Source organism: Phaeobacter sp. JH20_02 (assembly GCF_048056915.1).
Taxonomy (GTDB): Bacteria; Pseudomonadota; Alphaproteobacteria; order Rhodobacterales; family Rhodobacteraceae; genus Phaeobacter; species Phaeobacter bryozoorum.
Window position 1 is genome coordinate 170,635 of the sequence record NZ_JAYMVP010000032.1, and the last position, 51,063, is coordinate 221,697.

The following is a 51,063-nucleotide window of genomic DNA, read 5'->3' on the forward strand; positions in this document are numbered from 1 at the left end:
GACAAGGACGTCGGCCACCGCGCCATGGACGACCTGAAGGTGGTCACTGAAAAGGCCCCGACTGAAGAACAGATGCAGGATCTGCTCTTTGCCTGGAAGGTGGCGAAACATGTGAAGTCCAACGCCATCGTCTATGTCAAATCCGGCCAGACTGTTGGTGTTGGTGCAGGGCAGATGAGCCGTCTGGACAGTGCCACCATCGCAGGCGTCAAGGCGCAGCGCATGGCTGACGCGCTGGAATTGCCCGAAAGCCTCGCCAAAGGATCAGCGGTGGCGTCTGATGCGTTCTTCCCCTTTGCCGACGGCCTGCTGGAAGCGGCAGCGAATGGCGCGACCTGCGTTATCCAGCCCGGTGGTTCCATGCGAGATGACGAGGTGATCAAGGCCGCCAATGACGCCGGTCTGGCGATGGTCTTCACCGGCATGCGCCATTTCCGCCACTAGACACGGTTGACGCCGATCGGACCAGTTTGGTCCGGTCGGCCATCCGAAACCCCGTCAAGAGGAGCCGCGCTATGCGAGCCAAAGTGATGATCTGGGCAGCGGTATTGGCGTTGCTTGCGGATCAGATCAGTAAATATCTGGTGGTTCGGGTCATGGATGTGGCCAATCGCGGCGGCATTGACGTGCTGCCGCCGCTGCTGCGGTTCCGCTATGGTGAAAATACGGGCATCAACTTCGGCCTGTTCGGCGGTGGCACTGACACCACACGCTGGATCCTGATCGGGCTGTCTCTGGTGATCTGCCTGGTGCTAGTGATCTGGATCTCGCGCCTGCCTGCCAATGCCCGCGTCATGCAACTGTCCGCCGGGCTGGTCATCGGCGGCGCGCTGGGCAATGTCGTCGATCGGCTACTCTATGGCTATGTGCTCGATTTCCTCAATATGTCCTGCTGCGGCATCGACAATCCCTTTGTCTTCAATGTGGCGGACATCTTTATCTTTGCGGGAGCGGCCGGCTTGATCCTATTTGACGGGCTGCAGAAAAACCCTGCGTGACCTCGCTGGGTAAATACGATAAAAGCGGCTCAAACAGGCAGGAGTAACGGGTCATGCGGATCCCTTTTGGTGTGATTGTTCTGATGGGCGCGCTGGCCGTATCTGCCTGCGGGCAAAAAGGGCTGCGCGATCTGCGCCCCTCCGGAACCGGCCCGGATGAATTTATGGTCCTGCCTGCCAAACCGCTGGAAGAACCGGCCAGCTACAAGACGCTGCCGCAGCCGACGCCGGGCGCGGCCAACCTTACCGACCGCAACCCGAAGGGCGAAGCCGTCGCCGTGCTCGGTGGAAATGCCGCAGCGCTGGTTCCCGGTGATGGTGTCCCCGCCAGCGATGGCGCCTTGGTCACTGCCGCCAGCCGCTATGGCGTCGATCCCGACGTGCGTGCGGATCTCGCCGCGCGCGATGCAAAGAAGCGCAAGCGTGAAAACCGCACGGCACGGTTCAAGCTGTTCCCTGTTGACCGCTACCAGGACGCCTACAAACGCGAGGCGATTGCGCCGGATGTGGTCAGCGAACGATTCCGCCGTGCCGGATTCGAGACCCCGTCGGCCCCGCCGGCAGAGTAACGCCGAGTCTGCAGTTTTCGGGGTTATGTGGCGATCACAAAAACGCCATTTCCCTTGCACATGCCCCCCTAGAGCGTAGTTTGATGCCAGCGATGTTGGTCCGTTTTATGGATCAATGCCAATGATATGTCGTCGGATCGGACCTGCTACTTTGCACGCCCCCACACGGACAGGGTGGCGTATAGCATTGCCCATCGCGGGCAGGTGGCCCTGTCTGACCGGCTGCATTTGTCTATTTTGACGCTACCGGTCTACCCATTGCCGCTGGCGTACCGCAAAAAAGGAGATCACCAATGATCCCCCCTATGAAACCCGTGATCCGCCGGATCATCAGGGCCAGCGCGCTTGTTGCAGCCCTTGTGGCCATGGATTTGGCGACTCTGAGATCCGGCAACTTTGTTCAGACGGCGCAGGCACAGGGCGCCGATGCGCCGAACGATGCAAGCGACATGGTCACAAGCTTTGTGCTGGACAATGGCATGCAGGTGGTCGTGATCGAGGATCATCGCGCGCCCGTTGTTCAGCATATGGTCTGGTACCGCGCCGGTTCCGCCGACGAACCTGTGGGCCAATCCGGCGTGGCGCATTTCCTCGAACACCTGCTGTTCAAGGCCACCGATACGATGGAGGCCGGAGAGCTGTCAGCCACGGTTGCGGCCAATGGCGGGCGGGACAATGCTTTCACCAGCTATGATTATACCGCCTATTTCCAGCGTGTCGCAGCGGATCGCCTGGGGCTGATGATGCAGATGGAAAGCGACCGCATGGTCAATATCCGCCTGACCGAACAGGATATCGAAACCGAACGCGAAGTCATTCTGGAGGAACGCAATCAGCGCACCGACAGCGAGCCGCGCGCGTTGTTTCGTGAGCAGTTGAATGCGGCGCAGTATCTCAACCATCGCTACGGGCAGCCGATCATTGGCTGGCGCCATGAGATGGAAGAGCTGGACATGGCAGATGCGCTGTCCTTTTACGGGACATACTACGCCCCCAATAATGCGATTCTGGTGGTCTCCGGTGATGTCGATCCCGCAGAGGTGCGTCGCCTTGCCGAGGAGAGCTATGGCAAGATCCCGGCCAACCCGGAGCTGCCCGAACGGCTCCGCAGCAAGGAGCCTCCGCAGACCGCTGCCCGCCGCATTATCTTCAAAGATCCGCGCGTGGCGCAGCCCTTTGTCCAGCGCTCCTATCTGGCGCCTGAACGTGACAGTGGTGCGCAGGAACGCGCAGCGGCGCTATATCTTCTGGCCGAACTATTGGGCGGCGGCAGCACGTCGTATCTGACCAATGCGCTACAGTTCGACCAGCAGGTGGCAGTCTATACCGGGGTTTTCTATTCCGATGTCTCGCTGGACGACACCACCTTCGACTTTCTGATCGTGCCGGGGGCGGACATCAGCCTTGAGGATGCCGAGGCCGCGCTTGATGCGACCTTTGCCCGGTTCCTCGAAGAGGGCGTCGATGAGGCACAGCTGGAGCGGATCAAATTGCAACTGCGTGCCGCCGAAGTTTATGCCCGCGACAATGTCGACGGGATCGCAAATCGCTATGGTCGGGCGCTGGCCTCGGGACTGACGGTTGAGGATGTGCAGGCCTGGCCCCGCATCCTGCAATCCATCACGGCGGATGAAATCATCGCAGTTGCCCGCGAAGTGCTGCGACCGGAGGTCTCGGTGACCGGCTGGATGATGCGAGATGAAGAGGTAAGCCAATGAAGGCGATAAAGCTCATCACGGCGGCAATGGCCGTCTGTTTCTTCGCCCTGCCTGTCTGGGCAGAGGTGAAAATCAAGGAGGTCACCTCTCCCGGTGGCATCACCGCGTGGCTGGTCGAGGATCACAGCATCCCCTTTACCGCGCTGGAACTGCGGTTTCGCGGTGGCACATCGCTCGACAAACCGGGAAAGCGTGGCGCGACCTATCTGATGGCCGGCCTGTTGGAAGAGGGCGCCGGACCCTTGCCTGCCCAGGACTACGCCCGCGCGCTGGAAAGCCTGGCGGCGGGGTTCTCCTATGATGCAGACAAGGATACCGTGTCCATTTCGGCGCAATTCCTGAGCGAGAACCGCAATCAGGCGATTGATCTGCTGCGTCAGACCATCCACGAGCCGCGCTTTGATCAGGATGCACTGGACCGGGTGCGTGCGCAGGTCCTTGCCGGACTGCGTTCCGATGCGAAAGATCCCAATGACATTGCCGGGCGGGTGTTCTCGCAGATGGCTTTTGGCGATCATCCCTACGGCACCGAAGGAAACGGGACCATCGAGAGCGTGACCGCCCTCACCCGACAGGACATGTTTGATGCGCATGAAGCGGTCTTTGCCCGCGACCGGCTCTACGTCGGGGCGGTGGGGGATATCACCGAGGCGGAATTGGGAGCGCTTCTCGATACTTTGCTGGCGGATCTGCCAGCGGAAGGCGCGCCAATTCCGGGACCGGCAGATGTCACCATCGAAGGGGGCGTGACCGTTGTTGACTACGACACGCCCCAATCGGTGGCGCTGTTTGGTCATATCGGCATCAAACGCGACGACCCGCGGTATTTTGCGGCCTATCTGCTGAACCAGATCCTCGGTGGGGGATCTTTTGACAGCCGCCTGATGTCGGAGGTGCGCGAGAAACGCGGCCTCACCTACGGTGTCTACAGCTACCTGGTTCCGCGTGATCTTGGTGCTGTCTACATGGGCTCCGTCGCCTCGGCCAATGGCAAGATCGCCGAGACGGTTGAGGTGATCCAGACCGAATGGGCGAAGCTGGCAGCCGAGGGTGTAACGGAGAAGGAACTGGCGGATGCAAAGACCTATCTGACCGGGGCCTACCCACTGCGCTTTGATGGCAATAGCCGGATCGCGTCCATTCTGGCGGGGATGCAGATGGATGACCTGCCCATTGATTACGTCGCCACCCGCAATGACAAGGTGAATGCAGTGACATTGGACGAGATCAACAAGGTGGCAGCGGAGATCCTGCTGCCGGATCAGCTGCATTTCATCGTGGTGGGTCGACCTGAAGGTCTGCAATCCACCAACTGAGCTGGGCTGGCGGGATATCAAACGGAAAAAAGGGCGCTACCATTTCTGGTAGCGCCCTTTTTGCAGGATATGGCGGGTGCAGCCCCTTTGGGCTGCACCCATCGGCTTATTCGCCGTAGGGGATCCAGATGTTCTTTACCTCGGTTGCGGCTTCGAGGAAGCGGCGGCTGTGGTCCGACGTCCAGTCCAGCGCCATGCCATTGTTGACCCATGTACGCTTGAGATTACCGGCGGAGGCAGCCTCGATCGCGGCGGAGAGGTCAGAGGAGGAGAAGCTCCAGACCGCATCTACATTGAGATGGGCGGCCAGCGGTTCGGCCAGTTCGGCGTGACGGCCGGTCAGGATATTGACGACGCCACCGGGCAGATCGGATGTGTCCAGCACCTGATAGAAGTCGGTCGCCGCCAGCGGGTAGGCCTCGGATGCGGCCAGGACCACGCGGTTGCCCATGGCAATGGCGGGTGCCAGCACCGAGATCAGGCCCAGCAAGGGCGCCTCATCCGCGCAGAGTGCGCCGATCACCCCAACAGGTTCCTTCATCGCCAGGGCCACACCGCGGATTGGCACACCATGGGCCTGCCCGTCGTATTTGTCGGCCCAAGCAGCGGCGGTGAACAGGCGCTGGATCGAGGTTTCGACCTCCTGCGCGCCATGGGACTTGCCGGTCATCCGGTCGATCCGATCGGCAAATTCGCCAGCCCGCGCAGATAGGTTTTCGCCGATGTAGTAAAGGATCTGCGCGCGCAGATGGCCCGTCGTCTTGGCCCAGCCATTGGCTCCGGCTGCGGCCTCCACGGCGTTGCGCACGTCCTTGCGGTTGCCGAGGCCAACGTGGCCCAGCAGCGCGCCGGATTTGCCATGGATGGCTTTGGAATAGCCGCCATCCGGGCGCGCCTGCTTGCCACCGATATAGAGTTTTGCGGTGCGGTCCACGGCATCAACCGGTGCACCTTCACCGTCAAAACCCTTGATCTGGTCAAGAGCTTTGACCTTGCCCTTTGGCTTGGTGTAGGCGCCAAGCCCTTCCCAGCCGCCTTCACGGCCAAAGCCGCTTTCACGGGTGCCGCCAAATCCTGCGGCCGCATCAAAGAGATTGGTGGCATTGACCCAGACCACGCCGGCAACCAGTTTGGGGGCGATGTCCAGCGCGAGATTGACGTTTTCAGTCCAGAGCGTCGCCGCCAGACCGTAGCGGGTGTTATTCGCCAGTTCTACAGCCTCGGATGGGGTGCGGAAGGTGGTCGATACCAGAACCGGACCAAAGATCTCCTCCTGCATCAGCGTGTCAGAGGGCGCCAGACCTTCGATGAGGGTGGGCGGGTAGAAACACCCGCGCTCCGGCACATCTATCTGCGCCTGATACATGCGGCCGGCCGAATTGGCGGCAACCATCTCGCTGATGGTGGTCAGCTGCACCGGGTCGACAATGGCGCCGATGTCGATGCTCTTGTCCAGCGGATTGCCGATGCGCAGCTTGTCCATCCGTGCGCGTAGTTTCCTGTGGAAACGGTCGGCGACGCCTTCCTGAACCAGAAGTCGCGAGCCGGCGCAGCAGACCTGTCCCTGATTGAACCAGATTGCATCAACGAGACCTTCAATGGCGGAGTCGATATCGGCGTCGTCAAAGACGATGTAGGGAGATTTGCCGCCCAGCTCCAGCGTCAGCGCCTTGCCGCTGCCTGCGGTGGCTTCGCGAATGCGGCGGCCGACGGCGGTGGACCCGGTAAAGGCGATCTTGTCGACTTCGGCCCCGACGATCATCTCCCCCACGGCGCCATCGCCTGTCACGATGTTCACAACACCCTTGGGCAGGCCCGCCTGACGGCAGATATCGGCAAACAGCAGGGCGGTAAGCGAGGTGTATTCCGCAGGTTTCAGCACCACAGTATTGCCCATGGCCAGGGCCGGCGCGACCTTCCACGCCAGCATCAGCAGCGGAAAGTTCCAAGGGATGATCTGCCCACAGACACCCAGCGCCTCACGGTCGGGAAGTTCGCTTTCCATCAGCTGGGCCATGCCTGCGTGATAGTAGAAATGGCGCTGCGCCAGCGGCACATCAATGTCGCGGCTTTCGCGGATTGGCTTGCCGTTATCCAGCGTTTCCAGAACCGCAAACAGGCGCGCGTGTTTTTGCATCAGTCGCGCGATGGCATAGAGATAGCGTGCGCGGCCGGCGCCGCCGAGGGCAGCCCATTTGCCCTGCGCCTTGCGCGCCGCGGCAACAGCGCTGTCGACATCCGACTGGCTGGCCTGGGTCAATGTGGCCAGAACCTCGCCGGTTGCCGGGTTCTTGCTGTCGAACCCGTCGCCGGGTGCGGTGAAGTCGCCGTCGATGAAATGGCCGAACCGGGCGCCCTGATCCACCAGCCAGGCCAGCGCCTCAGCTGCACTTTCGGGGGCGGGGCCATAGGTCATGGTGTCGAAAATCTCTTTGATAGTCATGTGTCGAGCCTTGTGTCTGTCGCTGCTTGCCCAGATTCTGAAGCGGATCGGAGGCCCTTCAGGCATCCGGGGGGCATCTGAAGGTTAGGCCAGCGCGTGGCGGTAGCCGGCGGAATAGGCGCCGGTGACATGGTGTTCGAGCTGCCGTTCGATATCGCCCAGCAGGCTGGACGCGCCAAAGCGGAACAGATCCGGCTGCAGCCAGCGGTCGCCCAGCTCGTCCTTGATTAGCGAAAGATATACCAGCGCATCCTTGGCCTTTGAGATCCCACCAGCGGGTTTGTAGCCAACGCGGTAGCCGGTGCGCTCGTGATAGTCGCGGATGGCGCGGATCATGACCAGGCTGACCGGCAGCGTGGCGTTGACGCTTTCCTTGCCGGTCGAGGTCTTGATGAAATCAGCACCCGCCATCATGCAGATCAGCGAGGCACGCGCAACGTTACGCAATGTGCCCAGCTCTCCGGTGGCGAGGATGGCCTTTACATGTGCGTCGCCACAGGCCTCGCGGAAGGCTTTCATCTCATCATAGAGAGCCTGCCAATTGCCGGACAGCACGTGACGACGGGAGATCACGATATCAATCTCCTTGGCCCCGGCCTTCACACTTTCTTCGATCTCGGCGAGGCGCAGGTGAAACGGCGACAGGCCGCCGGGGAAACCCGTAGACACGGCGGCCACCGGAATACCCGTGCCCTCCAGCGCGTCGACAGCGGTTTCGATCATGTCGTGGTAGACGCAGACCGCGCCGGTGGTGATCGGCTCCATGCCGAGCGCGGTCATCAGGTCGCTGCGCACGGGCTGGCGCGCCTTGGCACAAAGCCGTTGCACACGCCCCACGGTGTCATCACCGGAGAGTGTGGTCAGGTCAATCAGCGTGATCGCCTTCAGCAGCCAGGCCGCCTGATAGTCTTTCTTGACGCTGCGCCGACCTGGCAGCGTGGCACAGCGACGTTCGATGGCGGAGGTGTTTGCCTCAACCCCAAGCGCCCAGTCCAGATCCAGCTCCATGCCGGGGTTACGCGGTTCGCCCACCTGCGGCAGCTGCGCGGTGTGCTCTGCAATTTGGCTTTCCATGCCGGGAATCCTCATTCGAGTTCGGTGCGAAAATCGCACGACCACCCAAGCTTGGCAAGCAAGGGCAGGGTTGTCTGGGGTAAAATTTTGACTGTTTGGACAAAAATTATCTGTTTTTGCGAACCATTCTCATTTCTTTTTGCGAATAAGTCGCATTTTCATTGACAGGACATCGCTGAGCGCTCTTATTGATGTCAGATGACAATCAGAGGATCAGCTCCATGCGTTCGAAGCTCAGCACATCAATGAAGATCGCCCACAAGCTGGTGCTGGCTGCTGTGATGGCCTTTGCCGGGCTCGTTGCCGCGACGTTCGGCGGCTCAGACGGCTCTGCTGCGCGGGCGGATGCCCCGCTGAAAGTGGTGGCAACAACCGGCATGATCGCCGATGCCGCCCGCCAGGTTGGCGGTGATGCAGTCGAGGTGCGCGCCCTGATGGGACCCGGGGTAGACCCGCACGCCTATCGGCAGACACGGTCCGATATCGTGGCGATGACCCGTGCAGATCTGGTGCTGTGGCACGGTCTCTATCTTGAGGCACAGATGGAAGAGTTCTTCCACGATCTGGCGCGCAAACGCACGGTGGTTGCCGTCGCCGACCGTCTGGACAAGGACAAGCTGCGCGGCCATGACGCCTATGCAGATAAATATGACCCCCATGTCTGGATGACCCCGGCCCTGTGGAAGGACATGGTCGCAGAGGTTCAGGCGGCGCTGAGTGATGCGCGTCCGGATCAGGCCGATCTTTTTGCAGCCAATGCAGCGGCGCATCTGGCAGAGCTGGATCAGCTCATCGCCTACGGCAACGACATCCTGGCCCAGGTGCCGGTCGAAAATCGGGTTCTGGTCACGGCGCATGATGCCTTTGGGTATTTTGGCCGTGACTTCGGGTTTGAGGTGCTGGGCATTCAAGGCATCTCCACCCAATCCGAAGCCGGCCTCAATCGCATTGGCGCGCTGGTTGATATGCTGGTGGCGCGTCAGATCTCTGCCGTCTTTGTCGAAAGCTCGGTTTCGGATCGTTCGATGCGTGCCCTGATCGAAGGGGCAGCGGCGCAAGGCCATGAGGTTCGCATCGGCGGAGAGCTGTTCTCCGACGCGATGGGCGTCGATGGCAGCTATGAGGGCACCTATGTCGGGATGCTGGATCATAATATGACCACCATCGCGGCTGCTCTTGGCGCCAAGGTGCCATCTAAGGGCATGTCCGGCCGCCTGTCCGGTGCCGGATTTTGAAGGGAACCGATGAGATGAGCGTGGAACTGGCCCGGGACAATGGCGCGCCCGCTGCCGCTGAGGGAATCACCCACAGCCTTGACAGGTCGCCGCTGGCCATCAGGGGGCTGACCGTAACCTACGGCGAGAAGCCAGCCGTTTTCTCTGTCGATATGACAGTGGAGCCGGGACGGATGACGGCCATCATCGGCCCGAATGGAGCTGGTAAATCGACCTTGCTGAAGGCCGCGCTTGGCATCGTGCCGCCGGTTTCAGGGCGGGTGCAGGTCTTTGGCAAGCCGCTGGACAGCCAACGGGCCCGCATTGCCTATGTCCCGCAACGGGCCAGCGTCGACTGGGATTTCCCGACACGGGTGATTGACGTTGTAATGATGGGGCTCTACCGCGAGCTGGGCCTGCTGGGCCGCATCACCGGACGCCATCGCACCGAGGCGCAGGCCTGCCTGGACCGTGTCGGGATGGGCGATTTCGCCACCCGCCAGATTGGCCAGCTGTCCGGGGGCCAGCAGCAACGGGTCTTTCTGGCGCGCGCGCTGGCTCAGGGGGCAGATCTTTATCTGCTGGACGAACCCTTTGCCGGTGTCGATGCCGCGACCGAGAAGGCCATTATCGCGGTGCTGAAACAGCTGCGCGCAGATGGCAGGACGGTGGTTGTGGTGCATCACGATCTTGCCACCGTCGGCGAGTATTTCGACAATGTCTTCCTGATCAACACACGCAAAGTCGCAGAGGGTCCGGTTGCACAGGCCTTTACCGCCGAAACCCTGCAAAGCGCCTATGGCGGGCGGTTGGCCACTGCGCAGGTTGACCAGCTGGCCGTGGCACCCGGATCTATTCTCCCACAGAGCGGCGGGCCATTCTGATGCTTTGGGACGCCCTGCTGCTGCAAATGGGCTATAATGCGACGCTGGTCGCAATTGGCGCCACATTGCTTGGCATCGCCGCCGGCATCACCGGAACCTTCCTTTTCCTGCGCAAACGGGCGCTGGTCAGCGATGCCATCAGCCATGCCACCTTGCCCGGTGTCGGGCTTGCCTTTCTGGTAATGGTCGCGCTTGGCGGCGATGGTCGCAATCTGGCCGGTCTGCTCCTTGGGTCGGCGCTCTCGGCGATGGCCGGGCTGTGGTGCCTCAACTGGCTGACCCGCCGTACCCGTCTGGCCGAGGACGCCGCGATTGGCGCCGTGCTCTCCGTGTTCTTCGGGTTCGGCATCGTGATCCTGACGGTGATCCAGACGCTGGGGGTGGGCCGTCAGGCCGGGCTGGAGGGGTTCCTGCTTGGCTCTACGGCAGGCATGTTGTGGAACGATGCGCTGGTGATTGCGGGAGGTGGCGCGGCCACGCTGCTGTTGATCCTGCTGCTGCGGCGTCCGATGACCCTGGTGGCCTTTGACCCTGAGTACGCCGCGTCACAGGGTGTCTCCGTCTCCCGTATCGACATGATGATGATGGGGCTGGTGATGGCTGTCACCGTTGTCGGGCTGAAAATCGTCGGCCTGATCCTGATCGTGGCGCTGCTGATCATCCCGGCCGTCACCGCCCGGTTCTGGACCGAGCGGTCCGATCTGGTGGTGCTGCTGGCTGGCGGTGCCGGCGGGCTGTCAGCCTATCTTGGTGCGGCAGTATCTGCATCGGCGCCGAACCTGCCCACCGGACCTATCATCGTCCTGATGAGCTTTGGCCTCTTTGCCCTGTCGCTTCTGCTGGCTCCCAATCGCGGGGTGCTGGCGGCTGTGCTGCGCCATCGGCGGTTTCAGCGCCGGGTTCATCTGCGCCAGGGGCTGCTGGCATTGGCGCAGGATCAGGTGATCTATGAGCCGCTGACCCTGCGATTGCTGCGCCAGCGTGGCCTCTTACGCGCCGATGGGGTGCCCACGGAACAGGGCCGCGCCCGCGCCGCCAAGGCGCTGCGAGACGAACATCGCTGGGCGCTGGTGCGCAGCGACCAGACACATGAGGCGGCAGCGGCGCTATATGATGGGCTGCGCGAGATAGAGACGGTTCTGACTGCCGACCAGATTTCCGACATTGACCGCCGCATGGGCGGCCCCCGTGAGGTTCTGCCATGAGCGGCGCTGAATTTGTCCCGTTGTCCCTGACACCTCTGCTGATCGGTGTCTTTGCCGCCGTCGCCTGTGCGCTGCCGGGGAATTTCCTGCTGCTGCGTCGGCAGGCGCTGATTGGTGATGCCATCAGCCATGTTGTTCTACCGGGTATCGTTGTTGCTTTCCTCCTGACCGGGGTGATCGCAGCGGGTCCGATGATGCTGGGGGCCGCTGGAGCCGCCATCGTTGCCGTGGTTGTGATCGAACTGATCCGCCGCCTTGGCCGGATCGAGCCGGGGGCCGCCATGGGCGTGGTCTTCACCACCATGTTCGCAGGCGGGGTCTTGCTGCTGGAGCAGACCGATACATCGGCGGTTCATCTGGATGTGGAACACGCGCTCTACGGCAATCTCGAAAGCCTGATCTGGCTTGATGCCACCGGCTGGGAATCGCTGCTGGATCCGGTGGCGCTCAGCTATTTGCCGACCGAGCTGTTGCGCATGGGGCTGACCTTGATCGGGGTCACCGTCTTTATCGCGCTGTTCTGGCGCCCTCTTAAGATTGCGACCTTTGATGAGGGGTTTGCCCGCACGCTGGGTATCCGCACCGATCTTTTGGGGCTGGGGTTGGTGATCACTGCTGCAATCGCCGCCGTTGCGGCCTTTGATGCGGTGGGGTCGATCATCGTGATCGCGATGTTCATCTGCCCGCCGGCCGCTGCGCGGATGATGTCGAACCAGCTGGAGGGTCAGCTGGGCTGGAGCGTCGGGTTTGCCGTGGTTTCAGCGGTTGTCGGCTATGTCCTGGCGGGCTATGGCCCGCTCTGGCTTGGCGCTGCGGACGCCGTAAGCGCCGCCGGGATGATCGCAACGGTTTCGGGTCTGTTGCTGGCGATTGCGGCACGGTTCGGCCCGTGCCGTCACCGGGCCGGGGCACCAGCAGGGGTCTGATCAACAGGCCGCTGACCGCGCGCGACAGGACGGATTGCGGCTGGAAGAATCGCGCGGCGGCATGCTAAATATTGCGGCATGGCATATGCAGACCCCCAAATCAGCGACAGTTCACAACCGATCATCCGGCAGCTTGATGACAGTGCCATCAACCGCATCGCTGCGGGAGAAGTGGTCGAACGCCCTGCTTCGGCGGTCAAGGAACTGGTGGAAAACGCCATTGATGCGGGGGCCTCTCGGATCACCATCGACATCGCGGATGGTGGCAAGACGCTGATCCGGGTGACCGATGATGGCTGCGGCATGGCACCCGCAGATCTGCCGCTGGCGCTGTCGAGACATGCCACCTCCAAGATCGACGGCTCTGACCTGCTGAACATCCATACCTTCGGCTTTCGCGGTGAGGCGCTGCCATCGCTCGGCGCTGTCGGACGGTTGAGCATTACCAGCCGCGCCAAGGGACACGAGGCCGCGAGGATTCGCGTCGCCGGTGGCCAGATGGAGCCGGTGAAACCTGCCGCCCTGCGCGCAGGCACCGTGGTTGAGCTGCGGGATCTGTTCTACGCCACGCCCGCCCGGCTGAAGTTCATGCGCAGCGACCGCGCCGAGACGCAGGCCATTGGCGACGTCATCAAGCGGCTGGCGATGGCGGAACCATCGGTTGGCTTTACCTTGCGTGATGTCTCCGGCGGCGGTGAGGGGCGTGTGACCTTTCGCGCGGACCCGCTGTCGGGTGATCTTTTCGATGCGCTGCACGGGCGGCTCACGACGGTTCTGGGGCGCGAATTTGCGGAAAACGCGCTCAAGATTGATGCCACCCGAGAGGGGGTCCGGCTTTTTGGCTATGCGGCCTTGCCGACCTATTCGCGGGGCGCCGCGGTGGCGCAGTTCCTCTTTGTGAACACCCGACCGGTTAAGGACAAGATGCTGACCGGTGCCCTCAGGGCGGCTTATTTCGATTTTCTCAGCCGCGACCGCCACCCGGCAGCGGCGCTGTTTCTGGACTGCGATCCGGCGCTGGTTGATGTGAACGTCCACCCCGCGAAGTCCGAGGTCCGGTTTCGCGATCCCGGTGTGGCGCGGGGTCTGATCGTCTCAGCGCTGCGCCATGCGCTGGCGGAGGCCGGTCATCGGGCCTCGTCCACGGTTGCGGGCGCGACCCTGGGGGCGATGCGCCCAGAAGCCACCTCGTCAGATCCGGCCGGTGCTGGCGGCCCGCGGATCTACCAGATGGATCGGCCGTCAATGGGCGCGCGCAGCCTTTCTTATGCAGCCCAGCAACCAGAGAGCTTCGCGCCTGCTCCTGCTCATCCGGCGCAATCGGTGTCGCCCGGCTTTGCTGAGCTGGCCAGCGCCTATAGCGGCCGTGTGACAGAGGCGCCCAAAGGTGCGATGGCCCCGGGTCAGCCCTCGGACAGACCCGAAACCTCCGCGCCCGGGGCCGAGCATCTGCCGCTTGGTGCCGCACGCGGGCAGGTGCATGAGAACTACATCATTGCCCAGACTGCCGACGGTATGGTGATCGTCGATCAGCACGCCGCCCATGAACGGCTGGTCTACGAGAAGCTGAAACGCCAGATGGCCGAGACCGGCGTCGCTGCGCAGGCCCTGCTGATCCCCGAGATCGTCGAGCTTAGCGAGGGGGATTGTGCCCGTATCCTGGCGGTGGCCGATGATCTGGGCCGCTTTGGTCTGGGCATCGAAGCCTTCGGTGGCGGCGCCATCGCTGTGCGTGAAACCCCGGCCATACTCGGCACTGTCAATGCCGCGGCGATGGTGCGCGATATCCTTGATGAGCTGGATGATCAGGGCGAAAGCCAGCTGGTTCAGGCCAAGATCGAAGCCATCCTCAGCCGGGTTGCCTGCCATGGGTCCATCCGCTCGGGCCGCTGGATGCGCGGCGAGGAAATGAACGCCCTGCTGCGCGAAATGGAAGCAACGCCGCATTCCGGACAGTGCAACCACGGGCGTCCCACCTATGTCGAGCTGAAACTGGCCGATATCGAACGTCTGTTCGGGCGGAGCTGATGGAGTCGGTCCTGCTCTTTCTGGAGCGCGCGGAGCCGCAGATGCTGGTGCTTCTGGGGATTGGTGGTCTGATGATGGTGGGTCTCGTCATGCTGCTGCGCAGCCATGCACGCGCTGCCGCGAGCATGGCCCCGATCGCACAGCAGATGGCTCATCTGGGACAAAGCGTTCAGCAGTTGCGCGGCGGGCTACAGCATGTCTCCGACGCGCAGGCCAATGCGCAGATGCAGATGATCCAGACCGTTGAGGCACGGCTCGGCGCTGTGCAGCAGCAGGTCAACGACCGTCTCTCCGACAACGCGCTGCGGCAGGCCCGCGCGCTGGCCGAGATGCAGGAGCGCTTGCAGGAGAGCCTGCACGGGTCGACCAAACGCACCGTCACCTCGCTCACTCAATTGCAGGAGCGGCTGGCGGTGATTGACAAGGCGCAGGACAATATCACGAAGCTGTCGGGTGATGTCCTGGGGCTTCAGGACATCCTGGCAAACAAGCAGACGCGCGGCGCTTTTGGTGAAATCCAGCTGAATGATATCGTCTCCAAGGCGCTGCCCTCTGACAGCTATGCCTTTCAGCACACGCTGAGCAACGGCAAGCGCGCCGATTGCCTGATCCATCTGCCCAATCCCCCCGGTCCGATCGTGATCGACAGCAAATTTCCGCTGGAACCCTATGAGGCGCTGCGCAACGCCGAGACACCGGAGCAGCGCGCCAGCGCCGCGCGCCAGCTGAAGGCGGCATTGCGGGGCCACATCCGGGCGATTTCAGAGAAATACATACTGGAGGGCGAAACGGCGGATGGCGCGCTGATGTTCCTGCCCTCCGAGGCTGTTTATGCCGAACTCCATGCCAATTTTTCCGACATTGTGCGTGAGGGCTTCTCCGCCAAGGTCTGGATCGTTTCGCCAACCACCTGCATGGCCACGCTGAACACGATGCGCGCCATTCTCAAGGATGCGCGGATGCGCGAACAGGCCGGCGCGATCCGCAGCGAGCTGGGGCTTCTGCATAAGGATGTCGAACGTCTGGGCGACCGGGTGGGTAATCTGGACCGCCATTTCGGCATGGCGGCAAAGGACATCGCGGAGATCAAGATCAGCGCTGACAAGGCCGGACGCCGGGCGCAGCGGCTGGACAACTTCGACTTTGAAGAAATTGCCCCGACATCAGCTGGCATCGGTCAGCCCCCCGATCCGGTGAATGTCGTTCCGCTGGGGCGTTCCGATAGCTGATGCAACAGACCACCATCGCTCCCCTGCTGAACACGGCCTCAATCGCGGCAGAGCGGCTGGTGTCGGTTCTGCGGATCGCGGTGACGCTGGGCCTGTTTGCCGTATTCGGGGTGACGATGGCGGGGGTGGATTTCAGCTCTCTGGCGCCCTTCCTGCATCGTCAGCTGCTGTTTGCGCTATTGACGATGTTTGCCTATCTGACCCTCGGTATCGTTACCTTTGCTGCGACGACATTCGGGTGGTTCCGGCCCTGGATGTCCTGGATCAGCGTGACGGCGGACTGTGCCTTTCTGCTCTTCAATGTCTGGTTCAGCCTTGAGAACAGCAACTACCCCGGAGGCGTGGCGCTGCTGCTGCCGCCGGCCTGGCTGGTTCCGCTGGTGCTGGCCTACGGTGTCATGCGGATGGACCCGCGCCTGCAGCTGTATACGACGGTTCTGCTGACCGGTGGGCTGGGGATCCTGATCTTCTGGCCGGTGACCCGTCTGGATGTGGGGCAGATGGGCAGTCTGTACAGCGTGCTGGACAGCCCGGCAAACGTGATGAAGCTGACAATGATCCTGCTGGCCGGATTGGTCATGGTTGTGGCGGCTGCGCGGATGCGGCGATTGTTTTACCGGGAGCTGACGGCGGCCGAGGCGCGTGCCAACCTGACCCGCTATCTGCCGGCGCAGGTGGCCGATCAGCTCGCGGATGGCGGGCTTTCGGCGCTGCAACAGGGCCAGCGCCAGCCGATGGCCGTGATGTTTGTCGATATCCGCGGCTTTACCCGCTGGTCGGAATCACGTGATCCGCAGGAGGTCGGAGATTTCATCACCGCATTCCGCAATGAGGTGGAATTCAGCGCCACCCGGCATGGCGGAATGATCGACAAATATATGGGCGATGCGGCAATGCTGCTGTTTGATGATGCGCCTGTGGCGCGCGGCGGCGCAAATGGCGCCGCCCGGGCTCTGGCCTGTGCGGCGACGCTGAGCGAGGCCATTCACCGCTGGTCGGACCGGCGCGTCGCTGCGGGCGAGCCGCCGGTGGACATTGGCATCGGCGTTCACGCAGGTGAGGTGTTTTCTGGTGTTGTCGGCAATGCGGCGCGGCTGGAATATTCGGTCTTTGGAGATGCGGTCAACACCGCCTCCCGCCTCGAGCAGCACAGCAAGACCGTTCCGCAGACCATCATTGCCTCAGCCGTTACGTTTGAGATCGCAGGTATCGCCCCCGCGCGCCAGCGTTGGGTTGCCCTGCCGCCGGTGACGTTGCGCGGGCGCAGCAGGCTGATCGAGATCTACGCCAAAGACGGCTGATCCGTCGCGCGCCGGCCTCCCCGGGGGCGCGGTCTGGCGGCTTCTGCGGTTCTTGCCCCAGATCAAGGACAGCCACGCGGCAATGGGGTCTGATCCTCATGAACAGCGCGGACAATGGAGGACGAGCCCATGCTGGAGATCAGTGCCCGAAAGGTGGCGCAAGTGGCCATGATGGCGCGCGAGCTATCGCGCGCCGAGGGGGAGCTCAGGGCGTTTATCGACCGCATGGGCGAGGATGAGCAGGCCGAGCTGGTTGCGATCATGTGGATTGGCCGAGGCAGTTTCGACGCCGACGATCTGGAGGAGGCCATCGCAACCGCTCAGCAGGAGGCGACCACGCCGACTGCGGATTACCTGATCGGGACACCACATCTGGCGGATAATCTGGAATCCGGCTTGGACGCGCTGGGGATTGATGTTCAGAGCGTCGAAGAGGATGTCATCGGGCGCTGAGCGTTCCGCTGACGGGTTGCGATGGCAGATCGGTATGGCAGGGGGCGCCGGGGTGCGGCGCCCGCATGGCCTGTCGCGCCGGGGCTCTGCCCCGGACCCCGGGATATTTGGGGCCAGAAGATGGCTATCTTCCGCGCAGTCGGTAGCCGGGGCGTGGGTTCAAGATGTGCTGTCGACCACCTCGAGATGCTGGGCCAGCGCACCGATCTTACCCATCCACTGATCCACCAGATCGGCGTCGCTGGGCGCGGCGCTGACGCCGGGAGCGATTTTGCCGTTGATGGCAGCCTCGATGGCGAAGGACACCGGGTAGGAGACCAGCCGCGCCATCGCCGTGCCGCGTTCGTCACCCCAGGCATCCATCACATAGGTCTTGTGCCAGACTTCGGCACCGTCTTTTTCGGCTTTCAGCCCGACGCAAAGCACCACGCGGTCTGGCTCACCGTCGTCATAGGCATTCTCTGCCCAGAATTGATCCGACATTTCCTTGAGCCGGGCATCGCCTTCGGCGCCCGATAGTGTCTCGACCTCCTTGAAGACATCCGCCCAGGCATCGGCCCAGCCGTTGAGGCGCAGGGTGCCGCGAACGAATTCTTTTACCTTCCAGTCCGCGCCGAATTCATACTGCGCCATGAAAGGGAGCGAGTCGCGGTTCGGATAGACTTCGAAGCTTTCGGATGCGGGCAGCGGTGCCTCGTAGGAGGAGATCGCATCCCAGGGGCGGGCGACGTCCAGCGCCTTGAAATCGCGGATCGACTTCGACGGGGAGCGCAGCGCCTTCAGCACGCCGAGCGGCGACCAGCTGAATTTGTAGCGGAACGGGTTCGGTGTCTTGGGGATGCCGCCGCAGTAGGAGATAAAGCTGATCTCATTGTCCGCATCGAAGGCCTTGGAGGCCTTATAGTCGGCAACCAGCGCATGGGCCATCAGGTGGTCGATGCCAGGGTCGAGGCCAACCTCGTTGATCAGGCAGACACCGGCGTCCTTTGCCCGCTGGTCCAGCGCGCGCATCTCCGGGGCGATGTAAGAGGACGACACGAAATGGGCGCCATGCTCAATCGCCAGCTCAGCCAGCGGCACATGCCAGTCACCGGGCAACATCGAGACGATCACATCCCTGGGGCTGAGCATCTGGCCCAGATTGGCAAGGCTGAAGGCATGGATATTGGTTGTCAGATCGCCGATTGCCTCGCGCGCCTTATCGGGAGTGCGGTTCCAGACCGCGACGTCATGGCCCGCCTCAAGCAGGCGGCGCAGGCCAGGGATTGCGGACAGGCCGGTGCCGCACCAATGGATTGTCATTGTCAGTCTCCGTTGTTTGGTTCCGGCGATGGTCAGCCCGGAAGATGGTCCTTGAAGGTGGTTTCCGCTCGGCCCCAGACGCCACTGGCAAGATCGGTAAGGGTCAGCAGGGAGGGAAGCAGCTGGGCTGCATAATCTACGGAGCTTTCGACCGGCAGCATCGAAGGCAGGTTATCAATCGCCATGACGTCCAGTACGGGATCCTGGGCGACCCGCAGGGCAGGGGCCTTCCATGTGGTGGCGCGGTCATAGACCGGAACCGGGTTGTAGTCGCTATCAGGATCGCAGGCGACATCGCCGATGGCGGTCAGCCGACGATCAGCGGTCAGCGCCTCTTGCGGGACGAAGACCGGCGTACCGGGGCGTGCGAAGATGCAGTTGAGAAAGAGATCATGGGCCAGAATTTCGGGGAAAGGGCCGCCGCTGGCGGTTTCTGCCATATCCCATTTGGTGACCGCGACACCCATCGCCTCGCAGAGATCGGCGGCCCCGGTGCCGACCCGGCCCAGGGCGCCAATGACGATGGCCGAGGGGCGGTCGGTTTTCAGGCCATCCAGCTCTGCGCTCAGCTCGGCAAGCAGCGCGTCCTTGCCCTCGTAGACGCCAACCGGGCCGCAGAGCTCACCGCGCTGCTGCGCTGCCCAGGTTTTCAGCGTGACGGCCGCACCGGCATAGCCGGCCCAATAGCCGAAGGCCGCAACCCGGCGGCCACTTTCATCGACCAGATATTCCAGATCGTACAGCGTGCCGCCGCCGGCCTGGAACCGTTCAAGAAGCGCTTTGCCGGAGTGCTGCCCCTTGTAGGCATGTCCGAACATGATGTGGCGGTGCGGCAGCGGAGTGCCATCTTCGGGCAGTTCTTTCAGGCCGAAGATGATGGCGTCGCGGGGGGCGTCGGGCCAGCTGTTCTCTGCCGCGATCTCGCAGCCGGCGTCAATGTAGCCCTGCAACGGGATGGCGCGGACCGTGCTTTCCTCGACCGTGACCTTCAGCCCGGCGTCGATGAGCGCTCTGGCACCTTCGGGCGTCAGGCCGACCCGTTCTTCATTCGGGCGCTGTTCGGCCCGTACCCATAGATGTGTCATGTCTTGTCCTTTACAGCATGCCCTTGGCGGTCACCGCGTGCACCGAGTCACGCTGTTCCATAGCCGCCATGAAGGTCTGAATTTTCGGGTAGTTGGCGAGGGTCACGCCGTCGCCCTCCAGCCAGGTGCAGATCACATAGAGATAGCAATCCGCCAGGCTAATGGTGTCGCCCAGCACGTAAGGGCCGCGCAGTCCGAACTGGCTGATATAGTCGCAGGAGGCGGCCATGGTCATTGGCACCTTGGCCTGCATGTCCTTGAAGCTGGAAGTCTTGCTGGCCCAGCGGCTTCCGCGCAGTTTATGGGCGTGGTTCACATGCATGGTGGAGGCGAGATAGAACATCACCTCACGCATGCGGGCCAGCAGGACCGCCTCGCGGGGGCGCAGAGCGGTATCGGGGGCCATATCGGCCACATATTCCAGCAAGGCGCCGGTTTCCGTCAGGATGCCGTCATCCACCACCAGCGCCGGGACACGGCCCTTGGGGTTGATCTGGGCATAGGCGGTGCCAAGCTGTTCCTTGGCTGCGAAGTCAATACGGATCGGCTCGTAGTCCAGTCCGGACTCTTCCAGCGCGATGGCGACGGCCACCGAAATCGTCCTGGGTGCATAATAGAGCTGCATCATCCTGTCCCTCCCTCAGATAGTGCGGTCCCCGGTCGGATGTCGGGCCTACAGATGGGTCTGTGCGTAATGCCGGTCCGGGGCTTCCAGATGGGGCACCGCGTTGAACAGCACCGGGCTCAGCTGACCGCCGATCGCGTGCAGCCGGTGCATCGAACTGTTCATGATCGCGAGCGCCATGCGCGCCATTCCGGTGGTATCCAGCCCCATCGCCTGCCGCATGGCCATCGCGATCAGCCCGCCGGATGTGACCACCAGGGCCGGCCCGTCGCCTGCGGAGATTTCGGCCAAGGCGGAGCGGGTGCGGGTTTCAAAGTCTCGCCAGCTTTCTGGCGGGTTGGTGATCTCATCCGCAGCCCAGGCGGAGAAAACCTTGGGCATGTGCTCGATGAACCCTTCCCGTTCGGTCGGGATCTTCAGCCCGTGCTGGGCCTGCATCGCCTCGGCCAGATTGAAGTATTCCATTTCGTTCAGTCGCGGATCCTGCACCACGTTTTCAAGCCCCATGGCAGTCGCGGTTTGCAGATGGCGGGTCAGCGTGCCGCAATAGACGCGGGTGTAATGCGCGCGCGTCTCGCTCAGATGCGCGCCAAGCCAGCGTGCCTGCTGATGGCCCAGATCGCTCAACCGGTCATAGCTCGCTTCGTCGCGGGCGCTGGTGTTGGCCTGTCCGTGGCGGATCAGCGTGATATGCGTCATGGCGTGTTCCTTTGCGTCCGGGCAAGTCTTAAGCAAGCTTTTCAACGGTGGAAAGGGCCAGTTGTCGATTTCGGATCCAATCCAGTCGGGCGGCACGGCGACAGGTAAATTAGGTCCGGTTCGGACCAAATGTTTCGCGTGCGAAACAAACGAACAAAAGCTTAACGAAGAACCACGCAAAAGACCTTGTTTTACGGTTGTTGCGCAATGGGCGCGCGGGGAATTGGGCCGCCGTAAACCGGCGCGCTGTACGGTGGGTGAAAGGGGATCTTGAGCTGATGGGCGATGGCGGTATGTGGAGGCTTATCGCCGATCAGGCGCGGTCATAGCCCCGTTTCAGCATCCGTTTGCGGTGCTGATCCGCCGCGATCGAGGCTTCGCGCAGGTTGCCGTAGATATTGATGGCGCTCTGCCCGCTGCCGCCGGCCACCCCCCATTCCCTGAGAACGGAGACTTCAGCGAAGAGGTTCATCGCAAGTTCGATCCGATAGAAGCGCGGGACCCGCGCCGGGTGTTGGCGATAGAGCAGACAGGTAGCCATACCCGAATCATATCGCCGTCGATTCGCTGCGTCCAGTCCGAGCTTTGGCCAGAGTACTCCCAGAGCTTTGGCGGCTGGATTTCGAGCCGGCGGCGGCGTGATCAGAGCCAGCTGACATCGCCGAGGAAGATATAGCCGGCGCCGTAGATCGTCTTGATCAGGCGCGGGTTCTTCGGGTCTTCGCGCAACTTGGTGCGCAATCGCGAGATGCGCACATCCATGGCCCGATCAAAGCTTTCGCCAGCACCACCGCCGAGGCTTTCTTGCATCTGGGCGCGGGAAATCAGTCGTTTCGGGCTTTCCAGGAACAGCCGCAGCACCTCGCCCTCGGCATGTGAAAACGGGGTCTCTGCGCCGCTGTCATCTTCAAGGATGTAGCGATCGAAATGCGCGGTCCAGCCGGAAAACGAGGCGCTGTTTCCCGTGGTTGCCGCAGTGCGGGGGCCCCCGCGCAGCCGGGCGCGGATGCGCGCCACCACCTCGGCCGGGTCAAAGGGTTTGGTGATGTAATCATCTGCCCCGAGCTCCAGCCCGGTAACACGGTCCTGTACCTGTGCGCGTCCAGAAATGATGATCACGGCCGCCCCCTGTTCCAGCGCGAGGCGATGCACCAGCGCCAGCCCATCGGTATCGGGCAGCGAGAGATCGACAAGGCAGACATCGGGAGTCACCCGGTTGAGAGAGGCCTCAAATTCGCGGGCGCGGGCAAAGCTCTGGGTGCGAAATCCGGCTTCCTCCAGCGTGTCGGTCAGGATGCGGCGAATCTCCGGCTCGTCGTCAAGAATGGTGATCAGGGGTCGGCTCATGCGGCGGGTTCCGATTTGATCAGCGCTGAAAGCTGATGAGTGGTAAAGGGTTTCTGCAACACCGGGCAACGTTTCAGCGCCATGCGGAACAGAGGATCGCTGGTCGGCAGGGACGTCATCAGAATGCAGGGCAGGCGAGAGCCCTGCAAGCGGTCGACCAGGTCGATCCCGGTGGCGCTGCCCTGCAACTTGATATCTGACAACACCAGCGAAATACCATCGATATCGGCGGTAAGCGCGCAGGCCTCGTCGACGCTTGTGGCCTCAACCACCGCATAGCCGAGATCTATCAGCATATCGCGGAAGGTGGCGCGCAGCTCCTCGCTGTCCTCCACCAGCAGCGCCAGCCCGCCGGCGGCATCCGGTGCCAGCCGATAGGGAATGCGCAGGGTCACGCTGGCACCGGAAACGGTATTGCCGATCCGCATGTCCCCACCGGTGGATTTGGCCATATCGTAGACCATCGGCAGGCCCAGACCTGATCCTTCGCCGCCCTTGGTGGTGAAGAAAGGGTTCAATGCCTTCTCCAGCGCGGTTTTGGAAAAGCCCGGTCCGGTGTCGGTAACGCTGAGTTCAAGCCAGGTTTGCCCGACGACATGGGCGCTGACAGTGATCTGACCCTGACTGCCGCAGGCGTCACGTGCGTTCAGAATAAGGTTCAAAAGGGCATCCTGCAGTTTGCCCGGATCCAGCAGCAGTCGCACATCCGGCGTGTGATCCACGATGCTGAGGCCCATGCCCTGGGGCAGCGAAGGCGTCGCCAGGACCTTCAGCTCTTGCAGAAGGCCGTGCAGATCGGTGGCGCGCGGACGCAGGCTGCGGTGTCCGGTCATCTCGGCAATACGGTTGAGGAGGCGCCCGCCACGGCGGGCAGCGGAGAGCGTGGCCTGAACCAGATCGGCCGCCTCCGGGGTCAGATCGGATTTCGCCAGTTTGCCCTGCATCCCGAGGATGATGGTCAGGAGGTTCGAGAAATCATGCGCCAGCCCGCTGGTCATCTGAGCGGCCATTTCGCGGCGGCGGGCCTGTTGCAGGGCGACACGGGTCTGGGTTTCCTCGGTCACATCCATCGACAGGATGAACACGCCGCCGGTGTCATCGGGGGTGAAGGCCACCCGGATCCGGCGGCTGTCATGGCTTTCAGTGAACTCGAACACCGGGCTTTCGCCCTGGTAGGCCGCCATCAGATGCGGTGCAATCTTGTCATAGGCGGCCGCGCCGAGCGCCTCTGCGATATGCGTGCCGAGGATTTCGGACGGACGGCTGGGAAACACCGAACTGAGGCGCCGGTTAGTATAGGTGTAATAGCCCTCGGCGTCGACATGGGCGATATGGGCGGGCATCATCTCGGTCGTCAGGCGGGTGCGCGCTTCCATCTCCGTGAGCTGACGCTTCGCCTCTTCCAGTGCGGTGATCGTCGCGGCCAGTTTGCGGTTGGTGGCTGACAGCTCTTCGGTATGGGCGATCAGCTGATCGGACATTTCCTCGGACCGGGCCCGCAACAGCTGTTCAATTCGCTTGGTCCGGGTGATGTCGGTGTAGACCGTGACCCAGCCCCCCTGAGGCAGAGGTGCCCCTTCGATAGAGATCACCTGACCGTTGGCGCGTTCGCGTTCCAGATAATGGGGCACGAAATCCAGCGCCTGATCAACGCGCTGCTGCACGAACCCCTCGATATCATCGACCGGTCCATATTCACCGCTGGTGGCAATATGCCGGATCGTCTCGTCAAAGCGTGCACCCGGGGTGATCAACGCATCGGGCAGGTCGAACATCTCCTGAAAACGCTGATTGCACACCACCAGGCGCAGCTCGCTGTCATAGATCGACATCGCCTGGGCAATCAGGTTGAGCCCGGCGGTGGTCATTGTGGCGCGGTGTTTCTCGGATCGGTTCATGCTGTCTCCCCGCCGCATGGCTAGCATCCCGACGGGCCTGCGCAAAGAGCTTAGCCTGCGACAGGGGGCCCCGGTGGGACGATCTGCGTTCGCTGGGCGAACGGCTGTTACAATTCGTAAGATTTGGGAAAACTTCAGGAAAAAGTTGACGCAATAGCATGAGGCCGTCCCTAATCGGGATCAGAATCGCGGTTAGCGATCAGTCCGGCCGCATGGGTCGGAAAGGGGAGGAGAAAGAACGTGGCTCAGACGCAGTCGGGTGCCGCAGGGATGATGTCCCTGCCGGCGCTGCTTGAACGCAATGCGGCGCAGTTTGGCGATCGCCAAGCCTATCGGGAAAAGGAATTCGGCATCTGGCAATGCTGGACCTGGTCCGAGACCCAGAAGGAGATCGAGGCGCTGGCGCTTGGGTTGATCAATCTGGGCGTCAACGAAGGCGACTTTATCGCCATCATCGGGCGCAACCGTCCGTATCTCTACTGGGCGATGGTTGCGGCACAATCCGTGGGCGCGGTGCCGGTGCCGCTCTATCAGGACGCGGTGGCGGAAGAGATGGCCTATGTACTGGGCCATTGCGGTGCGCGGTTTGTGATTGCGGGTGATCAGGAACAGGTCGATAAGGTCATCGAGGTTCAGGAAGAGCTGAGCAATCTGGAGCAGATCATCTATCTGGATCCGCGTGGTATGCGCAAATATGATCACCATGCGCTGCATCAATATTCCCACGTTCAGGATCAGGGCCGCGCGGCACGCGACGAATGGGCCCCCGATCTGGAAGCCCGCAAGGCCAAGCTGACCTACGACAGCACCTGCGTCATGCTCTACACCTCCGGCACCACGGGCAAGCCGAAGGGTGTCGTCCTGTCCAACCGCAACGTGATCGAAAGCGCCAAGAACTCGGCGGAGTTCGACCGGCTGACGGCGGGAGAGAACATCCTGTCCTATCTGCCGATGGCATGGGTCGGGGATTTCATCTTCTCGATCGGGCAGGCCTATTGGTGCGGCTTCTGCGTGAACTGTCCCGAAAGCGCCGAAACGATGATGACCGACCTTCGCGAGATCGGTCCGACCTATTTCTTTGCGCCGCCACGTGTCTTTGAAGGCCAGCTGACCAGCGTGATGATCCGTATGGAAGACGCGAGCACGCTGAAGCGCAAGATGTTCCACCACTTCCTGGCACATGCAAAAAAGGTGGGCGGCGACATTCTCGACGGGCGTCCGGTAGGCCTGATGGACCGGCTGAAGTACAAGCTGGGCGATCTGCTGGTCTACGGTCCGTTGAAGGATACGCTGGGCTATGGCCGTATTCGCGTCGGCTACACTGCGGGCGAGGCAATCGGGCCGGAAATCTTTGATTTCTACCGCAGTCTGGGCATCAACCTCAAACAGCTCTACGGCCAGACAGAGGCGACGGTGTTCATCACCGTGCAGCCTGATGGTGAGGTGCGCGCAGATACGGTGGGGGTTCCGGCCCCGGATGTGGAGATCAGGATCGCCGAGAATGGCGAGATTTTCTATCGGTCGCCGGGCACCTTTGTTGAATATTACAACAACCCGGAATCCACGGCCTCGACCAAGGATGCCGAGGGTTGGGTGGCCACTGGTGATGCGGGTTTCTTTGAAGAGGGCAGCGGCCATCTGCGCATTATCGACCGTGCCAAGGATGTCGGAAAAATGGCGGATGGCGCGATGTTTGCGCCCAAATACGTCGAGAACAAGCTGAAGTTCTATCCGGATATTCTGGAGGTCGTGCTGTTCGGCAATGGCAGGGACCGCTGTGTTGCCTTCATCAATATCGATCTGACGGCAGTCGGCAACTGGGCAGAACGGAACAATATCGCCTATGCGTCCTATCAGGAGCTGGCGGGGCATCCGAAAGTTCTGCAATCCATCAAAGAGCATGTTGAAAAGGTCAATGAGTCGGTGGCTCAGGACCGGATGCTGTCCGGCTGCCAGGTGCATCGCTTTGTTGTGCTGCACAAGGAACTGGACGCAGATGACGGCGAAATGACCCGGACGCGGAAGGTCCGCCGCGTGGTGGTCGAAGACAAATATGCCGACATCATTGCGGCTCTTTACGATGGCTCGTCACAGATTTCGACACGCACCGAGGTGACTTACGAAGATGGCCGCAAGGGCGCGATCAGTGCCACGCTGGATATCATTGATGCCAAGGTCGTACCGGTGACCCCACAAGCGGTGGCTGCCCAATGAAACGGATTATGACAGGCGCTGCGTCGATGCGGTCGGCGGCGGCGCGGAGCCACAGCACATCAACCAACAAGGCGAAAGGCGTGGTGTCGTGAAGGATATGGAAGACGGCTATATCACCGAGGACGGGCGCAAGATCGGCGGCGTGGTGATGGAGATGAAGAACATCACCCTGCGCTTTGGCGGCGTGGTGGCGATCAAGGATATCTCGTTTGATATTCGCGAAGGCGAGATCCGGGCCATCATCGGCCCCAACGGTGCGGGCAAATCCTCGATGCTGAACGTGATCTCGGGCTTTTATGTCCCACAGGAAGGCGAAGTTCTGTTTCGCGGCAAACCCCGCCCGCAGATGCGCCCCTACGAGGTGGCCCGTCAGGGCATCGCCCGGACATTCCAGAATATCGCGCTATTTGACGGGATGAGCGTGCTGGACAACGTGATGACCGGGCGGCTCAACTTTATGAAGACCAATCTGCTTCAGCAGGCGATCTGGCGTGGCAAGGCGGAGGCCGAGGAGACCGAAAACCGGGCGGCGGTTGAGCGGATCATCGACTTTCTTGAGATCCAGCACATCCGCAAAACGCCGGTTGCGCGTCTGCCTTACGGTTTGAAAAAACGGGTTGAGCTGGCGCGGGCGCTGGCGGCGGAGCCAAAGCTGCTGCTGCTGGATGAACCTATGGCGGGGATGAACGTCGAGGAAAAAGAGGACATGTCCCGCTTTATCCTGGATGTGAACGACGAGTTTGGCACCACCATCGCGCTGATCGAACACGACATGGGCGTGGTTATGGATCTGTCCGACCGGGTTGTCGTGATGGATTACGGTAAGAAGATCGGCGACGGCACGCCCGAGGAAGTGCGCAACAATCAGGATGTGATCGACGCCTATCTGGGGGTCAGCCATGACTGATGAGCGATTGGGTGGAAAAATTTTCGAAAATTTTTGGCAAGTTTCTTTGAGGAAACTTGCAGGAGGAGAGCGGGATGCCTGAACAACTCGTCTTTGCGATGGAGGTCACGCTGAATGGCCTGATGGCTGGAGTGCTCTATGCGCTGGTCGCGCTGGGGTTTGTCCTGATCTACAAGGCTTCGGGGATCTTCAACTACGCCCAGGGCGTGATGGCATTGTTTGCCGCGATGACTCTGGTTGGGATCATGAACGGGCAGGTTCCGTTCTCCCATGTGATCAACGCGATCTTTGGCGGGCATGTCACCCATTTTGGCTGGACCGTGCCGTCCTTTGTGGCGATCGTCATGACGGTTGGGGTGATGGTTCTCCTGGCCTGGATGGTCCAGCAATTCGTGATGCGCCATCTGGTTGGCCAGGAACCGATCATCCTCTTTATGGCCACCATTGGACTTGCCTATTTCCTCGAAGGGGTGGCGGATCTGATGTGGGGCTCGGAGATCAAGACGCTGGACGTCGGTCTGCCGCAGGGCATCAACCTGTGGATCGACGAGACCACCTATCAGATCTTTGATTATGGTTTCTTCATCGACAATCTCGACATTGTTGCGACCATCATCGCGGCACTGCTGGTGGCGGGGCTGGTGGCCTTTGCGCAATATACCAAACAGGGGCGCGCCATGCGGGCGGTGGCCGACGACCATCAGGCGGCGCTGTCGGTTGGCATTTCGCTGAACTTTATCTGGGTACTGGTCTGGTCTGTCGCGGGGTTTGTCGCGCTGGTCGCCGGGATCATGTGGGGCACGAAGTCCGGCGTGCAGTTCTCGCTGTCGCTCATCGCGCTGAAGGCCCTGCCGGTATTGATGCTGGGCGGCTTCACCTCGATCCCCGGCGCAATTGTTGGCGGGCTGATCATTGGCGTAGGCGAAAAACTGTTCGAATTCATGGTCGGCCCGATGGTCGGGGGCGCGACGGAAAACTGGTTTGCCTATGTTCTGGCGCTGCTGTTCCTGGTGTTCCGCCCGCAAGGTCTGTTCGGGGAGAAGATCATTGAACGGGTCTGATGCGCCTTGGCATGGCGTGCGGCCCCGATCTTTCGGGACCGCGTCGCGGTGGCTCCGTCAGCCTTCCAGACGTCGGAAGGCCGCTATGACGATGGCTGCAAACACGGTGACAACCAGCGTGAAGGCTATCGTCAGATCGCCGATCAGCTGTCCGACAAGCACCGTCATGGCCGCCGCCGCGCAGAGCGCAAGCAGCAGCATGCCCCAGGCACCCGGCGCAACATCGCCTGAAGGCCGCACTGCGGTCCGAGCCACTGGCTGGCGGCTGGCCTGCGGCAGCACCGTTGCCTCCTCGACCGTGTTCAACAGCCGGGTCTTGGCCTTTGTGAACTCCTCGGGAGATATCTCTCCCCTGTCCCGCGCAGCCTCTAGCTGCCGGATTTCCTGCAAGATTGCACTCATCGTTCCCACTCACTTTTCCCACGATGAAGGTGGCAGAAAGATTTGGACGAAATGTGGCGAAGGCCAGAAATCCGAAGAAATGGTTAACGCCGGAGGCGGCCGATGACGAAGCTGATCGCCATCATCAATGTTATTGCCTGGGCCGGGTTCTGGGCCTTTGGATATCTGGCGCTGACCGCCGAAGGGTTTTCCGAAGCACAGATGGTCACAGCATCGCTGTTGGCGGCGGCGGGGCTGATTACCGGGGTTCTTGCCTATCTGCGACTGGCCCGTGCTGCCGAGTTAAGCGGTTACGCCAGCAAGACAAATCAACTCGACGCGGGTCTTAGAAACCGCGCGCAGCAAGAAGGGAGCATCTGAGTCATGTTCTATCGTGAAGCCGGAGATTTCAAAACCTCCTACCAAGATGACAGCCAGACCTTCCCGATCAAATTCGACCGGATCCGTTATTATGTGGTGCTGGCACTGGCGTTTCTGGTGGTTCCTTTTGTGATAAATGACTATTGGGCCAACGCCATTCTGCTGCCGTTTCTGATCTATTCGATCGCGGCGATCGGCCTCAATATCCTGGTGGGATATTGTGGTCAGGTGTCGCTGGGCACCGGTGGTTTCATGGCGGTGGGGGCCTATGCCTGCTACAAGCTGATGACTGCCTTTCCAGAGGTGAGCATGTTCATTCATGTGTTGCTGGCGGGCGGGATCACTTCGCTGGTCTGCATCGCCTTTGGCCTGCCGTCGCTGCGCATCAAGGGGTTCTATCTGGCGGTGGCGACACTGGCGGCGCAGTTCTTTCTGGTGTGGCTCTTCAACCGGGTGCCTTGGTTCTACAACTACTCGGCCTCCGGCCAGATCAGCGCGCCTGAGCGGGATGTGTTCGGCATCCTCATCACCGGCCCCAATGCTCCGGCCTGGGCCACCTATATGTTCAGCCTGATTTTCCTGGCGTTTTGCGCACTGGTGGCCCGCAACCTGACCCGTGGCACGATTGGGCGCAGCTGGATGGCGATCCGTGATATGGACATCGCCGCCGAGATCATCGGGGTGAACCCGCTGAAGGCCAAGCTGTCGGCCTTTGGTGTGTCGGGCTTCTTTATCGGTGTCTCCGGCGCGCTGTTCTTTTCCGTCTATCTTGGTGCGGTTGAAGTCGGCGAGGCCTTTGGCATCAACAAGTCGTTCCTGGTGTTGTTCATGGTGATCATCGGCGGTCTGGGGTCGATTTTCGGCTCCTTTGCCGGGGCGGCGTTTCTGGTGCTGCTGCCGGTGGTTCTGAAGGTTGTCGGCGTTGATGTGCTGGGCTGGCCCACCGATATCGTCGCCCATATTCAGCTGGTGATTGTTGGTGCGTTGATCGTGATCTTCCTGATCGCCGAACCGCATGGCATCGCCCAGCTGTGGCGCGTTGCCAAAGAAAAACTGAGACTCTGGCCGTTCCCGCACTAAGCGGGGTCAGCCAGGCAAGACCGCGGGGAAACAACAAGATCAAACCCCGTTTCGACCCACATCGGACAATTCAAGGGAGGATGAGACCCGATGAAAATGAAACTGACGACTCTGGCGCTGGGCGCCATGATGGCCGCTGGCCCTGCGATGGCAGACCTGGTGTTCCCGTCGCTGAGCTATCGCACCGGCCCTTATGCCGCCGGTGGCATCCCCTTTGCCGACGGCTATGCGGATTACTTCACCCTGGTCAACGAGCGTGACGGCGGCATCAATGGTGTGAAGGCCAAGGTCATCGAATGCGAGACCGGCTATAACACGGAAAAAGGTGTGGAATGCTATGAGGCGACCAAAGGCGAAGGCGCGCTGGTCTATCAGCCGCTGTCCACCGGCATCACCTATCAGCTGATCCCGAAAGTTACGGCGGACGGCATCCCGCTGCACACCATGGGCTATGGCCGGACATCGGCAGCCAATGGCGAAGTGTTCAGCAATGTTTTCAACTATCCTGCCAACTACTGGGATGGTGCGTCAGGGATCATCAACTATCTGCTTGAGGAAAACGGCGGTGATCTGAACGGCAAGAAAATCTCGCTGCTGTTCCATAACTCCGCCTACGGCAAAGAGCCGATCCGCACGCTGGAAGAGCTGTCCAAGAAGCACGGCTTCACCCTGTCGACCCTGCCGGTGGATCACCCAGGTCAGGAACAGAAGTCCCAGTGGCTGCAAATTCGCCGTGATCGCCCGGATTTCGTGATCATGTGGGGCTGGGGTGTCATGAACCAGGTTGCCATTCAGGAGGCCGCCAACATTCGCTATCCGATGGAGAATTTCATCGGTGTCTGGTGGTCCGGCGCCGAGCATGACGTGATGGCTGCGGGCGACAAGGCCAATGGATACAAGGCCGTGACTTTCCACGGTGTTGGTCGTGACTTCCCGGTGTTCGATGACATCCAGACGCATGTCGTTGACAAGGGGCTTGCGGCTGGTGCCGGCGATCAGATCGGTAACGTGCTCTATAACCGCGGCATGTATGCGGCGATGTTGGCCGTTGAAGCGGCCAAGACCGCACAGGAGATCCATGGCACCAATGACATCACTCCGGCGATGATGCGTGATGGCATGGAAGCTCTGGAGATGCCCGAGGCGCGGATGTCGGCGCTGGGTATGCCGTATTTCGGCCCGTCCTTTAACGTCTCCTGCGAGAACCACGGTGGCCCCGGCCTGGTTGGTATGACCCAGTGGGATGCCTCGAGCAAAACCTGGAACCTGATCAGTGACTTTGCTCCGAGCGATCGCGACGTGATCCAGCCTCTCATCGAGGAAGATTCCATGGCTTATGCCAAGGAAAACAACATTGAGGTGGGCTGCAAGTAACGCAGTTTGGTCTGCCCCCGGTTTTCGGTCGGGGGCGGACCTGGCGAACCGCGTCGCTGCTGGCGCGCCTATCATCCGGTGCGGCGCGCAAGGGCCGCACCCACAGACAGACCCGGAACAGGGCGACCGGGTCAGGACCGCGTGAGGACAACAACAGATGCTGGATACAGCCAAAACCACCGATGTTCAGGCAGAGACCCTGCTTGAGGTCAACAACATCGAAGTGATCTACAACCACGTGATCCTCGTTTTGAAGGGCGTCAGCCTGAAGGTGCCCAAGGGCGGGATCACCGCGCTATTGGGTGGCAATGGCGCGGGCAAGACGACAACACTCAAGGCAGTATCAAACCTGCTGCATTCGGAGCGGGGCGAGGTCACCAAAGGGTCGATCAGCTACCGCGGCGAGCGGATTCAGGACCGCGATCCTGCCGAACTGGTCAAGAAAGGCGTCATTCAGGTGATGGAGGGCCGTCACTGTTTTGAGCATCTGACCGTTGAGGAAAACCTGCTGACCGGCGCCTATACGCGCAGCGATGGCAATGCGAACATCCAGCGCGATCTTGAAATGGTCTACAGCTATTTCCCGCGCCTGAAGGAACGCCGCCGCAGTCAGGCCGGCTATACCTCCGGCGGGGAGCAGCAGATGGTGGCCATGGGGCGCGCCCTGATGAGCCGCCCTGAGACGATCCTGCTGGACGAGCCGTCCATGGGGCTGGCACCTCAGCTGGTGGAGCAGATCTTTGAAATCGTAAAGTCGATCAATGAAAACGAAGGGGTGACCTTCCTTCTGGCTGAGCAGAACACCAATGTGGCGCTGCGGTATTCGCACTATGGTTACATCCTGGAGTCTGGCCGTGTGGTCATGGATGGCCCGGCGGCTGAGCTGCGCGAGAACCCGGATGTGAAGGAATTCTACCTCGGGATGTCCGACGAAGGACGCAAGAGTTTCCGGGATGTGCGGTCATACCGCCGCCGGAAGCGGTGGTTGAGCTGAGGCGGGGTGCTGACATGACATATTTTGACAGCCTTGAGACCCGCAGTGCAGACGCCCGTGCCGCTGATTTGGCGGAACAGCTGCCACAACAGATTGCCCGTGCTATGGCCGCGCCGGGTTATGGCGAAAGCCTGCGTTCTGTAAATGCGGCGACAATCACCAGCCCGGAGGATCTGGCGGCTCTGCCTGTGCTGCGCAAATCGGATCTGAGCAAGGCGCAGGCCGCGCATCCGCCCTTTGGCGGGTTCACCGTGAAACCGGCCAGCGGGTTTGCCCATATCTTCCAGTCGCCCGGCCCGATTTACGAACCGGGTGGTGTGGATCATGACTGGTGGCGCATGGGACGGTTCCTGCATGCGGCCGGGATCGGTGTTGGCGATGTGGTGCAGAATTGTTTCGGCTACCATCTGACACCTGCCGGGATGATCTTTGAGAACGGCGCGCGTGCGGTGGGTGCAGCTGTATTGCCTGCGGGCACCGGTCAGACGGAATTGCAGGTCACTGCGGCGCGTGACGTCGGGGCGACGGCCTATGCCGGGACGCCGGACTATCTGAAGGTGATCCTCGATAAGGCCGATGCCATGGGCGTCAAGCTGGGCTTTACCAAAGCGGCAGTGGGCGGTGGTGCGCTGTTCCCCTCCCTGCGTCAGGAATATGCCGATCGCGGGATTTCCTGTCTGCAGTCATATGCGACGGCGGATCTGGGCAATATCGCCTATGAAAGCGCGGCGATGGAGGGGATGATCGTCGATGAGCAGGTTATCGTCGAAATCGTCACCCCCGGCACCGGCACCCCGGTGGCCGCCGGAGACGTCGGCGAGGTTGTCGTCACCACGCTCAATCCCGACTATCCGCTCATTCGGTTTGCAACTGGCGATCTGAGTGCGGTTCTGCCGGGCGAATCTCCCTGTGGACGCACCAATATGCGGATCAAGGGCTGGATGGGCCGTGCGGACCAGACCACGAAGATCAAGGGCATGTTTGTACGCCCGGAACAGGTCGCCGCGCTGGTCGACAAACATGCCGAGATCGTAAAGGCACGCGTTATCGCCAGCCGTGATGGCGAGATGGATGCGATGACCGTTCAGATCGAGGCACAGGATGGGGACGAAACCGCCTTCTCGCGCTCGGTCGTGGAGGTGCTGAAGCTGAAAGGGCGCGTGGAAGTGGTCGCGCCCGGCGCCCTGCCCAAGGACGGTTTGGTGATCGAGGACCAGCGCAGCTACGACTGATCCCCTTTCCTGTGGGGACACCACCCGATCAGGGTATCTGCTGGCGCAACCGGGTTCCTCCCACCGGTTGCGCCAGTTTTTGTGACAGCAACAGCGATAGAGAGAGGCGCGGCGAATGGCTGCGCTTTGGCTTTGTCGCTGGTATTTCCGACGAAAATGATCGAAATAGAGGGCTGCACTGAGGTAGTCCCGTATCTATGCCAAAGATCACACCCATCTCCCCCACCTCCACAGAGGCCAAGCGCTCCGCCAGGGCGCCGATTTTCGATGGCGCAGCAACGGCCGGCGCCGTCCCGTCCGCGGATGCGCCTAACCGGACACGTGGGCGGCGGAAGAAACCGGGGGGGGCGCTGTTTGCGACGGTGGGCTGGGTTGTGGCTCTGTCCTGTCTGTTGCCAATGCTGGCGGTTGCGCTGGCCGCTCTGACCGGTGGCACCGATACGATCCGGCATCTTATGGAAACTGTCTTGCCGGGTTATGCCGGTACCACATTGGTTCTGGTCTTTCTGGTGGCGCTGGGAACCGGGCTGGTTGGGGTAGGAGCGGCCTGGCTGGTCACTATGACCCGGTTTCCGGGCGTGCGCGTGATGGAGGTGGTTCTGATCCTGCCACTGGCCTTCCCGGCCTATGTGCTGGCCTATGCCTATACCTTTGTTCTGGATCATCCCGGCATCGTGCAGACCACCTTGCGGCAGATGACAGGCTGGGGACCACGCGACTATTGGTTCCCGGAGATCCGCTCTGTGGGAGGGGCGGCTGTGATGTTGGTGCTGGTGCTTTACCCCTATGTCTACCTGCTGGCTCGGGCGGCTTTTCTGCAACAAAGCGCGGGTGCGTTTCTGGCGGCGCGCGCACTTGGCAATACCTCGCTACAGGCCTTCTGGCGGGTCAGCCTGCCCATGGCGCGCCCCGCGATTGCGTCCGGTGTTCTGCTGGCGGTGATGGAAACCATCGCTGATTTCGGCACAGTGAGCTATTTTGGCGTGCAGACCTTTGCGACAGGGATTTATACCAGCTGGTTTTCGCTGGCCGACCGGGCGGGTGCGGCGCAGCTGGCGCTCTGTCTTCTGGGATTTGCGCTGACGCTGGCGGTAGCGGAGCGCGCAACGCGAGGTCGTGCGCGCTATCATCATGCGGGCAAGCATCAGGCCAAGATGCCGCCGGTGGAGCTGCATGGGGCGAAGGCGGCTCTGGCCTTTGGGCTGTGCGTCCTGCCTGTCCTTCTCGGGTTCCTGCTGCCAGTGGTGATCCTGGCGCAGATGGGGCTGGAGTCGGAGCAGAACCTGCTGAGCAAACGGTATCTGGGCTTCCTGCAGAATTCAGTGACGCTGGCGACGACGGCGGCTGTCCTTACCGTGATGGCGGCGGTCTGCCTCGGCTTCTACCAACGGCTGCGTCCGGGTCGGCCGTCTGCTCTTGCCGGTTACGTCTCAAGGCTCGGCTATGCGGTGCCGGGCGGGGTGATCGCGGTTGGGCTGATGGTGCCGTTTGCAGCCTTTGATAACGCTTTGGATGCCTGGATGCGGGCGAATTTCGAGATCAGGACCGGACTGCTGATTACCGGGTCGATCTGGCTGCTGGTGGCGGCCTATATGGTGCGCTTTCTGGCGGCGGCATTGGGTGCCTATGAGGGAGGGCAGGCCACCGTTCATGCCAATATGGATGCGGCTGCCCGCTCGCTGGGGCAAAGCCCGCTGGGTATGTTGCGCCGGGTTCACCTGCCTATCCTGACGCCCAGCCTGATGACGGCTTTGCTGATTGTCTTTGTCGATGTGATGAAAGAGCTGCCAGCGACGCTGATTATGCGTCCTTTCAACTATGACACACTGGCAGTGCAGGCCTACCGGCTGGCCTCGGATGAGCGGCTGGAGGGCGCGGCAGTGCCATCGCTGGTCATCATGCTGGTCGGGCTGTTGCCGGTGATTCTGATTTGCAGGCAAGTGGGCCGACGCAGCTAGGCTATCAATGCTGGCGGCGTGGCGCCGGCCTTTAGCTCTGCCACCAAGCCTCGATTTCCTCACGGGAAATCCGGGCCGCCGGGCCAAGGGCAACTAGAACGGTTTCCTCGGCATCGCAGCGCTTGGCCGAGACCTGCCGACCAACCACATGCAGCTCGTAGCCGCCGCCATTGGTGAGGATAAATCCCTTCATCCGATAGATCCCGCTTGGCCGGTTTGCCAGCTTGTCACCCAGGCGGCACCGATCCATCGGCTCGGCGCTGCGGTGGTGCCAGGTCGCATAGGCGTGGTGGGCGGATTTTGCAGTTGCCCTGCCAACCGGCAGCGGGACCACGTCAAACAGCAAGTCGGCAATCGGGGCGTCTTCGAGAATCGTCGGCGTGCGGGCGCCCAGCTCGTCCAGCCGAGTCATAACAGCGTCAGAAGGGGCGTCGCATTTGCTGATCAGCACCAGGTCCGCGGCACGGATCTGCTGACTGGTCTGCTCGCGCAGCAGATCGTCGTTCAGAAGATCGCAGAGGTTTTCGCCATCGGCGACGGTGATGATGCCGCCATAGGACAGCTGGCTCTCGTTCACCACGGTGTTGGCAATGGCGACCGGATCGGAGAGGCCGCTGGCCTCGATCACGATATGATCCGGGCGGCTGCCCTCGGCCAGAATACGATGCAGCGCGGCGGTCAGATCTTCGCCCAGGGTGCAGCAGACACAGCCGTTGCTCAATGCGATGGTCTGTGAGGTTCCGTCCTGCAACAGGCTTTCATCAATGTTGATGCGCCCAAAATCATTGACCAGAACGGTCAGGCGCAACCCATGATCATCGCTCAGCAGACGGTTGATCAACGTGGTTTTTCCAGCGCCGAGATAGCCGCTGATGATGGTGACCGGAATACGTGTCATTGGTATTCACCCGATGGAGTATTGTGGTCACGCATGGCTAGTTTCTCGCTCTGCATCTGTGAATTCGACCCGAAGCTATAGGTGGTCTTTTCCAGCCCGTCCACCCACGGCGCGACGTGAGGTAAAGGACTATGGATAGCGGTCATTCGGCGGTTTTCGCGTTCGTATCGGCTTTGCTGGGGGGGTACCTCAGACAATGCAATTGGCGGCCGGCGGTCCTCAACACCTAAAATCACTGTGACCCGAGGGTGGATGTCCCCTGCGGGAGCCAAAATCACACAAGAGGGATGGATGCCGTGTTGAACCGCAATGACTTGATAATCCGCATTGTTCTGCTGGGGGTGGGGGCAACCGCCTTCATGGATCTGTGGGCCGTCGTCGCCGATGCGCTATTTGGCGTGCCGCAAAGTAATTTTGCCGTGGTGGGGCGCTGGCTGGGGTACATGCCGGATGGGATCTTCACCCATGAAAGCATCGGCAAGGTCCCGCCGGTGGCGAATGAGGCCGCAATCGGCTGGACTGCGCATTATGTTGTGGGCGTGATTTTTGCGGCGCTGTTTGTCGCGCTAGGCGGGCAGCGCCAGCTGCTGAAGCCGGGGCCGGTTGCGCCGATTCTTTTTGGTCTGGTGACGGTGGTTGCGCCATTCTTCATCTTGCAGCCTGCCTTGGGGGCCGGAATCATGGCTTCGAACAAACCGAACCCGGACATTGCGCGGCTGAAGAGCCTGATGTCGCATTTCTCGTTCGGGTTGGGTCTCTATGTTGTCGCCTATGGCCTGTCGCGCCTCGCGCCGAAGGGTCAGCATGGATCAAGTGACCAGATTTCACCGGCAGAATAGACAGACGACTGCCGCGTTGGAAAACAAGAAAGGCGCAGGAGACTCTCCTGCGCCTTTCCCGTTATTCGGCTGTGGTGGCTGCTCGGCCTTGCAGCGACCGGGGCAGTTACTCCCAACCCACCTGGTTGAAGATCTTCTGTGCGGTGGGGATGTTCTGCGCCACGTCCGACAGCTGCACGTCATCGGGTTTGAAGTGGCCGAGCGCCGCAATGCTGGGCGCAAGCGCAACACCCGGAACCGCCGGGTACTCATCATTGCCTGCGGAGAAATACTGCTGGGCCTGATCGGAGGCGAGGTATTCGAGGAACTTGATCGCGTTCTCCTTGTTCGGTGCGTTCACCGCAACACCGCCACCGGACAGGTTCATGTGGGCGCCTTCTGCGTCCTGCGCAGGGAAGACCCAGCCGATCATGTCACGTTCGGCGGACAGACCTTTCACGTCTTTGCGGATGGAACGGGCGAAGTAGTAGCTGTTGCCAACGGCGATTTCGCACTCGCCGGAGACGATGCCGCGCAGCTGATCGGTGTCGCCGCCCTGGGGCGCGCGGGCCATGTTGGCAACGACGCCTTTTGCCCAGTCGGTTGCGGCTTCTTCACCGTGATGCGTGACGATGGAGGCCAGCAGAGTCTGGTTGTAGGTATTGGTCGAAGAGCGGATGCAGATCTGACCTTTGTAGGCGGGGTCCGCGAGGTCGAGATATGTCTTCGGCGGGTTGGCGACATCTGCCTTGTCAAAGAAGATGATGCGCGCACGCTGGGAGAAGCCGAACCACTGGTTGTCCGCATCCTGCAGGTAGCCGGGAACGCGGGCTTCCAGGATGTCGCTGTCGATGGCCTGAAGGAGGCCTTCGTTCTTGGCACGTGCCAGACGCGATGTATCAACTGTCAGCAGGATATCGGCGGGGGAGTTCGCGCCCTCGGCGCTCATCCGGGCGATCAACTCGTCAGCCTTGCCTTCGATCCGGTTGATCGTGATGCCGGTGGCCTCTTCGAAGTCGGAATAGAGCCGTTCGTCGGTATCGTAGTGGCGCGAGGAGTAGAGGTTCAGCTCACCCTCGGCAGCGGCGGATGTTGCGACGGCGGCGACCAAAGCGCCTGCAAGAATGGTGGTCGATTTCAGCATGGTACTTCCCATCTATTCAAAACACTCGGGGGGATCTTGGCCACTGGCGTCGAACCCGACTGATTTGCTCAGATAAAGAGTTTCACAAAAAATGCAAAGCAAAACTGACAAAAACAATCAGAAAAAGAGGTGGGCCGTTACAACCCTCTTGAGGTCACCGGCAAGAGAGGCCTGAAAACACAAAAAAACCGCATCCGAAGATGCGGTTTTCTCAAATCAGCTATGCTGCGTCTGGCGATCAGCCCTGGCGTGCTTTAAAGCGGCGCTGGGTCTTGTTGATCACATAGACACGGCCCTTGCGACGCACAACGCGGCAATCACGGTGCCGGTTCTTGAGCGAGCGGAGCGAGTTCTTGACCTTCATGGCCTATCTCCTGTTCTGCGGCGCGAACCAGCGCCTGGGTTGCGGGGCTCCGATCGTAGGACCAGAGCAATGAATTCATGGTGGGCGATACAAGGTTCGAACTTGTGACCCCTTCGATGTCAACGAAGTGCTCTACCACTGAGCTAATCGCCCATGAATACCCACGCTTTCGGCCGGCCCCAAATTGAAAGGGGCGCGGATGACCGCGCCGGTGAGGGGGTCTATAAAATGAGTCGGAGAGGGGTGCAAGAGCTTTTGACCGCAGAAATTTCCGGTCTATGCTGTTTCTTGTATTTGAGCCGCCGGAGCCTGCATGTCTGACACAGTATATTTGGTGGAAATGCCACAGGAATTGCGGTCTGGGGTGGTTTTTGCCTCGCCGCATAGCGGATCGGATTACAGCGCGGCTTTTCTGGCGCAGACGATTCTCGATCCTTTGCAGCTGCGCAGTTCAGAAGACGCCTTCGTGGATGAGCTGTTTGCCGCCGCGCCGCGATTCGGGATGCCACTGCTGACCGCGCGGGCGCCACGGGCCTATGTCGATCTCAATCGATCAACCGAAGAGCTGGATCCGGCGCTGATCGAAGGCGTCATCAAGCGGGGGCAGAACCCGCGTGTGGCCTCTGGCCTGGGGGTGGTGCCGCGCGTGGTGGCCCATGGGCGGGCGATCTATCATGGCAAGCTGAGCCGGGCTGAAGCAAGCCACCGGATTGCCACCTATTGGCGCCCCTACCACGCGGCTTTGCAGCAGCTACTGGACCAGGCCCGCATCGGCTTTGGCCAGGCCGTGCTGATTGACTGTCATTCGATGCCGCACGAAGCGATTTCGGCCGCAGGACGGCGGGGGGCTGGGCTGCCGGATGTTGTGCTTGGCGATCGTTTCGGCGCGGCGGCCTCGGCCGAGATCATGGACCGGGTCGAAGCGGCGTTTGTTGGCGCAGGTTTGCGGGTCGCGCGAAACACGCCTTTTGCCGGGGCTTATATCACACAGACCTACGGGCGCCCGTCACGGGCGCAGCACGCGGTGCAGGTCGAGATTGACCGCTCACTCTATATGGATGAGGCGCGGATTGAGAAAACCTCTGATTTTGCAGCGCTGCAAAAGGTGCTGTCCGATGTCATTGCCGAGCTGTCGCAGCTGAACTGTGAACCGATGCCGCTGGCTGCGGAATAAACACAGGCGGCTGTTCAGCGCAGGGCGCGACCCTTCTGGATGGCCGATTTGCCGAAGCGTTCGCGAATTGCATCCGTGGCCCGCTCCGCCTTTGCGCGCTGCCCGGCCTGTGGATCCAGAAGGTCGCCGGTGATATCGGCCTGCGTTTCGGGCACCAGCTCGGAGATGCCGCAGCCAAGTAGCCGATAGGGGCCTTCGTCGCCGACCTGATCCAGAAGCGCCCGCGCCGTTCGGTAGATCATGTCGGCAATCTGGGTCGCATCTCGCAGAGATTGCCGCCGGGTGAGGCTGCTGTGATTGGCGCGCTTCAACTTCAGCGTCACCACCCGCCCTGCAAGCTGTCGGGCTTTGGCGCGGTCAGAGACTTTTTCGGCTAGCCGCCACAGGTGACCGTCAAGCACCTCCAGACTTGCGGTGTCCTCGTAGAAGGTGGTTTCGTTCGAGATGGATTTCACCGGCGCATTGGCCGACACCCGCCGCCGGTCCTGCCCGCGCGCGAGATACCAGAGCCGTTCCCCCATCGAGCCGAACCGCGCGTTCAGATCAGTGCGGTCCCAGCGCAGCAAATCCGAAAAACTGCGGATGCCGGCTTTGTCGAGCGACGCCTGAGCGGCTGGGCCGATACCCCATATCAGGCGCACCGGTTTGTCTTTCAGGAAATCGGCTGTCTCCTCTTTGCCAATCACCGAGAATCCGCGCGGTTTGTCGAGGTCGGAGGCGACCTTTGCCAGGAATTTGTTGTGTGACAGCCCGATTGATCCTGTCACGCCCAGCTCGTCCTTCATGCGTTTGACCAGCCGTGCCAGCATCACCGCAGGTGGCGCACCATGCAGCCGCTGGGTGCCAGACAGATCCATGAAGGCTTCATCCAGCGACAGGGGTTCCACATCCGGCGTCAGCTCATCCATCATCGCTCGGATCTGGCGGCTGACCTCGACATAGACATTCATTCGCGGCTTTATCACCACGGCGTCCGGGCAAAGCTTGAGCGCCTGAAACATCGGCATGGCCGATCGCACACCGCGAATGCGCGCCACATAGCAGGCCGTAGAGACGACACCACGCCGCCCGCCCCCGATCACCACCGGTTTGTCGGCAAGCTCGGGATTGTCGCGTTTCTCAACGCTGGCGTAGAAGGCGTCGCAGTCCATATGTGCAATCGACAGCGAGAACAGCTCCGGGTGCGCCTTGATCCGTGGGCTCTGGCAGCTTGGGCAGCGCTTTGGATTTGGTGTCTGGCCGTTTTTTGGTTTGAGGACACCATAGGACAAGCACTCCCGGCACAGCACCTGCAGGCGCCGGGGCGCATGGCTGGGCGTCTCCAGCTCAGACGGAGCCGTGTGATCGGGCGGTATGTGCGATTGGTCTGACATGGGGCGGAGGCGTTGAGGCCGAAAGGGTCGGGGAATCTGATGGTGCTGCGGGGGCGCTCAGAGTAGCCTCTGCCACAGCAATTGTCTTTAGATCATCTGACATGGTGAGAGCAGCAATGACATTCAACGGCGCCAAGCTGGCGCTTTTCATTGGCGATAGGCTGCTGGTGATCGAGCGTGATGCCTATCCGCATATTCCCTACCCCGGCCATTGGGATTTCCCAGGCGGCGGGCGCGAAGGCGAGGAAACACCGGAAACCTGCGCGCTGCGCGAAACGGAAGAAGAGGTTGGGCTGGTCGTGCAGGAGGCGGATCTGGTGTGGCGGCAAAGCTATGAGCGGCGCAATGGTGTCGTCTGGTTTTTTGTCGCGCATCTGTCGGCCGCGCGGGAGCGCGACATTCGGTTGGGCGATGAAGGTCAGAGCTGGGCGCTGGTGCGTCCTGAGTGGTACATCGGGCATGAGCTGGCGGTGCCGCATTTTGCGGAATATCTGCAAAGCTACCTGACACGCCCCGCCAAAGCTGGTGGCATAGGATAAAATGTGCGGTATCACCCTTGGCGGATCGCCTGTCAGCGGCTGAATATCCGGGGCTGAAAAGAAAGAACCCCCGCTGCTGTAGCGGGGGAGGTGACGAACCTCAGGAAGAGCAAGGCCGTCAGGGGAGTGTCTCCCGTATAGGGTCGGTCATTTTGACCGCCGGGCAAAGGCTGTAAGGCAGGATTATGTAATTCTGCCTTTGATTGTGTGCTTTTGCGGGCACAGGACAAAAGGGCGCAATTTGCTGCGGTGAAACGCAAAATACTGTTGTAATACTGAAGGTTGACCCTAGGTAATCTTGGCGTACATGTGGCAGAATTCCCGTCCGGCATGGGTCTGATGAAAAGTTTTATTTCGGCTAGATCTTTGAGTGGCGAGTGGGACTGCCCGCCGCCTTCGGGTCAATCTGACCAGAAAACCCGCCGGGCAGATCTGTGCCGACGGGTTGCCCGTGTTGAATAAGTGTAACTGATGCCGTGTGGAACGCGCCGCAGGCGGGGGCCGGTTTACCGTGGCAGACTGGCCAGAATATCTTCGGTGGCGCTGCGCGGGGCGTCTGCTGCCCAGATCGGGCGACCGACCACAATATGATCGGCGCCGGCCTCCAGCGCACTTGCTGGGGTTGCCACCCTTTTCTGATCCCCAAGCGCCGCACCGGCAGGGCGGACGCCGGGGGTGACGATCAACTTGCCGGTGGCTTCTGGCAGGGCGCGGATCAGCGCCGCTTCCTGCGGGCTGGCGATTACGCCATCGGCCCCGGCCGCGAGAGCTAGCCCCGCGCGCTCTTGTACCAGATCGGAAATGTCGCCTGATTTTATCAGGGCTTCATCCAGATCGGAGCGGTCCAGCGAGGTCAGAATGGTGACACCAAGGATCTTGAGACTTGTGCCGGCGGCACCTTCCTTGGCTGCGCGCACCACATGGGGATCGCCATGCACGGTGAGAAAGTCGAGGTCGAACTGGGCCAGCCCCCGAACCGCGGCCTCAACCGTGGCGCTGATATCAAACAGTTTCATATCGAGGAAAATTCGTTTGCCGCGCTCCTGTTTCAGCTCATTCGCAAGCGCCAGACCACCACCGGTCAGCATCCCCAATCCGATTTTATAGAAGGAGACCGCGTCACCAAGCGTGTCGGCCAGCTGAAGCCCGGCAAGCGCATTGGGCACGTCCAGTGCAACGATCAGCCGGTCGTCGGCTTTGGCGTCAGGGGAAGAGTGGCTGGTGGAAGAAGCGGACATGAAGGTTCCTCGTCTTTTGTGCGGCGGTTCAGGCCGTGTGACGGTAGGGGTGGTCTTGGGATCGCACTGCTTTTAGTGCCGCCGCCTCGGTTGGGAAAGGGAAAAACGGGCCCGGCGGGGCGGTGGCAGGGTGCGACAAACCGATCGAGGGAGTGGCTGAATGAGCAAGCGGTTGATCTGGGTCAGGGATTTGGTGACATATTTGCCGCATAGTAGCCTTGAAGAGACGATAAGACCTCCCACATTGGACAGGAGGCCCCGACCGGGACGTGCCGCAGAGCGGGCGTCACCAGAAAAGGGGGCGCTTATATAAGGAGAGCAAGATGGACTTGAACAAGTTCACTGAACGGGCGCGTGGTTTTGTGCAGGCGGCCCAGACGATTGCGCGACGTGAAGATCACCAGCGGCTGATGCCGGAGCACCTGTTGAAGGCGCTGATGGATGATGACCAGGGGCTGGCAAGCAATCTGATCACCCGCGCCGGTGGTAACCCGACCCAGGTGGTCCAGGCGCTGGAACTTGCGGTTTCGAAGCTGCCGAAGGTGCAGGGCAATTCCGCAGACATCTATCTGGACGGCCAGACCGCCAAGGTGCTGGATGAAGCGGCCAAGATTGCCGAGAAGGCAGGCGACAGCTTTGTCCCTGTCGAGCGGGTGCTGATGGCGCTGTGCATGGTGAAATCCAAAGCCAAGGAAGCGCTGGCGGCTGGTCACGTGACCGCCCAGGCGCTGAATGAGGCGGTGAATGACATCCGCAAGGGGCGCAAGGCAGACAGTGCCAGTGCCGAAGATGGCTATGATGCGCTTAAGAAATATGCCCGAGATCTGACCGAAGCTGTGCGTGAGGGCAAGATTGACCCGATCATCGGCCGCGACGAGGAAATTCGCCGCGCTATGCAGGTGCTGAGCCGCCGGACCAAGAACAACCCGGTGCTGATTGGTGAGCCGGGGGTTGGTAAAACTGCGATTGCCGAAGGTATGGCGCTGCGCATCGTCAATGGCGATGTGCCGGAATCCCTGCGTGACAAACAGTTGCTCTCGCTTGATATGGGCGCATTGATTGCCGGGGCCAAATACCGGGGCGAGTTTGAGGAACGGCTCAAGGCGGTGCTGACCGAAGTGACCGACGCGGCAGGCGAAATCATTCTGTTCATCGATGAAATGCACACGCTGGTTGGCGCGGGTAAATCCGATGGCGCGATGGATGCGGCCAACCTGATCAAACCGGCGCTGGCGCGGGGCGAACTCCACTGTATCGGCGCGACCACTCTGGTTGAGTACCGCAAATACGTTGAGAAAGACGCGGCGCTTGCCCGGCGGTTCCAGCCTGTCATGGTGATGGAGCCCACTGTCGAAGACACTATTTCGATCCTGCGGGGCATCAAGGAGAAATACGAGCTGCACCACGGTGTCCGTATCGCGGATGCGGCGCTGGTCGCGGCGGCTACTCTGTCGCATCGCTACATCACCGACCGGTTCCTGCCGGACAAGGCGATTGACCTTGTTGATGAGGCGGCGGCGCGTCTGCGGATGCAGGTCGACAGCAAGCCAGAAGAGCTGGATGCGCTCGACCGTCAGATCCTGCAGATGCAGATCGAGGAAGAGGCGTTGAAACTCGAGGATGACGCGGCCTCCAAGGATCGGCTGGATACCCTGCAGAAAGAGCTGTCGGACCTGCAGGAGAAATCCGCAGAGATGACCGCACAGTGGCAGTCCGAGCGGGACAAGCTGGCTTCGGCCCGTGAGCTGAAGGAGCGGCTGGACCGTGCGCGAGCGGATCTGGATGCAGCCAAACGTGAAGGCAATCTCGCCCGCGCAGGGGAGCTGTCCTACGGCGTTATCCCAGGTCTGGAAAAGCAGCTGAGCGAGGCCGAAACCTCTGACCGTAACGGTTTGATGGTCGAAGAGGCCGTTCGTCCGGAGCAAATCGCCGGCGTGGTCGAGCGCTGGACCGGGATCCCGACATCCAAGATGCTCGAGGGCGAGCGCGAGAAGCTGTTGCGGATGGAGGCGGATCTGCATGGTCGTGTGATTGGTCAGGACACTGCGGTCACGGCTGTGGCCAATGCGGTGCGGCGCGCCCGAGCCGGGCTCAATGACGAGAACCGCCCGCTGGGGTCGTTCCTGTTCCTTGGTCCGACCGGTGTCGGCAAGACCGAGCTGACAAAGGCGGTGGCGGAGTTTCTGTTCGATGATGACAGCGCCATGGTGCGCGTGGATATGTCCGAGTTCATGGAGAAACATTCGGTAGCCCGCCTGATCGGCGCGCCTCCGGGATATGTCGGCTATGATGAGGGGGGCGTTCTGACCGAGGCCGTCCGGCGCAAACCCTATCAGGTTGTTCTGTTTGACGAGGTGGAGAAGGCCCACCCGGATGTCTTTAACGTGCTGTTGCAGGTGCTGGACGATGGGATGCTGACCGATGGACAGGGGCGGACCGTCGATTTCAAACAGACTCTGATTATCCTGACCTCCAACCTCGGTGCGCAGGCGCTCAGCCAGCTACCGGATGGGGCGGATGCCGCCGATGCCAAGCGGGATGTGATGGACGCGGTGCGTGCGCATTTCCGTCCTGAATTCCTGAACCGTTTGGATGAGACGATCATTTTCGATCGCCTGGGACGCAAGGACATGGATGGCATCGTCACGCTACAGCTGGCGCGGCTTGAAAAGCGGCTTGTGGGTCGCAAGATCGTGCTTGAGCTGGATGAGGGTGCAAAGACGTGGCTGGCGGATGAAGGATATGATCCGGTGTTCGGTGCCCGCCCGTTGAAACGGGTGATCCAGCGGGTCTTGCAGAACCCATTGGCGGAGATGCTTCTGGCCGGAGATATCCGCGATGGCGACACGGTGCCGGTAAGTGCCGGTGTCGAAGGTCTGATCATCGGCGATCGCATCGGCTCCACCGATCGGCCGCGCCCCGATGATGCGGTGGTGCACTAAGCTGACATGAAGAAGAAAGGCCCGCCGATCCGGCGGGCCTCTCTATATACATGTCTGCTCATTGCTATGCGCCGCTGTTCAATTTCTGGCCATCCCGGCCGTGGCCCCTCTGCGCCGCAGTACGGTCAGGCGGGGTTCCCAGTCATACCGGGGATCCTTGGCCGTTGCGGACCAATACAACCTGCCACCATAGCGCCATGGGTCCAGCACGATGCCGCCGTAGATATCCGCTCCCTTCGGGGCGATCACGGCGCTGCTGTGTTCAATCCGAAAGCTGTTTCTTGGCTCTGCGATGGCCCGCAGAACCGTGAGGCTTTGAAACCCTTCGCTTTGCAGCCGGGCCTGCATGTCCTCGGCGTAATGATAACAAAGGCCGCGTTGTTTGACGCCGGTATTGACGAGGGTGTTGTGCAGGATCGGTGAGGTTGTCACCTGATACTCCTGCGCAAGCGCGGTAGCGTGGCGATAGGCAATCAGCGCGGCTCTGGCCGCTTCTTCCGGATCGACTTGCGGGCCAAGTGCTTCAATCGCGTGGCGAAGCTGGCCGACCTCATCCGATTGGGTGTCCGTGCCCGGTGCGCAGGCAGCGATCATCGTGCCCGCGAGCAGTAGAAGCGAAACAAGGATGGACTTCATGCAGGATCTGTCCGCTGTCAATTTCCGTGGTGATCAGACTATCAAAGCCAGCGCCAGGAGGCAGCGGAAAAACTCAAACGATGGGTCTTACTCCTCGATTGCCTCCAGGACGATGTCATTCAGCAACGACTGGATCAGCTGCATGTCGCCATCAGGGAAAGCGCGAAAGCCGATTGTCGTGATCTCGCTGCCGGGCTGCTGTGCGACGAAGATATCGTAGGGGCAGAAGGTGATATTCATCGGATTGGCTTCCATCACCTTGCGCGACAGGCTGGCGGAGCAGAAAGAATAGACCTCGGCCTTTTGGAACAGAACGACGTCAGAGCCGACATCCTCGCGCGTCCGCTCCAGCATCTCTCCCACATGGCTGATATGATCGACCACAAACCCACGATTGGTGATCGCGCTTTCCAGCCCAAAGGTGACATCATCGAAGGCGAGATCGGTCTGATAGCTGACCATATCCGCCGTTATTGTCGGCTCGGCCGTGACCGGGAGGGATAACGCGATGAATGCCCCGTAACCCAGCGACAGAAAGCTGGCGAAGCGGCGTCCCGTGCGAAATGCAGCGGTTATTACGGTGGATTTTGTCATGGTCCTCTCCCAATGTGATCAAAGGTGACTTGCCCGCCCGGTGGAATACACCAATTTGGTCTAGGGCGAACGGGCCGATGGGCAGCGCGTTCCATTATCATATAGGAGTTTTTGCATGGGTTTCGCGGCAAATGCCATAGAATTCCTCGCATATGCCTTTGTCTTTGCTTTGGGGGCGCTGGCATTGGTGGCTGCGGGGCTGTTCGTGGTTGATCGGGTGCAGACCGAGGACGCGGTGCGCCGCAATTATCCGGTGATCGGTAGGTTTCGCGGCCTGTTCAGCACCTTGGGAGAGTTTTTCCGCCAGTATTTCTTTGCCATGGACCGCGAGGAGATGCCCTTCAACCGCGCGCAGCGCGAATGGGTGGGACGTGCCGCAGAAGGAAAGGGGAATACCGTCGCCTTCGGCTCGACCCGCAATCTGAACGTGCCGGGGACGCCAATCTTCGTGAATGCGGCATTTCCGGCCTTGGATGAGGGCAAGGCCTGTTGCGAGCCGCGCCTGATCGGGCCAACCGCCCGCCAGCCCTATATGGCACCCTCGTTCTTCAATATCTCCGGCATGAGTTATGGGGCGCTCTCTGCGCCGGCCGTCCGTGCCCTCAGCCATGGGGCAAAAGAGGCCGGTGTCTGGATGAACACCGGCGAGGGTGGTCTGAGTCCCTATCACCTGGAGGGGGGCTGCGATGTGGTGTTCCAGATTGGTACTGCCAAATACGGCGTGCGCGATGAGAACGGCGGGCTGAGCGACGAACAATTGCGCAAGGTTGCCGCCCATGATGCGGTGCGGATGTTTGAGCTGAAGCTGGCGCAGGGGGCAAAACCCGGCAAGGGTGGGATCCTTCCCGCGGCCAAGGTCACCCGGCAGATTGCCGAGATACGCGGCATCCCGGAAGGCGAGGACAGCATCTCCCCCAACCGGCATCCGGAGATTGCCAATTACGATCAGCTGCTGGATATGATCGCGCATCTTCGGGAGGTCACAGGCAAGCCGGTGGGGATAAAGCTGGTGGTCGGTGCTGAGACGGCCCTGCGCGAGCTGTTTCTGAATATTGCCGCTCGCAGGGACGACAGCGCGCCGGATTTCATCACCGTGGACGGTGGCGAGGGCGGAACCGGAGCCGCGCCTATGCCTTTGATTGATCTGGTTGGGATGTCTGTCCGGGAGGCACTGCCGCTGGCGTGCAATCTGCGCGATGAATACGGGCTGAAGGACCGCATTCGCCTCATCGCCTCTGGCAAGCTGGTCAATCCGGGCGATGTTGCCTGGGCGCTGGCGGCAGGCGCCGATTTTGTGACCTCGGCGCGGGGCTTCATGTTCTCGCTGGGGTGTATTCAGGCGCTGAAGTGTAACCGCAACAGCTGTCCGACAGGTATCACAACCCATGACAAGCGCCTGCAAAAGGGGTTGGTGGTCGAGGAAAAATCCACCCGCGTCGCACGCTATGCCAAGGAGATCATCCATGAGGTGGAAACCATCGCGCATTCCGTTGGCGTGACCGAACCGCGCCAGCTGCGCCGCCGACATGTCAGGATCATGCAGGAAGATGGGCGCAGCCGGCCGATGAATGAGCTTATGCCAGGTTACAGTGCCATCGCGGAGACGTGAGAGGATATGTTTTGGACTGTGCCGCCCGCTGGCTTAGATCCTGCAGATACCCATACTAAGGAGACGCCGCATGGCCCACCGCTGGAAGAACGATCTGAGTGACGGCGACGTCACGCCTTATTCGGCTTTTCTGAACCGACGCCAGATCATGGCCGGTCTGGGCGGCGCTGCGGGGCTTGGTCTGGCGGGGTTGGCTGGCGGCACCGCACAGGCCGCAACGGAGGCGGAGCTGGAACCCAACAGCTGGGAAGACGTGACCAGCTATTGCAACTTCTATGAGTTCGGCACCGGCAAGGGGGATCCGGCTGCCTATGCCGGTCAGATGACCACCCAGCCGTGGAGCGTCGAAATCGATGGCCTGGTCGAGCGCCCGGGCAGCTACTCCATGGAGCAGATCATGGAGGCTATGACGCTTGAGGACCGGATCTATCGCTTCCGCTGTGTCGAGGCCTGGTCGATGGTGGTGCCCTGGCAGGGGTTTGAACTGGCGGATCTGCTCAATCTGGCCGGGGTGCAGGAGGGCGCGAAATACGTCGCCTTCGAAACCCTCTACCGGCCGTCGGAAATGCCCGGCACAGCCTATAAGGTGCTGGACTGGCCCTACCGGGAGGGCCTGCGCCTTGATGAGGCGCAGCATCCATTGACGATCATGGCCACTGGCATCTTTGGCAAATCGCTACCCAATCAGAACGGGGCCCCGCTGCGACTGGTGGTGCCATGGAAATACGGGTTCAAGTCGATCAAATCGATTGTCCGTATGACTCTCACCGATCAAGAGCCGCAGGCCAGCTGGAACATGGCAAATGCGGGCGAGTACGGCTTCTATAGCAATGTGAACCCCAATGTGGACCATCCCCGCTGGAGCCAGGCCACCGAGCGCCGCATTGGCGGGGGGCTCTTTGCTCGCCGCGAGCCGACCCTGATGTTCAACGGCTATGAAAAAGAGGTGGCCGCGCTCTACGAGGGTATGGATCTGGCAAAGAACTTCTGAATGCAGCGCATCAACGATACAATTCGGGTCGTGCCCATCTGGCTGATCTATCTGCTGGGTGTGCTGCCCGCAGGTCTGCTGTTCTATCAGGGGCTCTCCGGCGCGCTTGGCCCTGAGCCGATCAAGGCGCTTGAGCATGAATACGGCAAACTGGCGCTTCAGCTGCTCGTCGTCACCCTCGCTGTGACACCGCTGCGTCGGCTGCTCGGGCTGAACCTGATGCGGTTTCGCCGGGCCATCGGTCTTTTGTGCTTCTTGTATGTCAGCTGTCACCTGATGGTCTGGCTTCTGTTGGATGTGCAGCTGCTCGGTCAGATTCTTGCCGATATTGTTAAGCGCCCATATATCACCATCGGCATGGCGGCCTTTGTTCTGATGCTGCCGCTCGCTCTGACCTCCAATAACGCTTCGGTCCGGCGTTTGAGAGGTAAATGGCGCAGCCTTCACCGGCTGACCTACCCGGCCGCTCTGTTCGGAGCCCTGCACTATGTGATGCTGGTGAAAGGCTTTCAGCTGGAACCGCTGATCTACATGGGGCTGATCCTTCTCCTGCTGGCACTCCGCCTGCCGGCGGTCCAGCGGTTGAGGCCCGCCTGAGTCGCGGTGCGAGGCGTATCTCCATCGCAGAAGGCTCCTGCCCGTGCGTATGGCGAGTCGAAACATCGCAGCGAATAGCCCTCTCGACTCGCCCGGACATGAGCGCAGACGACAGCGACTCGGAGCTGAAACCGGTTGCAGCTTTGTTCCTGCTGGGAAAATGGCCCGATCCTGCCAGGGAAATGTGGTACCCTCGATGGAGAGGGCTTCGTAAGTATATGAAAATAATATATTTTTTAGAAACTCGTCA

General features: G+C 61.2%; 46 protein-coding genes and 1 tRNA gene (1 of these 47 only partly in view). 29 read left to right on the top strand and 18 right to left on the bottom strand.

What is annotated here, in order from left to right:
• The 5 genes from purH to VWY34_RS20565 form a co-directional block, all read left to right on the top strand.
• Positions 1-444 carry the end of a bifunctional phosphoribosylaminoimidazolecarboxamide formyltransferase/IMP cyclohydrolase gene (purH, locus tag VWY34_RS20545; RefSeq protein ID WP_416546619.1) on the top strand. 1,146 nt of this gene lie to the left of the window's left edge, so the window shows 444 of its 1,590 coding nt (coding positions 1,147-1,590); the start codon falls outside the window, past its left edge; it ends in the stop codon at positions 442-444.
• A gap of 71 nt (positions 445-515) precedes the next feature.
• Positions 516-998, top strand: a complete 483-nt coding sequence (lspA, locus tag VWY34_RS20550) for a signal peptidase II (protein WP_416542594.1) — start codon at positions 516-518, stop codon at positions 996-998.
• A 53-nt stretch (positions 999-1,051) separates the two neighbouring features.
• Positions 1,052-1,567, top strand: coding sequence for a DUF3035 domain-containing protein (locus tag VWY34_RS20555; RefSeq protein ID WP_416537638.1), 516 nt, complete (start codon positions 1,052-1,054; stop codon positions 1,565-1,567).
• A gap of 293 nt (positions 1,568-1,860) precedes the next feature.
• Positions 1,861-3,285, top strand: coding sequence for a M16 family metallopeptidase (locus tag VWY34_RS20560; RefSeq protein ID WP_416534492.1), 1,425 nt, complete (start codon positions 1,861-1,863; stop codon positions 3,283-3,285).
• Positions 3,282-4,601, top strand: coding sequence for a M16 family metallopeptidase (locus VWY34_RS20565; protein ID WP_416546621.1), 1,320 nt, complete (start codon positions 3,282-3,284; stop codon positions 4,599-4,601). Before VWY34_RS20560 ends, VWY34_RS20565 begins: the two co-directional genes overlap by 4 nt.
• Positions 4,602-4,707: 106 nt before the next feature.
• On the opposite strand, the gene VWY34_RS20570 is transcribed toward VWY34_RS20565, so the two are convergent.
• On the bottom strand, positions 4,708-7,044 hold the full coding sequence (locus VWY34_RS20570; protein ID WP_416546623.1) for an aldehyde dehydrogenase family protein: 2,337 nt from the start codon (positions 7,042-7,044) through the stop codon (positions 4,708-4,710).
• 84 nt (positions 7,045-7,128) lie between these two features.
• Positions 7,129-8,118 carry a deoxyribose-phosphate aldolase gene (deoC, locus tag VWY34_RS20575; protein WP_340546884.1) on the bottom strand — a complete coding sequence of 330 codons (990 nt, stop codon included), beginning with the start codon at positions 8,116-8,118 and terminating at the stop codon, positions 7,129-7,131.
• 281 nt (positions 8,119-8,399) lie between these two features.
• On the opposite strand from deoC, the gene VWY34_RS20580 reads away from it, so the two are divergent.
• The 8 genes from VWY34_RS20580 to VWY34_RS20615 all read left to right on the top strand — a co-directional run bounded on the left by VWY34_RS20580 (position 8,400) and on the right by VWY34_RS20615 (position 17,358).
• Positions 8,400-9,353: a metal ABC transporter solute-binding protein, Zn/Mn family gene (locus VWY34_RS20580; RefSeq protein WP_416546649.1), complete on the top strand. Its 954-nt coding sequence runs from the start codon at positions 8,400-8,402 to the stop codon at positions 9,351-9,353.
• A gap of 14 nt (positions 9,354-9,367) precedes the next feature.
• Positions 9,368-10,216 carry a metal ABC transporter ATP-binding protein gene (locus VWY34_RS20585; protein ID WP_416546625.1) on the top strand — a complete coding sequence of 283 codons (849 nt, stop codon included), beginning with the start codon at positions 9,368-9,370 and terminating at the stop codon, positions 10,214-10,216.
• Complete coding sequence (locus VWY34_RS20590; protein WP_340546881.1) at positions 10,216-11,421, top strand: metal ABC transporter permease; 1,206 nt, start codon at positions 10,216-10,218, stop codon at positions 11,419-11,421. Before VWY34_RS20585 ends, VWY34_RS20590 begins: the two co-directional genes overlap by 1 nt.
• On the top strand, positions 11,418-12,347 hold the full coding sequence (locus VWY34_RS20595) for a metal ABC transporter permease (protein WP_340546880.1): 930 nt from the start codon (positions 11,418-11,420) through the stop codon (positions 12,345-12,347). Before VWY34_RS20590 ends, VWY34_RS20595 begins: the two co-directional genes overlap by 4 nt.
• Positions 12,348-12,425: 78 nt before the next feature.
• Positions 12,426-14,375 carry a DNA mismatch repair endonuclease MutL gene (gene mutL / locus VWY34_RS20600; RefSeq protein ID WP_340546879.1) on the top strand — a complete coding sequence of 650 codons (1,950 nt, stop codon included), beginning with the start codon at positions 12,426-12,428 and terminating at the stop codon, positions 14,373-14,375.
• On the top strand, positions 14,375-15,604 hold the full coding sequence (locus VWY34_RS20605) for a DNA recombination protein RmuC (RefSeq protein WP_416546627.1): 1,230 nt from the start codon (positions 14,375-14,377) through the stop codon (positions 15,602-15,604). Before mutL ends, VWY34_RS20605 begins: the two co-directional genes overlap by 1 nt.
• On the top strand, positions 15,604-16,905 hold the full coding sequence (locus VWY34_RS20610; protein WP_416546629.1) for an adenylate/guanylate cyclase domain-containing protein: 1,302 nt from the start codon (positions 15,604-15,606) through the stop codon (positions 16,903-16,905). Before VWY34_RS20605 ends, VWY34_RS20610 begins: the two co-directional genes overlap by 1 nt.
• A gap of 129 nt (positions 16,906-17,034) precedes the next feature.
• Positions 17,035-17,358, top strand: coding sequence for a DUF3775 domain-containing protein (locus VWY34_RS20615; RefSeq protein WP_340546876.1), 324 nt, complete (start codon positions 17,035-17,037; stop codon positions 17,356-17,358).
• A 159-nt stretch (positions 17,359-17,517) separates the two neighbouring features.
• Here VWY34_RS20615 and VWY34_RS20620 read toward each other — a convergent pair whose 3' ends face one another.
• The 7 genes from VWY34_RS20620 to VWY34_RS20650 form a co-directional block, all read right to left on the bottom strand.
• Positions 17,518-18,660 carry a saccharopine dehydrogenase family protein gene (locus tag VWY34_RS20620; protein ID WP_416546631.1) on the bottom strand — a complete coding sequence of 381 codons (1,143 nt, stop codon included), beginning with the start codon at positions 18,658-18,660 and terminating at the stop codon, positions 17,518-17,520.
• Positions 18,661-18,692: 32 nt separating this feature from the next.
• Entirely contained in the window at positions 18,693-19,745 is a 1,053-nt protein-coding gene (locus tag VWY34_RS20625) for a saccharopine dehydrogenase (protein ID WP_416546633.1), read from the bottom strand.
• 10 nt (positions 19,746-19,755) lie between these two features.
• Positions 19,756-20,370: a glutathione S-transferase family protein gene (locus VWY34_RS20630; protein WP_416546651.1), complete on the bottom strand. Its 615-nt coding sequence runs from the start codon at positions 20,368-20,370 to the stop codon at positions 19,756-19,758.
• A gap of 48 nt (positions 20,371-20,418) precedes the next feature.
• The gene (locus VWY34_RS20635) at positions 20,419-21,069 is read right to left on the bottom strand and encodes a histidine phosphatase family protein (RefSeq protein ID WP_340546873.1); all 651 of its coding nucleotides are present in this window, start codon (positions 21,067-21,069) and stop codon (positions 20,419-20,421) included.
• 313 nt (positions 21,070-21,382) lie between these two features.
• A complete protein-coding gene (locus tag VWY34_RS20640) occupies positions 21,383-21,610 on the bottom strand; it encodes a WGR domain-containing protein (RefSeq protein ID WP_340546872.1) in 228 nt (75 codons plus the stop codon).
• Between the two features lie 101 nt (positions 21,611-21,711).
• A complete protein-coding gene (locus VWY34_RS20645; RefSeq protein ID WP_340546871.1) occupies positions 21,712-22,416 on the bottom strand; it encodes a response regulator transcription factor in 705 nt (234 codons plus the stop codon).
• Positions 22,413-24,314, bottom strand: coding sequence for a PAS-domain containing protein (locus VWY34_RS20650; protein WP_416536731.1), 1,902 nt, complete (start codon positions 24,312-24,314; stop codon positions 22,413-22,415). The genes VWY34_RS20645 and VWY34_RS20650 overlap by 4 nt, the downstream gene beginning before the upstream one ends.
• A gap of 270 nt (positions 24,315-24,584) precedes the next feature.
• Here VWY34_RS20650 and VWY34_RS20655 point away from each other — a divergent pair, with 270 nt between their 5' ends.
• The 3 genes from VWY34_RS20655 to VWY34_RS20665 all read left to right on the top strand — a co-directional run bounded on the left by VWY34_RS20655 (position 24,585) and on the right by VWY34_RS20665 (position 28,496).
• Positions 24,585-26,528 (top strand): AMP-binding protein, encoded by a 1,944-nt coding sequence (locus VWY34_RS20655; RefSeq protein ID WP_416537832.1) that lies wholly within the window; start codon positions 24,585-24,587, stop codon positions 26,526-26,528.
• 97 nt (positions 26,529-26,625) lie between these two features.
• Positions 26,626-27,435, top strand: coding sequence for an ABC transporter ATP-binding protein (locus tag VWY34_RS20660; protein ID WP_340547244.1), 810 nt, complete (start codon positions 26,626-26,628; stop codon positions 27,433-27,435).
• A gap of 74 nt (positions 27,436-27,509) precedes the next feature.
• Entirely contained in the window at positions 27,510-28,496 is a 987-nt protein-coding gene (locus VWY34_RS20665; RefSeq protein WP_416536730.1) for a branched-chain amino acid ABC transporter permease, read from the top strand.
• A gap of 57 nt (positions 28,497-28,553) precedes the next feature.
• Here the strand turns inward: VWY34_RS20665 and VWY34_RS20670 are convergent, their stop codons facing one another.
• Positions 28,554-28,898, bottom strand: coding sequence for an SHOCT domain-containing protein (locus VWY34_RS20670; protein WP_416536729.1), 345 nt, complete (start codon positions 28,896-28,898; stop codon positions 28,554-28,556).
• A gap of 102 nt (positions 28,899-29,000) precedes the next feature.
• Here VWY34_RS20670 and VWY34_RS20675 point away from each other — a divergent pair, with 102 nt between their 5' ends.
• The 6 genes from VWY34_RS20675 (at position 29,001) to VWY34_RS20700 (ending at position 35,896) form a co-directional block, all read left to right on the top strand.
• Entirely contained in the window at positions 29,001-29,258 is a 258-nt protein-coding gene (locus tag VWY34_RS20675) for a hypothetical protein (protein WP_340546867.1), read from the top strand.
• A 3-nt stretch (positions 29,259-29,261) separates the two neighbouring features.
• Positions 29,262-30,338: a branched-chain amino acid ABC transporter permease gene (locus tag VWY34_RS20680; RefSeq protein WP_340546866.1), complete on the top strand. Its 1,077-nt coding sequence runs from the start codon at positions 29,262-29,264 to the stop codon at positions 30,336-30,338.
• Positions 30,339-30,428: 90 nt separating this feature from the next.
• Positions 30,429-31,712, top strand: coding sequence for an ABC transporter substrate-binding protein (locus VWY34_RS20685; RefSeq protein WP_340546865.1), 1,284 nt, complete (start codon positions 30,429-30,431; stop codon positions 31,710-31,712).
• Positions 31,713-31,869: 157 nt separating this feature from the next.
• Positions 31,870-32,706, top strand: coding sequence for an ABC transporter ATP-binding protein (locus tag VWY34_RS20690; protein WP_024098644.1), 837 nt, complete (start codon positions 31,870-31,872; stop codon positions 32,704-32,706).
• A 14-nt stretch (positions 32,707-32,720) separates the two neighbouring features.
• Positions 32,721-33,938, top strand: coding sequence for a phenylacetate--CoA ligase family protein (locus VWY34_RS20695; RefSeq protein ID WP_340546864.1), 1,218 nt, complete (start codon positions 32,721-32,723; stop codon positions 33,936-33,938).
• Between the two features lie 197 nt (positions 33,939-34,135).
• Positions 34,136-35,896: an iron ABC transporter permease gene (locus VWY34_RS20700; protein WP_340546863.1), complete on the top strand. Its 1,761-nt coding sequence runs from the start codon at positions 34,136-34,138 to the stop codon at positions 35,894-35,896.
• A gap of 31 nt (positions 35,897-35,927) precedes the next feature.
• On the opposite strand, the gene VWY34_RS20705 is transcribed toward VWY34_RS20700, so the two are convergent.
• Positions 35,928-36,794, bottom strand: coding sequence for a CobW family GTP-binding protein (locus VWY34_RS20705; protein ID WP_340546862.1), 867 nt, complete (start codon positions 36,792-36,794; stop codon positions 35,928-35,930).
• A 296-nt stretch (positions 36,795-37,090) separates the two neighbouring features.
• Here VWY34_RS20705 and VWY34_RS20710 point away from each other — a divergent pair, with 296 nt between their 5' ends.
• Positions 37,091-37,633, top strand: coding sequence for a DUF2938 domain-containing protein (locus tag VWY34_RS20710; protein WP_416536727.1), 543 nt, complete (start codon positions 37,091-37,093; stop codon positions 37,631-37,633).
• A gap of 106 nt (positions 37,634-37,739) precedes the next feature.
• On the opposite strand, the gene VWY34_RS20715 is transcribed toward VWY34_RS20710, so the two are convergent.
• The 3 genes from VWY34_RS20715 to VWY34_RS20725 all read right to left on the bottom strand — a co-directional run bounded on the left by VWY34_RS20715 (position 37,740) and on the right by VWY34_RS20725 (position 39,273).
• Complete coding sequence (locus VWY34_RS20715; protein WP_340546860.1) at positions 37,740-38,756, bottom strand: Fe(3+) ABC transporter substrate-binding protein; 1,017 nt, start codon at positions 38,754-38,756, stop codon at positions 37,740-37,742.
• 238 nt (positions 38,757-38,994) lie between these two features.
• Positions 38,995-39,120 (bottom strand): type B 50S ribosomal protein L36, encoded by a 126-nt coding sequence (gene ykgO, locus VWY34_RS20720; RefSeq protein WP_008562923.1) that lies wholly within the window; start codon positions 39,118-39,120, stop codon positions 38,995-38,997.
• A gap of 78 nt (positions 39,121-39,198) precedes the next feature.
• A tRNA-Val gene (locus VWY34_RS20725) sits at positions 39,199-39,273 on the bottom strand.
• 160 nt (positions 39,274-39,433) lie between these two features.
• Here VWY34_RS20725 and VWY34_RS20730 point away from each other — a divergent pair.
• On the top strand, positions 39,434-40,294 hold the full coding sequence (locus tag VWY34_RS20730; protein ID WP_340546859.1) for an N-formylglutamate amidohydrolase: 861 nt from the start codon (positions 39,434-39,436) through the stop codon (positions 40,292-40,294).
• 14 nt (positions 40,295-40,308) lie between these two features.
• Here the strand turns inward: VWY34_RS20730 and VWY34_RS20735 are convergent, their stop codons facing one another.
• Positions 40,309-41,589, bottom strand: coding sequence for a DNA polymerase IV (locus tag VWY34_RS20735; RefSeq protein WP_416546653.1), 1,281 nt, complete (start codon positions 41,587-41,589; stop codon positions 40,309-40,311).
• 194 nt (positions 41,590-41,783) lie between these two features.
• Here VWY34_RS20735 and VWY34_RS20740 point away from each other — a divergent pair, with 194 nt between their 5' ends.
• Entirely contained in the window at positions 41,784-42,206 is a 423-nt protein-coding gene (locus VWY34_RS20740) for an NUDIX hydrolase (RefSeq protein ID WP_416546635.1), read from the top strand.
• A 506-nt stretch (positions 42,207-42,712) separates the two neighbouring features.
• Here the strand turns inward: VWY34_RS20740 and pyrF are convergent.
• The gene (pyrF, locus tag VWY34_RS20745; RefSeq protein ID WP_416546637.1) at positions 42,713-43,444 is read right to left on the bottom strand and encodes an orotidine-5'-phosphate decarboxylase; all 732 of its coding nucleotides are present in this window, start codon (positions 43,442-43,444) and stop codon (positions 42,713-42,715) included.
• Between the two features lie 323 nt (positions 43,445-43,767).
• Here pyrF and clpB point away from each other — a divergent pair, with 323 nt between their 5' ends.
• Positions 43,768-46,386 (top strand): ATP-dependent chaperone ClpB, encoded by a 2,619-nt coding sequence (gene clpB / locus VWY34_RS20750; protein ID WP_416546639.1) that lies wholly within the window; start codon positions 43,768-43,770, stop codon positions 46,384-46,386.
• A gap of 78 nt (positions 46,387-46,464) precedes the next feature.
• Here clpB and VWY34_RS20755 read toward each other — a convergent pair whose 3' ends face one another.
• Both VWY34_RS20755 and VWY34_RS20760 read right to left on the bottom strand, forming a co-directional pair.
• Entirely contained in the window at positions 46,465-47,022 is a 558-nt protein-coding gene (locus VWY34_RS20755) for a hypothetical protein (protein ID WP_416546641.1), read from the bottom strand.
• 87 nt (positions 47,023-47,109) lie between these two features.
• The gene (locus tag VWY34_RS20760) at positions 47,110-47,616 is read right to left on the bottom strand and encodes a DUF302 domain-containing protein (RefSeq protein ID WP_416537829.1); all 507 of its coding nucleotides are present in this window, start codon (positions 47,614-47,616) and stop codon (positions 47,110-47,112) included.
• Between the two features lie 115 nt (positions 47,617-47,731).
• On the opposite strand from VWY34_RS20760, the gene VWY34_RS20765 reads away from it, so the two are divergent.
• The 3 genes from VWY34_RS20765 to msrQ all read left to right on the top strand — a co-directional run bounded on the left by VWY34_RS20765 (position 47,732) and on the right by msrQ (position 50,813).
• Positions 47,732-49,225: an FMN-binding glutamate synthase family protein gene (locus VWY34_RS20765; protein WP_340546853.1), complete on the top strand. Its 1,494-nt coding sequence runs from the start codon at positions 47,732-47,734 to the stop codon at positions 49,223-49,225.
• Positions 49,226-49,295: 70 nt separating this feature from the next.
• Positions 49,296-50,216, top strand: a complete 921-nt coding sequence (msrP, locus tag VWY34_RS20770; protein WP_416546643.1) for a protein-methionine-sulfoxide reductase catalytic subunit MsrP — start codon at positions 49,296-49,298, stop codon at positions 50,214-50,216.
• Positions 50,217-50,813 (top strand): protein-methionine-sulfoxide reductase heme-binding subunit MsrQ, encoded by a 597-nt coding sequence (gene msrQ, locus VWY34_RS20775; protein ID WP_416546645.1) that lies wholly within the window; start codon positions 50,217-50,219, stop codon positions 50,811-50,813.
• The last annotated feature ends 250 nt before the right edge of the window (positions 50,814-51,063 follow it).

What these genes read in the sequence shown, in the direction of transcription:
- VWY34_RS20650 (WP_416536731.1), bottom strand. Translation starts at nt 24,314, where the DNA reads ATGAACCGATCCGAGAAACACCGCGCCACAATGACCACCGCCGGGCTC.
- VWY34_RS20610 (WP_416546629.1), top strand. Translation starts at nt 15,604, where the DNA reads ATGCAACAGACCACCATCGCTCCCCTGCTGAACACGGCCTCAATCGCG.
- VWY34_RS20620 (WP_416546631.1), bottom strand. Translation starts at nt 18,660, where the DNA reads ATGACAATCCATTGGTGCGGCACCGGCCTGTCCGCAATCCCTGGCCTG.
- VWY34_RS20655 (WP_416537832.1), top strand. Translation starts at nt 24,585, where the DNA reads ATGATGTCCCTGCCGGCGCTGCTTGAACGCAATGCGGCGCAGTTTGGC.
- deoC (WP_340546884.1), bottom strand. Translation starts at nt 8,118, where the DNA reads ATGGAAAGCCAAATTGCAGAGCACACCGCGCAGCTGCCGCAGGTGGGC.
- VWY34_RS20740 (WP_416546635.1), top strand. Translation starts at nt 41,784, where the DNA reads ATGACATTCAACGGCGCCAAGCTGGCGCTTTTCATTGGCGATAGGCTG.
- VWY34_RS20665 (WP_416536730.1), top strand. Translation starts at nt 27,510, where the DNA reads ATGCCTGAACAACTCGTCTTTGCGATGGAGGTCACGCTGAATGGCCTG.
- msrP (WP_416546643.1), top strand. Translation starts at nt 49,296, where the DNA reads ATGGCCCACCGCTGGAAGAACGATCTGAGTGACGGCGACGTCACGCCT.
- VWY34_RS20580 (WP_416546649.1), top strand. Translation starts at nt 8,400, where the DNA reads ATGGCCTTTGCCGGGCTCGTTGCCGCGACGTTCGGCGGCTCAGACGGC.
- VWY34_RS20685 (WP_340546865.1), top strand. Translation starts at nt 30,429, where the DNA reads ATGAAAATGAAACTGACGACTCTGGCGCTGGGCGCCATGATGGCCGCT.
- VWY34_RS20670 (WP_416536729.1), bottom strand. Translation starts at nt 28,898, where the DNA reads ATGAGTGCAATCTTGCAGGAAATCCGGCAGCTAGAGGCTGCGCGGGAC.
- VWY34_RS20640 (WP_340546872.1), bottom strand. Translation starts at nt 21,610, where the DNA reads ATGGCTACCTGTCTGCTCTATCGCCAACACCCGGCGCGGGTCCCGCGC.
- VWY34_RS20605 (WP_416546627.1), top strand. Translation starts at nt 14,375, where the DNA reads ATGGAGTCGGTCCTGCTCTTTCTGGAGCGCGCGGAGCCGCAGATGCTG.
- pyrF (WP_416546637.1), bottom strand. Translation starts at nt 43,444, where the DNA reads ATGTCCGCTTCTTCCACCAGCCACTCTTCCCCTGACGCCAAAGCCGAC.
- VWY34_RS20635 (WP_340546873.1), bottom strand. Translation starts at nt 21,069, where the DNA reads ATGACGCATATCACGCTGATCCGCCACGGACAGGCCAACACCAGCGCC.
- ykgO (WP_008562923.1), bottom strand. Translation starts at nt 39,120, where the DNA reads ATGAAGGTCAAGAACTCGCTCCGCTCGCTCAAGAACCGGCACCGTGAT.
- VWY34_RS20715 (WP_340546860.1), bottom strand. Translation starts at nt 38,756, where the DNA reads ATGCTGAAATCGACCACCATTCTTGCAGGCGCTTTGGTCGCCGCCGTC.
- VWY34_RS20630 (WP_416546651.1), bottom strand. Translation starts at nt 20,370, where the DNA reads ATGCAGCTCTATTATGCACCCAGGACGATTTCGGTGGCCGTCGCCATC.
- VWY34_RS20560 (WP_416534492.1), top strand. Translation starts at nt 1,861, where the DNA reads ATGATCCCCCCTATGAAACCCGTGATCCGCCGGATCATCAGGGCCAGC.
- mutL (WP_340546879.1), top strand. Translation starts at nt 12,426, where the DNA reads ATGGCATATGCAGACCCCCAAATCAGCGACAGTTCACAACCGATCATC.
- lspA (WP_416542594.1), top strand. Translation starts at nt 516, where the DNA reads ATGCGAGCCAAAGTGATGATCTGGGCAGCGGTATTGGCGTTGCTTGCG.
- VWY34_RS20590 (WP_340546881.1), top strand. Translation starts at nt 10,216, where the DNA reads ATGCTTTGGGACGCCCTGCTGCTGCAAATGGGCTATAATGCGACGCTG.
- VWY34_RS20755 (WP_416546641.1), bottom strand. Translation starts at nt 47,022, where the DNA reads ATGAAGTCCATCCTTGTTTCGCTTCTACTGCTCGCGGGCACGATGATC.
- VWY34_RS20700 (WP_340546863.1), top strand. Translation starts at nt 34,136, where the DNA reads ATGCCAAAGATCACACCCATCTCCCCCACCTCCACAGAGGCCAAGCGC.
- VWY34_RS20595 (WP_340546880.1), top strand. Translation starts at nt 11,418, where the DNA reads ATGAGCGGCGCTGAATTTGTCCCGTTGTCCCTGACACCTCTGCTGATC.
- VWY34_RS20730 (WP_340546859.1), top strand. Translation starts at nt 39,434, where the DNA reads ATGTCTGACACAGTATATTTGGTGGAAATGCCACAGGAATTGCGGTCT.
- VWY34_RS20555 (WP_416537638.1), top strand. Translation starts at nt 1,052, where the DNA reads ATGCGGATCCCTTTTGGTGTGATTGTTCTGATGGGCGCGCTGGCCGTA.
- VWY34_RS20570 (WP_416546623.1), bottom strand. Translation starts at nt 7,044, where the DNA reads ATGACTATCAAAGAGATTTTCGACACCATGACCTATGGCCCCGCCCCC.
- VWY34_RS20680 (WP_340546866.1), top strand. Translation starts at nt 29,262, where the DNA reads ATGTTCTATCGTGAAGCCGGAGATTTCAAAACCTCCTACCAAGATGAC.
- VWY34_RS20695 (WP_340546864.1), top strand. Translation starts at nt 32,721, where the DNA reads ATGACATATTTTGACAGCCTTGAGACCCGCAGTGCAGACGCCCGTGCC.
- VWY34_RS20675 (WP_340546867.1), top strand. Translation starts at nt 29,001, where the DNA reads ATGACGAAGCTGATCGCCATCATCAATGTTATTGCCTGGGCCGGGTTC.
- VWY34_RS20690 (WP_024098644.1), top strand. Translation starts at nt 31,870, where the DNA reads ATGCTGGATACAGCCAAAACCACCGATGTTCAGGCAGAGACCCTGCTT.
- VWY34_RS20765 (WP_340546853.1), top strand. Translation starts at nt 47,732, where the DNA reads ATGGGTTTCGCGGCAAATGCCATAGAATTCCTCGCATATGCCTTTGTC.
- VWY34_RS20645 (WP_340546871.1), bottom strand. Translation starts at nt 22,416, where the DNA reads ATGAGCCGACCCCTGATCACCATTCTTGACGACGAGCCGGAGATTCGC.
- VWY34_RS20625 (WP_416546633.1), bottom strand. Translation starts at nt 19,745, where the DNA reads ATGACACATCTATGGGTACGGGCCGAACAGCGCCCGAATGAAGAACGG.
- clpB (WP_416546639.1), top strand. Translation starts at nt 43,768, where the DNA reads ATGGACTTGAACAAGTTCACTGAACGGGCGCGTGGTTTTGTGCAGGCG.
- msrQ (WP_416546645.1), top strand. Translation starts at nt 50,217, where the DNA reads ATGCAGCGCATCAACGATACAATTCGGGTCGTGCCCATCTGGCTGATC.
- VWY34_RS20615 (WP_340546876.1), top strand. Translation starts at nt 17,035, where the DNA reads ATGCTGGAGATCAGTGCCCGAAAGGTGGCGCAAGTGGCCATGATGGCG.
- VWY34_RS20760 (WP_416537829.1), bottom strand. Translation starts at nt 47,616, where the DNA reads ATGACAAAATCCACCGTAATAACCGCTGCATTTCGCACGGGACGCCGC.
- VWY34_RS20660 (WP_340547244.1), top strand. Translation starts at nt 26,626, where the DNA reads ATGGAAGACGGCTATATCACCGAGGACGGGCGCAAGATCGGCGGCGTG.
- VWY34_RS20705 (WP_340546862.1), bottom strand. Translation starts at nt 36,794, where the DNA reads ATGACACGTATTCCGGTCACCATCATCAGCGGCTATCTCGGCGCTGGA.
- VWY34_RS20565 (WP_416546621.1), top strand. Translation starts at nt 3,282, where the DNA reads ATGAAGGCGATAAAGCTCATCACGGCGGCAATGGCCGTCTGTTTCTTC.
- VWY34_RS20585 (WP_416546625.1), top strand. Translation starts at nt 9,368, where the DNA reads ATGAGCGTGGAACTGGCCCGGGACAATGGCGCGCCCGCTGCCGCTGAG.